A 57,671-nucleotide genomic window follows, 5' to 3' on the forward strand; every position below is an offset into this window, starting at 1 on the left:
AGTCGTCCAGGCCGAATTCGCCTTCGCTGGCCGGCACCATGCGCGCGTCCACCCAGTCGGTGACGTACACGCGGTGGTCGCGCAGCAGCGTGCGCACGGTATCGCGCAGCAGCGTGGCATGGTGGCCTGACAGCGGCGCAACGACCAGCACGAACGGCTGGTTGAGCATCGTGTGCAGCTGGTCGGCTTCATTGCTGTGGCGCTTGAAGCGCAGCAGCTTGCAGAACGGCTTGCTTACTTCCTCGTGCACGACGATCGGCACGCGTTCGCCATCGACGTCGATTTCGTTGATGCCCCACTCGGGCTTCTCGTAATCCTTGCCGATGCGGTGGAAGAGTTCATTGACCGCCGCCAGGCGATCAGCGCCGGGCATCTGCGACCACCAGTGGCCCTGGTTGGCGAAGAACCTGGCGTTTGCCTGGGCCTGGTGCACCCAGGGGGCGAGCAGGTTGCGGGTCAGTTCGTGCAGTTGATAGAGCATGACGACCGAATATGTATGGTCATATGTTGCCGCGCAGCATATCCCATCCGGGTGTCCCGCAGGTTAAGTTGGCTGAAAATAATGAATCTGGATTCACATCCGTTCCAGCGCGGCCGCATCGCCTGCCAGGGCGGGGCCGAGCCAGCAGTGCGACCCCACCGGCTGCAGGCCATGCCGGGCCAGCGTGCGGCGGTACCAACGCGCTGGGCGCGCCTGGAAGCCGTCGTGGTCGCCTTCGAACGCGTCCTCGGCGGCGAAGGTCTCCAGGAAGGCCACGCCGCCCGTCAGCTCTGCCACGCCGGCCAGTCCGGCGCGCAGCTCGCGGTCGGGCACGTAGTGCATCACGTCCGAGCAGACCAGCAGGTCGACCGGGGCACAGGGCCGCAGCCAGGCGAAATCGCCGAAGCGGGCCATGTGCAGGTTGCGGGTCCTGCCGTAGCGGCGCACAGCGTACTCGCTGCTGTCGAAGCCGAGGTATTCGACCTTCGGACGCAGCTTCAGCAGCGGTGCGCGCCAGGCGCCTTCGCCGCAGCCGATGTCCAGCACGCTGCGGATCGGTCGTTCCAGGTAGTACTCGGCACTGGCCACGGCCAGGGCGACCTTTCGCGCCAGGCGGGCGCTGCCGCCGATGTCGGCACGGCGGTACCAGCGTTGGAAATAGGCGGCGTCGTAGGTCTTGTCCATGGGGCGGTGCGCGATCGGGGAAAACGGCGCCTATCGTACGGTGTTGCGCCCCCGGGTGTGGCGGACCAGCAGAAGAGCCACGCCATGGGTGGCTGCCATGCTGCGGCGATTGGACGCGGCAGCCACCCATGGGGTGGCTCTACTGCGACAATGGGTACCCATCTACGCCAGCCGCCGGAGCGAGCGCATGCAGAGCTACTACTGGGTCAAGACCTTCCACATCGTGTTCGTGGTGGCGTGGATGGCCACGGTGTTCTACCTGCCGCGCATCCTGGTGAACCTGGCCGAGACTGCGGGCCAGCCGGCGGTGACCGAGCGCCTGCAGCTGATGGGCCTGCGCCTGTACCGCTTCGGCCACTCGATGTTCGGCCTGGCATTCCTGCTGGGCCTGGTGCTGTGGCTGGGCTACAAGGTGATTCCCGATTTCCCGACCATGGTCGCGCCTGGTGGCGCCGGCTGGCTGCATGCCAAGCTGGGGCTGGTGGTGCTGCTGCTGGTGTACTTCGGCTGGATCGGCCGCCTGCTCAAGGGCGTGGCCAAGGGCAGGGCGCTGCCGTCGTCGCGCGCGCTGCGCTGGATCAACGAGATCCCGCTGCTGGCCTTCATTCCGATCGTGTGGCTGGTGCTGGCCAAGCCGTTCTGAGGCGGGGGCATCTGCACCCGGTAGATCCACGCCATGCGTGGATGCCGTCAGGGCGCAAACGAAAGCGCCGGGCATTTGCCCGGCGCTTTCGTTTCTGCAATCACCTGCGTGTTGCCGGCCAGCGGCCGGCACTACCAGGCCTACCTGCATGCTGGCCAGCGGCCGCCACTACGTCAGGCTGCTTCGTACGTGCCGTAGCTGCGCAGGCGCGCGTAGCGCTGTTCCAGCAGCTGTTCGGTGGACAGCTTGTCCAGCGCATCCAGCTCGTTCAGCAGCACCGCCTTCAGGCGCTTGGCCATCTGCGTCGGGTTGCGGTGGGCGCCGCCGGTGGGCTCGCGTACGACCTTGTCGACCAGGCCCAGGCTCTTCAGGCGCGGGGCGGTCAGGCCCAGCTGTTCGGCCGCGTCCTTGGCCTTGCCGGCGTCCTTCCACAGGATCGAGGCGCAGCCTTCCGGGGTGATGGTCGAGTACACCGCGTATTCCAGCATCACGGTGCGGTCGCCCACGCCCAGCGCCAGCGCGCCGCCGGAGCCGCCTTCGCCGATCACGGTGCAGATGATCGGCACCTTCAGTTCGGCCATCTCGATCAGGTTGCGCGCGATCGCTTCGGACTGGCCGCGCGATTCGGCGTCGATGCCCGGCCAGGCGCCAGCGGTGTCGATCAGGGTCAGCACCGGCAGGCCGAAGCGCTCGGCCATCTTCATCAGGCGCAGGGCCTTGCGGTAGCCCTCCGGCTTGGGCATGCCGAAGTTGCGCTTGATCTTCTCCTTGGTGTCGCGGCCCTTCTGGTGGCCGATCACCATCACTGCACGGCCGTTGATGCGGGCCAGACCACCCATGATCGCCTTGTCGTCGGCGAAGGCACGGTCGCCGGCCAGCTCCTGGAACTCATCGAACATGACGCGGAGGTAGTCGGCGGTGTACGGGCGCGACGGATGACGGGCCAGCTGCAGCACCTGCCACGAGGTCAGGTTGCGGAAGATCTGCGCGGTGCGCATGCGCAGCTTGTCCTGCAGCGCGTGCACTTCCGCCTCGACATTGACCGCCGGCCCGGCACTGGCGTTGCGCAGTTCCTGGATCTTGGCTTCCAGGTCGGCGATGGGTTGCTCGAAGTCGAGGTAGTTCGGATTCATCGGAAGCCGTCGTGTAAAGAAGAGGGGAATTCTAGCCGAATGCGCGCAAACCACCCGTACGCCTTCGTCTGGAAGGCGACGGTAGCGCAGCCGGGCGGGGCGCGCCAGTCAGCTCAGGGCACTACCAGGGCGCTGCGGCCCATCAGCTGGCTGCGCTGGGAAACGAAGTCGTTGTAGGCCTCGTTGGCTTCACGTCCCAGCCCGCTGCCCAGGGTGGCGGTGGCCGAGGTGAAGGCCATCTGCGCGGCGAAGTCCTGCTTGCGCAGCGCCTTCTGTTCATCGGCGGTGGTCGCCTTCAGCCAGCGCGCATAGACCTCGCGCAGCGGCGCGGCGTGGGCCTCGAAGGCGGGCACCAGCGCCGGCAGGCTGGCCGGGGCCGGTTCCAGGCTGAACGCCGGGGCCACGTAGCCGGCCGGCTGCTCGCGCTTGAAGGCGCCGGGCTCGCCCATGCCTTCTTCCACGTAAGCGATGAAGTCTGGCGCGGTGAACACCTTGGCCACGATCTGGCCACCGCTGGCGTCGACGTGGGCCACCACCTTTTCCTTCGGGAAGGGTTCGCGCACGCCGTAGGTCCAGCTCTTGTCGATGAACAGGTCGTGGCTCTTCTCGAACGGGCCTTCGAAGTCGACCCCGCCAAGTTCGATGCCCTTGTTGCCGACGCCGAAGTTCTTCAGCTTGCTCTCGTCGGTGACATAGACCTCGCGGGCGATCACGTACTCGCTGAGGGTCGGATTGATCAGGCCGCCACGACCGTCGACGTAGACGATGAAGCGCACGTCGCCGAGCTTGTCGGTGTGCAGGCGGTGCTCACCGACAGCGAGCGAGATCGGGCGCGAGCCCTGCGCGGCCACTGGCAGGTCCTTGCCATCGATGCTCAGTGCCAGCGGCGCATCGGTCGGGTTGTCGATCTGGAACTCGACCTTCGAGGGCGAACAGGCGGCCAGGGCCAGCGCGGCGGCGAACGGGAACAGCAGGGTCTTCATTGGCAATCGTCCTTGATGACTGGAACGGGAAAGCAGGAGGGTCAGGAAAACCAGAGCCAGCCTCAGCTGGCCCACGGTGGGCTGTAGCGCACTTTCAGCGTGCGTACGGCGGGGTCGGCGCGCAGCGCCTCCATCAACTTGGAATCGATGCGCACCGCGCTCTGCCCGGAAACATCGAGCATGCCGGCGACGCCGCCGTGCGGGCCCTTCAGCAGCAGGTCCAGGCGCAGCGGCGTGCGCCCCGGGCGATGGCGATCCAGCAGCGCATTGACGCGCTCCCAGACCGGGCGCTGCTGGCGCAGGTCCAGGCGCAGCGACAGCCGCGTGGCGTAGTTGGCGCAGACTTCGTCGAAGTCCCAGCACTGGCGGATGCGCAATGCGTAGCCACCGTTGAACTCGTCCTCGCGCAGGCCGCCCTTGACCACCAGGATGCGGTCCTTGGTCATCAGGTGCCCGAACTCGGCCATCGCGTCGGAGAACGCGCTGCACTCGACGCGGCCGCGGCCATCTTCCAGCTGGATGAAGATCTGGCTCTCGCCCTTGCGACGCACACCGACCACCTGGCCGGCCAGCACGGTCTGTACTTCCGGGCGCCAGCGCTTTTCGCCGCCGCCACCACCACCGCTGTTGGCGCTCCAGATCTTCTCCACCGAACCCAGGTCGTTGCCGACCAGATCGCGTACATCGTCGCGCCATGGATCGAACGGGTGGCCACTGAGATAGAACCCCAGCGTGTCGCGCTCGCCGTTGAGGCGCTGCAGCAGCGGCCATTCTTCGGCTTCGGGCAGATCCAGCTGGATCGTGGTCGCGCTCGGGTCCGGGCCACCGAACAGCGAGTTCTGTCCCGAAGCGCGCTCGCGGGCCATCTGGTCGGTAGCCTTGATCACCTCCGGCAGCTGCAGCATCAGCGAGGCACGGTTGCGGCCAAGCTCGTCCAACGCACCACAGTTGATCATCGCTTCCAGCGTGCGCCGGTTGAGCTTGGCCGAGCCGACGCGGGTGCAGAAGTCGAGCAGGTCCTTGAACGGGCCGCCCTTCAGCCGCTCCTCGACCACCGCCTCGCAGGCACCCTGGCCGACGCCCTTGATCGCACCGAGGCCGTACTGGATGGTGTCCGGGGTCACCGCTTCGAACATGAAGGCCGACTGGTTCACCTTGGGCGGCAGCACGGTCAGGCCGAGGTTGCGCACCTCGTCGAGGAAGCCGACCACCTTGTCGGTGTTGTCCAGATCGGACGACAGCGTGGCCGCCATGAACTCGGCCGGGTAATGGCGTTTCAGCCATGCGGTCTGGTAACTGACCAGCGCGTAGGCGGCGGCGTGCGACTTGTTGAAGCCGTAGCCGGCGAACTTCTCCATCAGGTCGAAGATCGCGTCGGCCTTGGCTTCGTCCACGCCGTCCTTGGCCGCACCTTCGCGGAAGATCTCGCGGTGCTTGGCCATTTCGGCCGGCACCTTCTTGCCCATCGCACGGCGCAGCAGGTCGGCGCCGCCCAGCGAGTAGCCGCCGACGATCTGCGCCATCTGCATCACCTGCTCCTGGTACACCATGATGCCGTAGGTGTCTTTCAGGATCGCTTCGGTGCGCGGATCGGGATAGATGATTTCTTCCTGGCCGTGCTTACGCGCATTGAAGGAGGGAATCAGGTCCATCGGGCCGGGGCGGTACAGCGACACCAGCGCGATCAGGTCTTCGAAACGATCGGGGCGCGCGTCCTTCAGCAGGCGGCGCATGCCCGAGGATTCGAACTGGAACACTGCGCCCGTATTGCCGTTGGCGAAGATGTCCTTGTAGGTGGGCGTGTCGTCCAGCGGAATCGCGGCGATGTCCACCGGCGGGATGCCGGCGCGCTCATGGCGCTTGTTGATCGCCTTCACCGCCCAGTCGATGATGGTCAGCGTGCGCAGGCCGAGGAAGTCGAACTTCACCAGGCCCACTTCTTCCACGTCGTTCTTGTCGAACTGGGTGACCGGGTTCTTGCCGAGACCGTTCTCATCGTGTTCGGCGTACAGCGGGCAGAACTCGCTCAGCGGTTCGGGCCCGATCACCACGCCACCGGCGTGCTTGCCGGCGTTGCGGGTCAGGTCTTCCAGCTGCAGCGCCAGGTCGATCAGGTCGCGGACATCGTCCTCGGTCTCGTAGCGCTGGATCAGTTCCGGCGACGCCATTTCCGAGCTGGGGCCGTCCTTGCCCTTGCCCAGTGCATCCTTCAGGTGGATGCCGAGGATGTTCGGGATCAGCTTGGAAACACCGTCGACCAGGCCGTACGGGAAGCCGAGCACGCGGCCGGAGTCGCGCACCACCGCCTTGGCGGCCATGGTGCCGTAGGTGATGATCTGGCTGACGCGCTCGCGCCCGTACTTGCGCGCGACGTAGTCGATCACCTCGTCGCGGCGGTCCATGCAGAAGTCGATGTCGAAGTCGGGCATCGACACGCGTTCCGGGTTCAGGAAGCGCTCGAACAGCAGGTTGTACGGCAGTGGGTCCAGATCGGTGATCTTCAGCGCCCACGCCACCAGCGAACCGGCACCCGAACCACGGCCCGGGCCGATCGGGATGCCCTGGTTCTTGCCCCACTGGATGAAGTCGGCCACGATCAGGAAGTAGCCGGGGAAACCCATCTTGATGATGGTGTTGAGCTCGAACTCCAGGCGCTCGAAATAATCTTCGCGGGTCTTGCCCGGCGCCAGCGGATTCTTCTCCAGGCGCTCTTCCAGGCCGTCGCGCGACATCTTCTGGATCCAGGTGTCCAGGGTCTCGTCGTCGGGCACCGGGTAATTGGGCAGGAAGTAGGTGCCCAGCCGCATCTCGATGTTGCAGCGCTCGGCCAACGCCAGCGTGTTGTCGATGGCATCGGGAATGTCGGCGAACAGCGCACACATCTCTTCGGCCGATTTCAGGTACTGCTGGTCGCTGTACTCGCGCGGGCGCTTGGGGTCGTCCAGCACGCGGCCGGTGGAAATGCACACGCGCGCTTCGTGCGCGCTGAAATCGGTGGGCGCCAGGAAGCGCACATCATTGCTGGCCACCACCGGCAGGCCACGCTGGCCGGCGGCCATCAGCGCGAACTGGTTGAAGGTTTCCTCGCCCTCGCGGCCGGTGCGGGTCAGCTCCAGGTGCAGGCCATCGCCGAACACGCGCTGCCAATCGGCCAGCTGCTGCTCGGCCAGTTCATGCTTGCCGTCCAGCGCCAGGCGCCCGGCCAGGCTCTGCCGGCCGGCCAGCGCGAACAGGTTGGCGTTGCCGGCCTTCAGCCAGTCCGGATGGATGGCCACGCCGCCTTCGGGGCGATGGCCTTCCATCCACGCGCGGGTCAGCAGCCGCGACAGGCTCAGGTAGCCCTCGCGGTCGCGGCACAGCAGGGTCATCCGCCACGGATCCTGCCCTTCCTCGGCGATCAGCACGTCGGCGCCGGCGATAGGCTTGATGCCCACGCCTTCGGCCGCCTTGTAGAACTTGACCAGGGCGAACAGGTTGTTGAGGTCGGTCACCGCCAGCGCGGGCAGGCCGAGTTCGACCGAGCGTGACAGCAGGTTGGCCTGCTTGGCCTTCTTCGGGTCCGCCTGGTCCGGCTTGGCCGGCACACGGATGGTGGAGTCCGCCAGCGAGAACTCGGTGTGGACGTGGAGATGTACGAAGCGGGAGTTGGACATGCCGGACCAGGTTGGAGCGCGCGGGCCCCGGGTGCTGACGGGGGAATCGTCGCCGGGGTCGGGAAGCGCTGGAGTGCCCGGTCAGGGTAGCGAGGGCTGGAGGGCGCGACAAGCTCTTGACGGCATGCGATATCGCATCCGCGCTATCGCTCCCCACGGTTCGCTGGCAAACCGCGGGCCCCGCCTGACCCTGCTTTCGCAGCCGGGTGCAGCGACCGTTCAGGCGACTCAGGCGATTGCGATGTCTGCGGTCACAGCTGCCGGGTTTTCCAGGCACTCGCGCACCGGGGCGAAGCTGCGCCGGTGCTCCATGCAGGGGCCGTGCTCGCGCAGGGCGGCCAGATGGGCCGGGGTGCCGTAGCCCTTGTGCTGCTCGAAGCCGTATTGCGGGTGGCGGGCATGCACGTCCTGCATGTAGCGGTCGCGCGAGACCTTGGCCAGGATCGAGGCGGCCATGATCGCGCGGTCGATGCCATCACCGCCGACCAGCGCCTGCGCCGGCAGTACCAGGCCCTTGGGCACCACGTTGCCGTCGATGCGGGCGAAGCCGGCCACGTGGGCGACCGCTGCAACGACGTCACGCATGCCCTGCAGGGTGGCCTGGTAGATGTTCAGGCGGTCGATGGTCTCCACGTCCACCAGCACCACGTGCCAGGCCAGTGCACGTTCGATGATGCGGTCATGCAGTTGCTCGCGGCGGGCTGCGGTGAGTTGCTTGGAATCGTCCAGGCCGTTGATGCGTGGCCGTGCCGGGTCGAACACCACCGCCGCCACCGCGACCGGTCCGGCCAGCGGACCGCGGCCGGCTTCGTCGACGCCGGCGACCAGACGCTCCGGCTCGACCACGGCGGCACCGTCGAACAGGGCCAGGCTGGCCGCTGCGGCATGGCGGCGGCTCATGCCTGGGCCTGGTCGCGCATCAACAGCTCGCCCACAGCGTCGGCCGCGCGGGCCGAGGCATTGCGGCGCAGTCGTTGATGCAGGCGGGCATAGGTGTCCTGCAGGTCGGTCACCCGCTGCGGGTGGTCGAACCATTGCTGGATGGCCGCCGCCAGCTTGTCCGGCGTGCAGTCGTGCTGCATCAGTTCCGGTGCCAGGTCCTGGCCCGCCAGGATGTTGGGCAGGGCAAAGCGGTCGACCTTGATCAGGCCCAGCGCCTTGACCAGGCGGTAGGTCAGCTCGTTGACGCGGTAACCGACCACCATCGGCCGCTTGACCAGCATCGCCTCCAGCGTCGCGGTGCCCGAGGCCAGCACCACCACATCGGCGGCGATCATCGCGTTGCGCGCCTCACCGTCGAGTACATGCGAGAAGGCTACCGGCAGCGCCGAGCGTGACAGCTGCTCTTCGATCAGGCGCTTGCAGGCCGGGTTGGCGGCAGGCACTACCACGTGCAGGCCGGGGATGCGCTCGGAGACCTGCCAGGCGGCCTCGAAGAACGGTTCACCGAGGCGCGAGATTTCGCCCAGGCGGCTGCCTGGCAACACTGCCAGTACCTTGGCCGAGGTCGGCAGGCCAAGCGCGGCGCGCGCTTCCTCGCGGTTGCCCTGCAGGGGGATGTCATCGGCCATCGGATGGCCAACGAAGCGCGCGTCGATGCCGTGCCTGGCATAGATCGGGGGTTCCATCGGGAACAGGCACAGCACCAGGTCGGCACTGCTGCCGATCTTCTCGGCGCGCTTCTCGCGCCAGGCCCAGACCGAGGGGCTGACGTAGTGCACGGTGCGCACGCCGCGCTGCTTCAGCCAGCGCTCGATGCCCAGGTTGAAGTCGGGCGCGTCGATGCCGATGAACACGTCCGGCTGCCATTCCAGCGCACGCTGGCGGAACGCCGAACGCAGTTTCAACAGGCGTGGGAGATGGCGCAGTACTTCGGTCAGGCCCATCACCGCCAGCTCGCTGGCATCGTGCCAGGTCAGGCAGCCGGCGCTGCGCATGGCATCGCCACCGATGCCGGCGAATTCGGCATTCGGAAAGCGTGCCTTCAGCTCGCGCACCAGGCCCGCACCCAGCAGGTCACCGGAGGCCTCACCGGCCACCAGAGCGATCCGCAACGGGCGCTCGCTGAGCACCCGCTGCGCGGGGACGCTGCCGGCCATCGAGGCCAGCGGAATCACGGCGGCGCCGGCCGGCGCCTGGCCGGTCGTGCTGCTCATCGCAGCAAGGGCCTCTCAGCGTGCTCGATGAAGTCCAGCATGGCCTTCACGTCATCGCTGTCGCGTGCCTGTTCGGTCAGCTGCACCTTGGCTTCGGCCAGCGGCAGGCCCGCCACGTACAGGGTGCGGTAGGCGCGCTTGATGGCGGAGATCCGCTCGGCGTCGAAGCCACGACGCTTCAGCCCTTCGCTGTTGATGCCGCGCGGGCGGCCCAGCGAATCGGTGCCGACCATGGTGAACGGCGGAACGTCGCCGTTGGTCAGCGCGCCCATGCCGAGGAAGGCGTGGGCACCGATGCGGCAGAACTGGTGGGCACCGGCGAAGCCGCTGATGATCACGTAGTCGCCCACGGTCACGTGGCCGGCCAGGGTGGTGTTGTTGGAGAACACGCAGAAGTTGCCGACATGGCAGTCGTGCGCCACGTGCGTGTAGGCCAGCATCCAGTTGTCGTTGCCGATCGTGGTGATGCCGCCGCCGCCGCCGGTGCCACGGTTCAGGGTGACGAACTCGCGGAACACGTTGCGGTCGCCGATCACCAGTTCGGTGCGTTCGCCAGCGAACTTCTTGTCCTGCGGCTCGCCACCGATCGCGGCGTGGCCGATGAAGCGGTTGTCACGGCCGATCCTGGTCGGGCCGTGGATGCTGCAATGGGGGCCGACCACTGTGCCGGCGCCGATTTCCACATCGGCACCGATCAGGGTGAACGCGCCGACCTGGACGTCGTCGGCCAGGCGCGCGGCCGGATCGATGACGGCAGTCGGGTGGATCCGTGGTGCGTTGTCAGTCATTGCTGCCTCCCGTGGATCAGCCCTTGGCACCGGCGCACATGACCTCGGCCGAGGCAACGACTTCACCGTTGACCTTGGCCTCGCCGTAGTACCAGCCCATGTTGCGGATCAGGCGCTTCATCTGCACATCCAGCATCAGCACGTCGCCGGGCACGACCTGCTTGTTGAAGCGGGCGTTTTCCACCTTGACCATGTAGAACAGCTTGGACTGCGCATCGCGGCCAAGCGTCAGCTGGGTCATCACGCCACCGGCCTGGGCCAGCGCTTCGATGATCAGCACGCCGGGCATGATCGGGCGGCCCGGGAAGTGACCCTGGAAGAACGGCTCGTTGATGCTGACGTTCTTCTGCGCCAGGATGCGCTTGGCGTCGATGTCGAGCTCAAGCACCCGGTCCACCAGCAGGAACGGGTAGCGGTGCGGGAGCAGTTCCTGGATCTGGCAGACGTCGATCGGAAGCTGCAGCGTGTCGTTCATTCTTTCTCCTTGCCAGCAGCCAGGACGCGGCGAGCCAATGCGTCCAGCTGCTTGAAGCGCGCGGCGTTCTTGCGCCACGTGCGGTTGTCGGTCAACGGGGTGCCGGACGAGTACTCGCCCGGCTCATGGATGGAATTGCGGACCACCGACTTGCCGGTGATCACGACCTTGTCGCAGATCTCGAGGTGGCCGACCACACCGACGTGGCCGCCGAGCAGGCAGTAACGGCCGATCCTGGCGCTGCCGGCGATGCCGGTGCAGCCGGCGATGGCCGAGTGCGCACCGATCTGCACGTTGTGCGCGATCTGTACCAGGTTGTCCAGGCGCACGTCTTCGTCCAGCACGGTGTCTTCCAGTGCACCACGGTCGACGCAGGTGTTGGCGCCGATTTCGCAATCGTCGCCGATGCGCACGCCGCCGAGCTGCGGCACCTTGATCCACTTGCCGGCGTCCATCGCCAGGCCGAAGCCATCGGCACCGAGCACGGCACCGGGGTGCACGCGCACGCGCTTGCCGAGCTTGACCCGGGTGACCAGGGTGACCCGGGCGATCAGTTCGCAGCCGCTGTCCAGGCTGCAGTCTTCGCCGATCACGCTGCCGGTGCCGATGATGCAGTTCTCGCCGACCACGCTGCGCGCGCCGATGGAGACGAAGGGACCGATGTGGGCGCTGGCGGCGACCTGGGCGCTGGGATCGATGACGGCGCTGGGGTGGATGCCCGGTGGGCGCGTGGGCGCGATGTCGAACAGCGCGGCGATCTTGGCGAAGGTGGTGTACGGGTCCTTGGCCACGAGCGCGGCGCCGGGGGCGGCCTCTGCGTCGTCGGCGCGCAGCACGACCAGCGAGGCCTGGCTGTCGGCCAGCTGGGCGCGGTAGCGTGGATTGGCGAGGAAGGTCAGCTGGCCAGGACCGGCGTGGGCGAGGGTGGCCACGCCGTGGATGGCGGTGGCGGGGTCGCCATGGACCTGCAGGCCGAACTGCTCGGCGAGTTGCTGGGCGGTGTAGGTGGGAGTATTCACGGCGGGAGTTTAACGTGTGACGCCATTGCGGTCATGCGGGGGGCAGGGCTTGGCGCCTGCCTGGTACGGGCGGGAGGCGGCGGGTGGCCCTGGCCAGGACACGCAAAAGCCCCTCCATGGTGCTCGATGGCACCTTGCTCGTGTGCGCTGTCCTGCGCACACGGCAAGACCGGGGTTGGGCGTCCTGCCCAACCCGCCCGAGGCATGCCTCGGGCCCATGGCGCCAACGGTCCTGTCCAGGGCCACCCGCCGCCTCTTGACAATTTCCCGCGAGCGCGGCCAAAAGCCCGTGCCGTGCAGTGTCATCTGAAAAACGAAAACGCCGGGCAGAGCCCGGCGATTCGCACCCCGTCTGGTGGAGAGCCCCCCTTCTGTTAAGGGGGGCGCGCCAATGGCGCGGGAGATATGAGGTAGGTCGGGACCCGCTGCTTGCGACAGCAAGCCGCGGCGCACCTTCGGTGGTCAGCTCTTAGAACTGACCGCCGAAGGTAAATTGCAGGCGTTCGATCTTGTCGCCGTCTTCCTTCTTCAGCGGGAAGGCGTAGCTGATCGAGATCGGGCCGACCGGGGCGCGCCACAGCAGGGCGACACCGGTGGAGACGCGCAGTTCGTTGGCCTTGAAGTTCTTGGTGCCGTTGTAGACGTTACCGAAGTCGACAAAGGCCGACACGCGGGCCGATGGGCTGTCGAACAGGCGCGGGAAGTAGGCTTCAACCGAACCGACGGTCTTCAGCGAACCACCCAGCGGCTGGCCTTCCGGATAACCCTGGGTTACTTCGCGCGGACCGAGGGTGTTGTCCTCGAAGCCACGTACCGAGTTGGTACCACCGGCGTAGAAGTTCTCGAAGAACGGCAGGCCGCTGGCAGTGACGGTACGGGTTTTGCCGTCGGCGTCGGTGATCGTGCGGGTGTAGTCCTTGCCGTAGGCATCGCCGTAGCCCACTTCGGCGCGGGTGTTGATCACCAGCGACGGCATGATCGGCCAGTACTTGCTGATCTGGTAGTTCAGCTTGTAGTACTCGATGGTCGAGCCAGGCAGCGTGGTTTCCAGGCCGACGCGCTGGTAGGTACCGCGGGTCGGCATGAAGTAATCGTTGCGCGAGTCGCGCGCCCAGCCCAGCTCGGTACGCCAGGCATGGAAGGTGCGGGTACCGACCGCATCGATGTAATCGATGATCGAGTCCGGGGTCGAGTTGCGATATGTGGTGATCTGGTTGCTGTCGATGCCGAACATCAGCGAGACGGTGTCGGTCTCGGTCAGCGGCACGCCGAACACCACCTGCGCAGAACCATTGGTGCTGTTGTACTGCGCGGTGTTGAAGTCGGAGTAGTCCAGTTCACGCCAGGACAGGTTGTAGCCCAGCGAAACGCCGTCGTCGGTGAAGTACGGGTTGGTGTAGCTGAAGCCGTAGCGCTGCAGGTAGCTGCTGCGCGAGGCTTCGACCGACACGCGGTTGCCGCCGCCGAGGAAGTTGTTCTGCGACAGCTGCACCGAGGTGGTCATGCCGTAGGACTGCGAATAGCCCAGGCCGAACACGAAGCTGCCGGAGGTGGTTTCCTTGACGTTGTAGACGACGTCGACCTGGTCGTTGCTGCCGCTGACGGCCGGGGTCTCGACGTCCACCGACTCGAAGTAGCCCAGGCGCTGCAGGCGGATCTTGGAGCGGTCGATCGCGGCCTGCGAGTACCAGCTGTTCTCGAACTGGCGCATTTCGCGACGCATCACTTCGTCGGAGGTGCGGGTGTTGCCACGGAACAGGATGCGACGCACCGACACGCGCGGGCCGGGCACGACCTGCATGTTGATCCCTACCGTCTGTTCGGCACGGTTGGTGGTCGGGATCGGGTTCACCTTGGCGAACGCGTAGCCGATGTTGGACAGCGAGTTGGTGATGGTGTCCGAGCTGAATTCCAGCAGGGCACGCGAGAACGTGTCGCCCGGCTTCTGGATCACCATGCGCTCGACGTCCTCCTGCGGAAGGATGGTGTCGCCGCTGACCTTGATCTCGGAGATCTTGTACTGCGCACCCTCGGTCACGCCCGCGGTGAGGAACATGTCGCGCTTGTCGGGGCTGATCGAGACCTGGGTGGAATCGATGCTGAAGTCGACGTAGCCGCGGTCCAGGTACCACGAGTTGAGCTTTTCCAGGTCGCCGGACAGCTTTTCCTTGGAGTACTGGTCGTCACGGCGGTACCACGACGCCCAGTTGTGCTCCTTGGACTCCCAGGTCTCCAGGATGTCCTTGCTCTCGAACTTCTCGGTGCCGACCAGGTTGACGTGGCGGATCTTGGCCGCCTTGCCTTCCTTGATGGCGATCGCGATGTCCACGCGGTTGCGGTCCAGCGGGCTCACGGTCGGGGTGATCTCGACGGTGTACTTGCCGCGGTCGTTGTACTGGCGGCGCAGTTCCTGGGTCACGCGGTCCAGGCTCAGGCGGTCGAAGGTGCCACCCTCGGTCAGGCCGATGTCGGACAGGCCCTTGAGCAGCTGCTCGGACTTGATGTCCTTGTTGCCGGTCACGGTCAGCTTGTTGATCGCCGGGCGTTCCTTGACGGTCACCACCAGGATGCTGCCCTGGCGGTCCAGCTGCACGTCTTCGAAGAAGCCGGTCTTGTACAGCGCGCGGATGGTCTCGCCGACCTTGTTGTCAGTGATGGTCTCGCCCCGTTCCACCGGCAGGTAGGTGAACACCGTGCCCGAGCTGATGCGCTGCAGGCCATCGACGCGGATGTCGCTGACAGTGAAGGGCTCGGCTGCCTGGGCCAGGGCGGGAGCGCCGGTGACGGCGGCGAGGGCGAGGGCCAGCAGGCGGCGATTGGGGAGTCGCGTCATGTCACGTCCGGTAGGAAGGTCGATTTCATTGGTGCGGGATGCCGACGCTGTAGACGGCAACAACGTGGAAAAGTTCATCGCGGGACCAGGCCGAGGATGTCGTTGTAGAACGCCAACCCCATCAGCCCGGCCAGCAACGCCAGGCCGATGTATTGGCCGGCGGCGATGGCACGCTCGCTCAGCGGGCTGCCCTTGACCAACTCGATAAGGTAATACAGCAGGTGCCCGCCGTCCAAGATCGGGATCGGCAACAGGTTGATGATGCACAGGCTGAGTGACAGCAGGGCAAGGAACTGCAGGAACCAGTCGAGGCCGCGTTTGGCCGAGACATTGGCCACGCGGGCGATGGTGACCGGCCCGGAAACGTTCTGCAGCGAGGCTTTGCCGGTGACGATGCGGGCCATCATGCCCAGCGAATCGGCGGCAAGCCGGCCGGTTTCACGTACGGCGACGGTCACTGCATCCAGCGGCCCATAGCGCAGCAGGGTGTCGTAGGAGGGGCTGTAGGTGGTGGGGAAGCCGACGCCGATCTGCCAGACCGGGTTGCCCTTGCCATCCTTGCCCTGGCGGGGCGTGACTTCCAGTGCAAGGCGTTCACCGCCTCGCAGGACCTCGATCATGCCGGGGCCTCCGGCACGGCCGAGGGCCTGGATCTCGCCGATCACCTGGTCGACGCTGTCGATGCGCTGGCCGTCGATCGCCACGATCAGGTCGCCCGGCTGCAGCAGCCCGGTGACCACCGAATCGGCGGTGAGCGAGTCGACCAGTGCCGGCTGCAGCCACGATTGCCAGTACAGGCCGGCCAGGATCGGTACCCGTCGTTCATCGAAGCCGGCGGGCAGCTGCGACAGCGGCAGGGTGCGCACGCGCACCTGGTCCGCAGGGTCGAGTACCTCAAGCGTGACGTCGCGGCGATCCATCGCGGCGGCGGTCAGCGCCATGCTGGCCTCGCCCAGGGTGGCGACCTGGCGCTCATCCACCCGCAGAACGCGGTCACCGCTGAGCAGTCCGGCGCTGGCGGCGATGCCGTCAACCCGGCCGATCGTCGGCGAGTAGTCCTGCTTGCCGATCACGAACATCGCCCACAGCAGCAGGATGCACAGCAGCAGATTGGCGATCGGCCCTGCAGCAACAATGGCGATGCGCTGCCACACGGTCTTGTGGTTGAAGGCCTGGCCGCGCTCGTGGGGATGGACCTCGACCTCACGTTCGTCGAGGAACTTCACGTAGCCACCCAGCGGGATGGCGGCAATGGCGAACTCGGTGCCGTGCCTGTCGCGGCGCGACCACAGCGGACGGCCGAAGCCGACCGAGAAGCGCAGGATCTTGACCCCGCAGAGGCGGCCGACCCAGTAATGCCCGAACTCGTGGAACGTGACCAGCAGCCCGAGGCTGACAATCATCCACCAGACCGATCCGAGGAAGTCAGTCATGCAGGCTCACAGTGGCGGGCAGGGGCGGCGGCGTCATGCTGGGCGAGGCGGTCGTTCAGGCGGCGTCGATGGCGTTCAGGGTGAGCTGGCGTGCCCGCTGGTCGGCGGACAACAGGACCTCCAGTGTATCGGCTGGCTGGGTCGGCAGTGTTGAAAGAGCGTTAGCAACCAGCTCCGGGATGGTCAGGAAACCGATCCGGCCCTGAAGAAATGCTGAAACCGCCTCTTCATTGGCGGCGTTCAGCACCGCCGGGGCAGTACCGCCGGCCTGCATGGCCTGCCAGGCCAGCGCCAGGCAGGGGAAGGCGTCGGTGTCAGGCGCCTCGAAATCCAGCCGGCCCTGCGCCAGCAGGTCCAGCCCGGCCACGCCCGATTCGATGCGCTGCGGCCAGCCCAGGCCGACCGCCAGGGTGGTGCGCATGTCCGGCAGGCCCATCTGGGCCAGGGTCGAGCCGTCGACGAATTCGACCAGCGAATGGACCAGGCTCTGCGGGTGCACCAGCACCTCGATGCGCTCGCCGGGCACCGAGAACAGATGGTGCGCCTCGATGACTTCCAGGCCCTTGTTCATCAACGTCGCCGAATCGACCGAGATCTTCGGGCCCATCGACCACTTCGGGTGAGCCACGGCCTGGGCCGGGGTGACCTCGGCCAGCTCGGCGCGGCTGCGGCCGCGGAACGGGCCGCCCGACGCGGTCAGCAGGATCCGGCGCACGCCGGCGCCGTCGATGCTGGCGTCGCGCGAACGCAGGCACTGGAAGATCGCGCTGTGCTCGCTGTCGATCGGAATGATCTCGGCGCCGGCGCGCTCGGCGGTGCGGGTCAGCAGCTCGCCGGCCAGTACCAGCGATTCCTTGTTGGCCAGCAGGATGCGCTTGCCGGCCGCAGCGGCGGCGAGGGTCGAGGACAGCCCCGCAGCACCGACAATGGCCGCGACGACCGTGTCGCAGGCATCGCTTGCTGCCAGCTGGTCCAGTGCGGCATGACCGGCGTGGGCCTCGGTCGACAGCCCGGCATCGCGCAGGCCGTCGCGCAGTTCGGTGAACAGCGCTTCGTCGGCGATGACCGCGTGCGCGGGCTTGTGCTGGCGGCACAGGGCCAGCAGTGCCTGCACCTGGCGGCCGGCGGCCAGCACCGTGGCCTGGTAGCGCTGCGGGTGGCGGGCGATCACGTCCAGCGTGGAGGCACCGATCGAGCCGGTTGCGCCGTATACGGCGACCCGGCGCAGGTCTGCGACAGCATTCATGGTCAGAACCCGAAGATTTCCTTGCCCAGCGCGAACACCGGCACGGCGGCGAGGACGCCGTCGACGCGGTCGAGCACGCCACCATGGCCCGGAATCAGGTTGCCCGAGTCCTTGGCACCGGCGTGGCGCTTGATCAGGCTTTCGAACAGGTCACCCAGCACCGACGCGAATACGGCCACCACCGAGGTGATCAGCAGGCCCGGCAGGTGCGCGATGTCGATGCCGGCCAGCCAGCCCAGTCCGAGGGCCACGGCGACACCGGCCAGCAGGCCGCCGAACAGGCCTTCCCAGGTCTTGTTGGGGCTGATCCGCGGCGCCAGCTTGTGCTTGCCGAAGTGACGGCCGGCGAAATAGGCGCCCGAATCGGCTGCCCAGACCAGTGCCAGTGCCGCCAGCAGCCACAGGTGGCCCTGCTTGCCTGGCGGGTCACCGCCAGCGTGGATCAGCACCAGCGCTGCCCAGGCAGGAACGATGGCCAGGGTGCCGGCCAGCATCTTCACGATCCGGGACGGGGCCGTCGGCTGGGCGCCAAAGTTGAAGAAGCGCAGCCAGGCCAGCGCCGCCAGCCACCAGGCAACGCCTGCCAGTGTGGTGATCTGGAACAGCACCAGCGTGCTGCCATCGGCCCACACCAGCAGCACCATCAGCAGCAGGTTCAGCACCAGCAGCACGGTGCGCGCGAGGGTGTCTTCGATGCCGGCCAGCTTCAGCCATTCCCACAGGCCGATCAGCAGCACCGCGGCGGCGGCGGCGGCCAGCCATTGCGTCGGCAGCAGCAGGATCGCGGCAATGGCGAGCGGCGCCATGATCAGCGCGGCGAGGACTCGGGTCTTGGTCATGGGCTGGAGGTCTCGGTGGCCAGTGCGGCGATCTGGGCGCTGGTCAGGCCGAAACGACGCTCGCGGCTGCCATAGGCATCCAGCGCCTGCTGCAGCAGGGCGGCATCGAAGTCCGGCCACAGCGCCTCGGTGAACCACAGCTCGGTGTAGGCCAGTTGCCACAGCAGGAAGTTGCTGATGCGGGTGTCGCCACCGGTGCGGATGAACAGATCCGGCGGCGGCAGGTCGGCCAGGGCGACCTGGCTGCCCAGCAGCGATTCGTCGATCTGTTCGGGCAGCAGGCGTCCTGCGGCGACTTCAGCGGCCAGCGCGCGCGCGGCACGGGCGATGTCCTGGCGACCGCCGTAGCTGGCGGCGATCGACAGGGTCAGGGTGGTGTTGTCGGCGGTGCGCTGCTCGGCCAGCTGCATGCGGCTGACCAGTCCGGCACCAAAGCGCTCGCGTTCGCCGATGAAGCGTACGCGCACGCCGCGTCGGTGCAGTTCGTCCACTTCGCGGTCGAGCGCGCCGAGGAACAGCTTCATCAGGGCGTCGACTTCTTCCTGCGGCCGGCCCCAGTTCTCGCTGGAAAACGCGAACAGGGTCAGCGCCGGAATGCCCAGTTCAAGGCAGCGCTCGATGGTGCGGTTGACCGCGCGCGCGCCGGCACGATGGCCGATCACGCGCGGGCGGCGGCGCTGCTGTGCCCAGCGCCCGTTGCCATCCATGATGATGGCGACGTGGCGGGGCAGGGTGGCCGGCAACGGAGGCGGGACTGAAGGCATCGACTTCAGACCGACAGCAGTTCTTTTTCCTTGTCGGCAACGACCTTGTCGACGTCCTTGATGTTGGTGTCGGTCAACTTCTGGATGTCGTCCTCACCGCGCTTCTTCTCGTCCTCGCTGATCGCCTTGTCCTTGACCAGCTTGGCGATTTCCTTGTTCGCGTCCTGACGGATGTTGCGGATCGCGATCTTGGCGCCTTCGCCTTCCTTCTGCACCTGCTTGACCAGCTCCTTGCGGCGCTCTTCGGTCGGCGGCGGCATGTTGATGCGGATCGCGGTGCCCAGCGTGTTCGGGGTGAACTCGGCGTTGTAGAGACCCTTCTCGATCTCCTTGATCATGCCCTTGTCGAACGGGGTGACCAGCAGCGAGTGCGCATCGGCGTTGGAGATCGAGGCAACCTGGTTCAGCGGGGTGCTGGCGTTGCCGTAGGCATTGACCGTCACGCGGTCCAGCAGGGCCGGCGTGGCACGCCCGGTCCGGATGGAGGTGAGGGTGTGCTTCAGAGCGTCGATGCTCTTGGCCATGCGCGTCTGCGCGTTGTTCTTGATGTCGTTGAGCATCGCCCGGTCCTGGATGTATCTGGAATCGGGCGATTATAGGCGAATACGGGACGCTGCCGGGCCTGAATCGGCCCGGTTGTCGCCGCGCGCTCAGGCTCAGGCCGGATCGCGGCCCTGGACCAGGGTGCCGATGTTCTCGCCGTTGAGGATCTTCAGCAGCTCGCCCGGCTGGCCCATGTCGAACACGCGCATCGGCAGGTCGCTGTCGCGGGCCAGTGCGAAGGCGGCGGTATCCATCACTTCCAGGCCGCGGCGGATCACTTCGTCATAGCTCAGGCTGTCGAAGCGGACCGCATCGCTGTGCTTGTTCGGGTCCTTGTCGTACACGCCATCGACCTTGGTGGCCTTCAGCAGCAGGTCGGCACCGATCTCGATCGCGCGCAGGGCGGCGCCGGAGTCGGTGGTGAAGAACGGGCTGCCGACGCCGGCGGCGAAGATCACCAGGCGGCCCTTTTCCAGGTGGCGGATGGCGCGGCGGCGGATGTAGTCCTCGCACACGTCGTTGATCTTGATCGCGCTCATCACGCGCGCCTTGGCGCCCAGCTTCTCCAGGGCGTCCTGCATGGCCAGGGCGTTGATGACCGTGGCCAGCATGCCCATCTGGTCGCCGGTGACCCGGTCCATGCCGCCTGCGGCCAGGCCAGCGCCGCGGAAGATGTTGCCGCCGCCAATCACCAGGGCCACTTCGGCACCGGCCTGCTGGGCTTCGATGACCTCACGGGCCAGGCGGTTGATGATCTTCGGGTCGATGCCGTAGTCCTCATCTCCCATCAGCGCCTCCCCGGACAGTTTCAGAAGGATGCGGCGATAGGCGAGCTTGGACATGGGGACCTCGGGTGCGTGGAAATCGCGGGCGATTCTACGCGCATGCGGCGTCGGGCCATAGTGTTTTGTGCACTGCGGCGTAAAATCCTGGCGTTCGCCCCGGTCATCCGGGGCTCCCGGTTCAGCCCAGCTCGGCGCCCGCGGTCGCTGACAGCTCGTCGTGGCCGAGGGCGCCGGGGGAGCGCGCGATCACCCGGTTGCGGCCGAGGTTCTTGGAGCGGTACAGCACGTCGTCGGCGGCGCGCAGCAGGTCCTGCACGTCGGCGAAGCGTTCGTAGCCGCCCTGGGTGGCCACGCCGGCGGAGAAGGTGACGAACAGCGGGCCGCCTTCCAGTTCGGCCATCGGCGTGGCAACGATGTTGGCCAGCACCCGGCGGATCACGTCCAGTGCTACCGTTTCGCTGGTGTTGGGCAGCAGCGCGACGAACTCCTCGCCGCCGAAGCGGGCCACGGTGTCGCTGTGGCGCAGCTGGCCCTGCAGTTTGCCGGCAAAGGCCCGCAGTACCTCGTCGCCGGTCAGGTGGCCATGGGCGTCGTTGATCTTCTTGAAGTCGTCCAGGTCGATGAAGGCCACCGACAGCGGCCAGCCCTGGCGACCGGCGCGCAGGAATTCCTGCTCCAGCACGGCTTCCAGCTGGCGCCGGTTGAGCACGCCGGTGAGGGCATCTCGATGGGCCTGGTCGGCCAGGCGCTTGGCCCGGGCTTCGAATTCGTCAGCGCGGCGACGGGCCTGGTCGGCATCCTGCAGTTCGCGCAGGTTGCGCAGGGTGGCCAGCTCCTGCGCGTGGTCGATCAGCTCGCGCACCCGCGAGGGGGAATTCAGGCCGGCCTCGAACAGGCTGGCGATGTCCGGCAGGGCCTCGCTGATGCGGGTCAGGACCTGGTCGAAACGGGCGCTGTCCAGTTCAAGGCGGTCATGCACCTGCTGCAGGGCGCGCTCGCGGGCGGCATCGGCGTCATCGTCCAGCCAGATGTCGGCCACGGCACCGGACAGCTGCACGCAGGCCTGGAACGGCGATTCCGCAGCGTCCAGGTCTTCGCTGTGGCTGATGCTCTCCACCAGGTAGCGCGGCAGGCCCCACTGCTCGGCCACCCAGGCGCCGACCTCGGCGTGGCTGCAGCCCAGTTCGTCGCGCTCGCGCGCGACCAGGTCGATGTTGTCGCGTGCTTCGCGCAGCAGCGGCAGGTAGCGCTCCGATTCGGCCTGGGCCAGGCACAGTACGCCCAGGTCCTGCAGCAGGCCGGCCAGCATCAGTTCTTCCAGCCGGCGCAGGCCGCGTGCCTGGCCCAGCTGGCTGGCAGCCAGCGCGCTGAGGATGCTGCGCTTCCAGGCGCGTTGGCGCAGGTCGTGGTCGGCGCCGGTGCCGCCGGTCAGCCCCTGGGTGACGGTGAAGCCGAGGGCCAGGCTGATCGTGGCATTCAGGCCGAGCATGGTCAGTGCCTGGCCGAGGTTCTCGATCCGACGGCGGCTGGCGTACAGCGGCGAATTGGCGATGCGCAGCATGCGAGCGCTCAGCGCCATGTCGATGGCGATGATGTCGGCGGCGGTGGCGATATCCGCTTCCGGGTCCTGTGCCAGTTCGATGATGCGCAGGGCAATACCGGGTGGCGAGGGCAGGTTGCGGCAGAGCGCCAGGGCAGCTGTCAGCTCGGGAGGCATGTCGGGTCGTTCAATTCCATTGGGACAAGAATACCTAGGAATGCATCACAGTCCGCGATTTTCGTTCCTGCTAAATGACTGTTGATTCCCTGTGCCGAGTATCGGCTTGATTCGCGCGCAACGCAAAGGTGCCGCTGTGCGCACCAACGGTGCGCCCCCACGGGGCCGCCGGCATAAAAAAAGAGCCGCGGTTTCCCGCGGCTCCTTCTGGTTGCTTCACGGCCGGAAGGCTGGAATCAGACCTGCATCGCCTTGGCAACTTCGGCGGCGTAGTCTTCCACCACCTTCTCGATGCCTTCGCCGACGATCAGCAGCTTGAAGCCAGCAACATCGGCGCCAGCGGCCTTGACCACCTGCTCGACGGTGGTGTCGCCCAGCACGTAGGTCTGGCCGTACAGGGTCACGTCGCTGACGATCTTGTTGATCTTGCCGCTGATGATCTTTTCCAGGATGTCAGCCGGCTTGGCCTTGTCCTTTTCGGACATCTTGGCCAGCTCGATTTCCTTTTCCTTCTCGACGAAGTCGGCCGGAACGTCCGCAGCCTTGTTGTGCGGCGGCTTCAGCGCAGCCACGTGCATGGCCAGGCCACGGGCCAGCTCGACGTCGCCGCCGATCAGATCGACCAGCACGCCGACCTTGCCGTTGGTGTGGACATACGCACCGATATTGCCGGTGGTGTCGACATTCACCATGCGACGGATCTGGATGTTCTCACCCAGGGTCTGCACGGCGGTGGCGCGGGCTTCTTCAACGGTGCGGCCATCGGCCAGCTTGGCAGCCTTCACGGCTTCGACGTCGGTGGCGCCCGATGCCAGGGCGGCAGCGGCAACGGCATTGACGAAGGACTTGAAGTTGTCATCGTTGGCGACGAAGTCGGTTTCCGAGTTGACTTCAACCAGCACGGCCTTGCCGCCATCCTGGGCCAGGCCCAGACGGCCTTCGGCGGCCACGCGGTCAGCCTTCTTGTCGGCCTTGGCGGCGCCGGACTTGCGCATGGCTTCAGCAGCAGCGTCGATGTCGCCGTTGGCTTCGGTGAGCGCCTTCTTGCATTCCATCATGCCGGCGCCGGTGCGCTCGCGCAGTTCCTTGACCAGGGAAGCAGTGATTTCCACGGGATTACCTCACGAAAGAAAGGGGTTGGGCCGGCATGGTGGCCGGCCCGTGTGACACGGTCCTGTCACGCGCCAAAGGCTGCGCGCAGGGAGGGTGGACGCCGGGCGTCCACCCCGGGCCTGGATCAGGCCTGGGCGTCGTCGCCCTTCTTGGCAGCCTTCTTGGCCGGAGCGCGGCGGGCCGGCTTCTCTTCGCCTTCAGCAGCGGCTTCAGCGAACTCTTCCTCACGCACCGAAGCAGCATGCGGAGCAGCAGCCTTGCCTTCCAGCACGGCGTCGGCAGCGGCGCGGGCGTACAGCTGCACAGCGCGGATGGCGTCGTCGTTGCCCGGGATGGCGTAGTCCACCAGTTCCGGGTTGTAGTTGGTGTCGACCACGGCGATGACCGGGATGCCCAGCTTCTTGGCTTCCTTGATCGCGATGTCTTCGTGGCCGATGTCGATCACGAAGATGGCGTCCGGCAGGCGGTTCATGTCCTTGATGCCGCCCAGCGAGGCTTCCAGCTTGTCGCGCTCGCGACGCAGGCCCAGCACTTCGTGCTTGACCAGCTTCTCGAAGGTGCCGTCGGTTTCACCGGCTTCCAGTTCCTTCAGGCGGGCAACCGACTGCTTGACGGTACGGAAGTTGGTCAGGGTGCCGCCCAGCCAGCGCTGGTTCATGAACGGCATGCCGCAACGCTCGGCTTCTTCCTTGATGGTTTCGCGGGCGCTGCGCTTGGTGCCCAGGAACAGGACGGTGCCGCGCTTCTGGGCAACCGACGAGATGAAGTTCATCGCGTCGTTGAACAGCGGGACGGTCTTTTCCAGGTTGATGATGTGGATCTTGCCGCGGGCGCCGAAGATGTACGGAGCCATCTTGGGGTTCCAGTAGCGGGTCTGGTGGCCGAAGTGGACGCCGGCTTCCAGCATCTGACGCATGGTGACCTGGGGCATTGCAATACTCCTGATATGGAACCAGCGATTCCGCCCGCGGGGATAGGTATGCGGGACGCGTGGAAGCGCGATCGGTTCCGGGGTTGGGCTTCCCTGTTGCCTCCGTGGCCGAACTCCTTGCGGAGCACCCCGGCACGGATGGGGGCAGCAGGTGTGGATTCACCGGTGACGTCCGGTGTGGACGGGTTCCCGCGCACGCAGGCGGCAGGAATCCGGTCGATTATAGCCCGCTCGGTGCGCTGGCTGCAATTGCCGGGCCTGGAGCGACCAGATCGATCACACGGCCATCCTGCAGCCGGGCCTGGAAATGACCGCCGGCGTAGCCATCAGCGCGGGCGGGCAGGGCCCAGCGGCGCTCATGGCCGGCCAGCAGATACCCGGCCAGGCCGGGCAGCAGCAGGGTGCGCTGACCGCCGCTGGTGATGTAGGCGAGATCGTTCAGGCGTGCGTGCAGGGTACCGGTGTTGCTCAGTCGCAGGAAGGTATGTGACTGGCCGGGTTCGATCCCTGCATGCAGCCGCGATTGGGCCATTGGCGTGGCGTGCCCGCGGAACAACGGCAGCGAATAGCGCTGCAGCCCTAGCGTAGTGGGGGCCAGGACGACCCGATAGGCCTGTTCGCCGACAGCGGATGCCGGCTGGCGTGGCAGCAGCCAGATGCGCTGTCGGACGCCGGGCGGGATGTCGAGCAGGGTGGGGCTGGCGAGCACCTGGTCGGTGGGACGCAGCATGTCCGCGTCGGTCTGCTGGTCCCACGCAAGGATCTGTACCCGGCCCTGCCAGCGGCCGGGACCGGGGTTGAAGAGCCAAAGTTCGCCCTGGCCACCTTCGGCGGGCAGCTGCAGTGTGGTCGGCAACAGGTCCAATGCCGCGGCAGGCAACGCCAGCAGCATCGCCAGCAGGGTCAGAAGTGCCCGCATCAGTAGATGACGGTCACGGCGGACGTCGTGTCTTCGTCGTCGGCGGGAGGCGCGAGCTCGCGGACCTGGGGCGGAAGTTGCGGTGTGTCGCTGCGCTGGTGGGGTGCGGGGCAGTGGGTACTGCCGGGGTCATCGCGGCAGGCTTCGACCACGGTCAGGCGGATCTGCAGGTTGCTGGGGCCGGGTTCGGCCCACGCCAATGTGCTGGCGAACAGTATCGCCCCGATCAGAAATGCGCGAGCCACCTGGCAACCACCGTGCTGAAAGATCTCGCTGCGCGGTATCGGCTGGATCGGCCGAATCTGTAGCGTCGACTGTCAGTCGACTGCTCCTGGCACAGGAATGATGCGCGCATCCACGCATGACGTGGATCTGCCGAAACCCCGGTGGGTGTCGACCGTTGGTCGGCATGCAGGTCAATAGGTGATGGTCACCTGCACAACATCGTTGTAGATGCCGGCCGGGGGCTGGCCGGTGACCGGCGGCACCCGGCCATGGATCGTGAGTTGCTGCGCGCTGCCACTTCCGGTGCCGCCAACGGTATCGACGTTGAGGGTATTGCCCCAGCGCAGGCTGCGCGCGGCATCGCGGTACAGCTCGTAGGTGAGGTAGTAGGTGCTGCCGCCGATGGTAGTGGCCATGCGCCGCGTGCTGGTGGCGGTGGGATTGTTCTGGCCGTTGTTGAGGCTGACCTGGTAGGCCGTGTTCTTCAGGCAGGTCAGGGTCAGGGTGGCGGTCCGGTCGATGTTGGCGGGAATGCCGCCGGTGACGTTGCCGAAGTCCATGTTGGTGGTGACGTAGCTGCCGCACTGCGGCAACACGTTGGCGGTGGCGGTGAAGCTGAAGGCGTTGCTGATGCTGTTGGTGCCGGTGGCGCCGCCGTTGCAGTGTTGGCGGGCACCGTGGCATTGCCGAGCAGGACCTCGTTCCAGGCCCAGGTCAGCACCACGTTGGCGCCGTTGAAGGTGCTGCTGTAGGCGCCTGACGCCAGGATCTGATTGGCGGGGATCTGTGCGGACAGCTGCGTGGTCTGCGTGCCGCTGCCGCCGGTCAGGGGCACGTTGTAGGTCAAGGTCAGCTCCTGCGCCGGCGGCGAGCCGCGCGGGGTCAACCCGGTCACCTGGCTGAAGTTGGAGGTGTTGTAGAGCTGGAAGTTCATGCTGTCGCTGGTGCTGGTCTTCATCGTCCGCCAGCTGGAGCTGCTGCCGCCGCCGCTGCCGGCGCCGATGCCCACGCAGACCCGCACGCCGGTAGTGGCCAGCACGCTCAGCGCGGCAGTGGTGCAGGTCACGGTGATGTTGAGCGTACCGGTGGTTGCACCGGGCGCATTGCTGTTGACGTTGCCAAACGGCAGCGTCGGGTCGGCGACGGCGGCGCACACCGCGACGGCCCGGGCGGGTGCCGCCGCCAGCAGGCCGGCGACCAGCAGCAGGCCGAGCAGCAACGTCCTCATGGCGCTACCTCCGGGATGCACGCCAGCGGTGCCGGCTTCGGCCGCGCGCCGGAAGCCACCACCTTGGGCACGTCCGGTACCTTCACCCTGCATTGCCCGCGGCTGTTGGTGATGTACAGCACGCTGCCGGCGGACACGTCTTCCAGGTACAGCAGCCCGTCATAGCCCACCAGCGCCTGTCGCCCGTCCGGCAGCTGCACCTCGCTGCCGACCTCCAGCGGTTGCCCGTCCATGCCGTGCAGGGTCAGGTTCAACGACGGCCGCGAACGCAGCGCGAAGGTCACGCGGGTACCGGCGCGTTGGCGGGGTGTCACCCAGTCTTCGATGCGATCGGCGCGCATGTCCTCGGGCAGGTCCAGGGTGTCGATGGAGACGCGGTTGCGCTGCCAGGACAGCAGTGGGCTGACCAGCAGCAGGCCGCGATCATCGGTCACGCCGATCAGCCGGTTTTCCAGCCGCACCGGCACGCCGCCCACGCCGTTGGTGCTGATGACTGCGAACGCGTCGGAGACTTCGCGGGTGGCGAAGGCATGCCCGCCCATCCACACCAGGCTGCCACTGGCGCTGGCGTAGGCATAGTTCAGGCCGCCCTGGCGCGAGGCGCCGAATGAGTAGCGACCGACGTCATTGAGGATGCCGACTTCGGCCAGGCCGCCATTGCCGTCCTCGCCATGGCGCACCTGCGCGCGCCAACCGACGCCGCCGGCGCTGCCGTCGCCGGGCACCGGCTGGGTCACGTCCGCTACCCAGCTCTGGCTGTCGCCGTTGCGCTGGCTGGAGAGGCTGGCCTGGCGGTTGTTGCCCAGGCTGGCGGTGACCGACAGGTAGATGCTGCGGTCATCGCTCTTGTCCAGGTTCTGGTTCACCGACAGGTAGGCCGACCACCGCTGGCTCCAGGTGCGTGACCAGAACAGACTGGCGTAGCGGTTGTCGTCTCCGTCGGGATAGCGCAGGCGCAGGTAGCTGGCGCTGAGCGTGCCCAGCCGCAGCAGATCGGCGCCGACCGTGGCCTGTTCACTGATGCTCGGCGGCAGGTTGCCCTGCAGTGCGCCCAGGTCGCGGTAATCGCCATGGCTGCGCACGCTGCGCAGATTGAAGTTGAGTCGGCGGTTGTTCCAGCTGTAGCCCAGTGCCCATTGCCCGCCCTGCAGGCCGTGATAGTCACTGTGCGCATAGGCGGCGTTGAACACGCCCGCGCCGCCGAGCAGCCACCAGCCGCCGATGCCGGCCTGGGCCAGGCCGCCGCCGCCTTCGGCATGTGCTTCGCCGGTAAAGGTGTCGCTGATACCGCCTCGCCAGCTGGCACTGGCCACGGTGCGATCGTCGTAGGCGAAGGAACGCTGGCCGAAATCCTCACGCAGGCGGCCAACGCCGGCCGACCAGTCCGACAGGCCCTTGGCCAGCAGCTGCTGGGTGCCATAGAAACTGAAATCCAGCGTCTGCATGCGCCCGAATGCATCGGTCACCACCACCTGTGCGCTGCCGGTGCCGCTGATGCCGGGTTGCGCGGCCAGCTGGAACGGACCGACCGGCACCTGCCCGCTGTACTGGCGCAGGCCATCGACGTACAGCTCGACCGTGGACGGCACCACCGCCTGGCCGAGGAAGCTGGGCGTGGGGGTGAGTACGCGATACGGCTGCAGGCCGTAGTTGCGGCCGATCTGCAGGCCGCCCAGGCGCACCGGACGGGTCCAGTCGACGAAGCCGCTGTAGAAATCGCCGACCTCCAGCGTCATCGCCTTGCCAGGGAAATCCAGGCTCCAGCGCGTATCCAGACGCACGCTCTCACCGCGCCAGCGACGATCGCCGGGCTGCTGGTAGCGCCGGCTGATCGCTGTGTTCTCGACGGTGCCGTTACCAATCCCGAACAGGCGCAGCTCCGAGCTGAGGCTGAGGTTGCCGAGCATGTCGACCCGGCTGCCATACAGGTCGTAGTTCAGCAGCAGGCCGGGCGAGGCGGTGCTGGCCGGTGCCCGGGTCTGCGGCTGGCTGAGCACGGTGGTCGGCAGGGTCAGCTGGTCCAGCGGCACGTCCAGGGCCAGGGTCTGCATATGCGCGTCGTAGCGCACAACGGCCCCGCTGATCTGGTCCAGATAGACCGGCGCATCGCCGCGGGCGCTGAAGCCGAGCTGGCGCAGCACTTCCGGACTGGCCTGCAGCCGGCCACGGGTTTCAGTGAACGGCAGCAGGCCGCGGGGCGTGCTGTTGAGCGAGACGTCCAGGTACAGGGTCTGGCTGGCGGTCAGGGGCGTGGGGGCGGGCAGGATCGCGTCGGCCGACACCCCGGAGACGTCCGCAGCCCCGGCGGCAGCCACGCCGGACACATCGGCGGCTTCGGTCGCCGCAGGAGCCAGGGCAGCAAACAGCGCGCCCATCAACGCCTCAGCGAGCCGGTGGTGGCGACAGCGGCGTCTGTTCCGACTCGCCATTGAGCTTGGCCGTGATCTGGTCGTTGTCGCGGTCGATGGCCGTGCGCTCGATCGGCCAGCGCATCACCTGCCCGGGCAGTACATAGCCCAGCAGGCCGGGGTGCACGATGCGCGGGCGCTGGACGCTGCCCAGCGCCAGGTCGGCGATCTGTGCATAGCTGTTGCCGGTGTTGGCCACCTCCACGCCGTTGCGTCCGTCCTGCAGCCGCACCAGGCTGGCCTGCAGGCGCGGCGCCAGCTTGCCGCCCGAGGGTTGCACGAACACCGGAATCGAATAGCGCAGCACGAACTGCATGCCGTTGGCGCGGGTCGCCAGATCAGGCACCTCGTCGACGATCAGCCGGTAGTACTGCTGTGCCGCAGGCGGTTCGTGGTTCGGGCGCATGACCCGCACCAGCTGCTGCTGGCCAGCGCCCAGTTCCTGCATCGGAGGGGTGGCCAGCAGTTCCTCGGTGGGCAGCAGTTGTTCCTGGCCATCCTGCTGTACCCAGCGGAAGACCCGCACCTGCAGCCTGACCGGCGAGGTGCCACTGTTGGTCAGCCACAGTTCGCCAGCGCGCTGGCGGGCCTCAAGCTGCAGGCTGGTGGGGGCGACCTGGAGGCTGGTGGCACCGGCAGGGGCTGCGGCCAGCAGGGAGAGGGCGAGCAGCGCCACGCCGGTGGCGCGCCACGGGCGGGGTCCGGCCATGCGGGCGTGCTCCATCAATAGGTGATCGTGGCGGTGACCGTATCCAGGTAGTTGCCGGTGGCCGGGTTGTTCGTGCTCAGGTTCAGGATCTGGCCGTAGACGATGTAGGGCACGGCCAGGCCAGTGCCGATGCCGGCCTGGGTGTTGGTGCCCGAGGTTGCACCCCAGACCAGGGTATGAGCGGCGTCCTGGTAGAGCTGGTAGCCAACGAAGTTGTTGGCGGTCACCGCGGCGTTGGTGTTCTTCATCCGGCGGGTGGTGACGTCGTTGGCGGTGCTGGCATTGGCGCCCGCGTTCAGCGAAATCGTGTACGGGGTCAGGGCCGAGCATTGGGCGGTCACCGTGCCCTGGCCCAGGGTGGGGGTCGCCGTGGTCGAGGCCGCCGTGCCGAAGTCAACGTTGGTGGCCGCCGCCGCCGTGATGGTGCAGGCCTTGGTGACCACCAGGGTCACGTTGAAGGTCGTGGTGTCGGCGGCCAGTGCGGGGCCGGCCAGCAACAGTCCGGTCAGGACCCAGGCGAGCGGTGAGCGGAACGTGGATCGCATGGACAACCTCCCTGACCCGAAGGTCTGTTGAACAAGGCGAAGGCGGCAGGTTCGGGGCCGCTTTGACAACGGTCGTGGCCAGCTTCTGCGGGTAAGTGTCTGTAATCCGTGATAAACAGGCGTGCGAAAGGGTGGAGATCGTCACGCTTTCACTTTCCTTGCCGGAACCGTGCATGCCTCCGGATCGCCAGTTGGGTGGCGTTCGTTCAGATTGCAGCGGGATCGGCGATAATGGGCGCCATGAGCGTGAATCTGAAAACCCCGCAGGAAATCGAGATGATGCGCATCGCCGGCCGCCTGGCCAGCGAAGTGCTCGACATCGTCACCCCCCACGTCAAGCCCGGTGTCACCACCGAGGAGCTGGACCGCATCTGCCACGACCACATCGTGAACGTGCAGGGCGCGATTCCGGCCAACGTCGGCTACCGCGGCTTCCCGAAGACCGTGTGCACCTCGGTCAACAACGTCATCTGCCACGGTATTCCCAGCGAAGGGAAGGTGCTGAAGGATGGCGACATCATCAATATCGACGTCACCGTCATCAAGGACGGCTGGCACGGCGACACCAGCCGCATGTACTTCGTCGGCACGCCGTCGGTGATGGCCCGCCGCCTGGTGGAAACCACCTACGAAGCGATGTGGCGCGGCATCCGTGCGGTGCGCCCGGGCGCAACCCTGGGCGACATCGGCCATGCCATCCAGAGCTATGCCGAAGGCGAGCGTTTCAGCGTGGTGCGCGAGTACTGCGGCCACGGCATCGGCAAGGTCTACCATGACGAGCCGCAGGTGGTGCATTACGGCCGCCCGGGCCAGGGCCTGGTGCTGCAGCCGGGCATGACCTTCACCATCGAACCGATGATCAACGAGGGCACCCGTTACAACAAGGTGCTGCCGGATGGCTGGACCGTGGTGACCAAGGACCGCAAGCTGTCGGCGCAGTGGGAGCACATGATCGCGGTCACCGAGACCGGCGTCGACGTGCTGACGCTGTCGCCGGGCGAGTCGCAGGTCTCCTGAGGATGCTGCCGGCGAGTTCGCTGCTGGACACGCCGGCCGCGTCGCTCAACGACCCGGACTGGGCTGCTGCCGCGCGCCAGGCGCTGCAGCAGGCCGACGCGCGCCTGTACCGCCGCTTCGACCAGGGCGACAACATCGAGCGCCTGCTGGCGCTGCGCGCGCGTGCCGCCGACCATCTGATCCGCCTGGCGTGGCAGCGCTGCCTGCCAGTCGAGAGTGGCCTGTCGCTGTTCGCGGTGGGCGGCTATGGGCGCGGTGAGCTGTTCCCGCGCTCGGACATCGACCTGCTGGTGTTCGGCGGCCCGCCGGCACAGCTGGCGCACGAAGCGGCACTGGCGCGCCTGTTTGCGCTGCTGTGGGATTGCGGGCTGGCGGTCAGCCATGCGGTGCGTTCTGCATCCCAGTGCCGCGAGGCGGCGACGGACCAGACCGTGCTGACCGCGCTGATCGAGGCGCGCCCGATCCTGGCTGATGACGCGGCGCGCCGCGCGCTGCGCGAGGCCATCGACGACCGCGAACTGTGGCCGGCACGCGCGTTCTTCCTGGCCAAGCTGGAAGAGCTGCGCAACCGGCACCAGCGTTTCGGCGATACCGCCGACAACCTGGAGCCGGACCTGAAGGATGGTCCCGGTGGCCTGCGCGATCTCAACACGCTGGGCTGGATGGCTCTGCGTGCCTTTGGCGTGCGCGACCTGGAAGCCCTGGTCGGGCTCGGCCATCTGGGTGCCGACGAAGCCGCGGCGCTCAAGCGCGAACGTGCGGTGCTGGCGCGGTTGCGCTTCGGCCTGCACCTGGTAGCACGTCGCCCGGAAGAGCGCCTGCGTTTCGACTACCAGAAGACCCTGGCCGCGCGCCTGGGCTTCGAAGACGACGCCGAGAACCTCGGTGTCGAGAAAATGATGCAGGGCTTCTACCGCGCCGCGCTGGTGGTGCGCCGGATCAGCGACCGCCTGCTGCAGCGCTTCGAGGAACAGTTCGATGGCGAAGCGCAGCCGGAACCGCTGACCGTGGGCTTCTCCCTGCGCCGCGGCTACCTGGCCGCCAACGAGGCCGACTGGCCGCGTGGCGATATCGGCCAGGTGTTTGCGCTGTTCTCCAGCTGGGCCAACAATCCGCAGGTACGCGGCCTGCATTCGCTCACTGCGCGTGCACTGGCCGAGTCGCTGCCGCTGCTGCCGGCCTACGACCAGGCCGACACCGACGCGCGCGAGCAGTTCATGACCCTGCTGCGTGGCCAACGCCCGGTCGATACGCTTTCGCGCATGGCGCGGCTGGGCGTGCTCGGCCAGTGGATTCCCGCGTTCGCCCAGGTCAGCGGGCGCATGCAGTTCGACCTGTTCCATGTCTATACCGTCGACCAGCACACGCTGATGGTCCTGCGCAACATCGGCCTGTTCGCCAGCAGCCGTGCCGACGAACGCTTCTCGATCGCCCATGAAGTCTGGCCGCGCCTGCGCAAGCCGGAACTGCTGCTGCTGGCCGGCCTGTTCCATGACATCGCCAAGGGCCGCGGCGGCGACCATTCCGAACTGGGCGCGGTCGATGCGCGCGCGTTCTGCCAGGCGCATGCGCTGAGCACGTCCGATACCGAACTGGTGGCGTGGCTGGTCGAACAGCACCTGCGCATGTCGGTGACCGCGCAGAAGCAGGACATCGCCGACCCGGTGGTGATCCATCGCTTCGCCACCCTGGTGGGCAGCCGCGACCGCCTCGACTATCTGTACCTGCTGACCTGCGCTGATATCGCCGGCACCAGCCCGAAACTGTGGAACGCGTGGAAGGACCGCCTGCTGGCCGATCTGTATTTCGCCACCCGGCGCGCGCTGCGCGAAGGGCTCGAGCACCCGGTACCGGCGGCCGAGCGCGTGGCCGAGGCGCGTGACAGCGTGCGCGCACTGGTGCGCGAGCAGGGTTACGACGACGCCACCATCGACCGCCAGTTCGCCGTGATGCCGGATGAGGGCTTCATTCGCCTGCGCCCTGAGCAGCTGGCCTGGCAGGCCGCGGCGCTGGTACCGGTGAAACAGGGCCAGACGCTGGTGAAGGTGCGCCGCATCAGTGTCGACGACCCGGCACTGGAAGTGTTCGTGCATTCGCCGGACCGCGACGGCCTGTTCGCCGCCATCGTGATGACCCTGGACCGCAAGGGCTACGGGATCCATCGCGCGCGCGTGCTGGATGGTCCGGCCGACACCATTTTCGATACCTTCGAAGTGAACCCGGCCGACAGCTTCGCCGATGGCAGCAGCGCCAACCTTGAGGCCGCGCTGCGCGAGGCACTCAGTGGTGACCTGTCGCGCCTGCGCCCGTCGCGTCGGGTGGTGCCACGCCAGCTGCGCCATTTCCGCTTCGCGCCGCGCATCGAGTTCCGCGATGAACCGGGCGCAACCCGTTTTGCCCTGGTCGCACCCGACCGCCCCGGCCTGCTGGCCGACGTGGCGTTCGTGCTGCGCAACCAGGGCCTGCGCGTGCATGATGCACGCATTGCCACGTTCGGCGAACGCGCCGAAGACACCTTCGTGATCAGTGACGAACACGACCTCCCCCTGACTGAACCTGCCCGGCAGCAGCTGCATGACGCGATGCTGGCCTGCCTGGACCCTGATCGAAACGCCGGAGACCCCGCCTGATGGCCACCAAGCCTGTTAAGAAGACTGCTGCCACCGCCAAGAGCGCAGCGGCCAAGAAAACTGCCGCCGTGCCGGCCGCGAAGAAGGCTGCCGCGCCGAAGAAAGCCGCGGTGGTGAAGGCGCCGGCGAAGAAGGTGGCAGCACCGAAGAAGGCCCCGGCCAAGAGCGCAGAAGCCGCACGCGCCGAAACCATCGCCCGCAAGTCGCTGCGCAAGCCGGCCGCGCCGGGCGTGGAAGAACTGAAGTTCGGCATCGAAAGTGCCTTCGAACGCCGCGCCACGCTGACCCTTCACGAACTGGAAGGCTCGACCCGGCCGCTGGTCAACCGTGTGATCGACGGCCTGGAGAGCGGCGAATTCCGCGTTGCCGAACCGGACGGCCACGGTGGCTGGAAGGTCAACGAGTGGCTGAAGAAGGCCGTGCTGTTGTACTTCCGCGTCAACGACATGGCCGTGGTCGACGCACGTCCGGCGCCGTTCTGGGACAAGGTCGAATCGCGTTTTGCCGGTTATGACGAAGCGAAGTTCCGCCGTGGTGGCGTGCGCGTGGTGCCGGGCGCCATTGCCCGCCGCGGTACGTACTTCGGCAAGGACGTGGTGCTGATGCCGAGCTTCACCAACATCGGTGCCTATGTCGGTGAAGGCACCATGGTCGATACCTGGGCCACCGTGGGTTCGTGCGCGCAGATCGGCCAGCACTGCCACCTGTCTGGCGGTGCCGGCATTGGCGGCGTGCTGGAACCCCTGCAGGCCAGCCCGACCATCATTGAAGACCACTGCTTCATCGGTGCGCGTTCGGAAGTGGTGGAAGGCGTGGTGGTCGGTCACCACAGCGTGATCGGCATGGGCGTGTTCCTCAGCCAGAGCACCCGCATCTACAACCGTGCCACCGGCGAGATCACCTACGGCTACATCCCGCCGTACAGCGTGGTGGTGTCCGGCTCGCTGCCGAGCAAGGACGGTACGCATTCGCTGTACTGCGCGGTGATCGTCAAGCAGGTTGATGCCAGGACCCGCAGCAAGACCAGCGTCAACGACCTGCTGCGCGGCCTGGCCGACTGAAGGTGGCTGCGCCGGAGGATCTGGCGCAGTCCGCGATCTACCGGCATCCGTCCGACACCCTGTTGGGGCGGATGCTGCCGCGCCTGCTGCACGCCATGCGCTGGACCCGACTGCGCCGCGCACTGTCGCGGCGCTGGCCGATGCCGGCGCCGCCTTCGGTGGCCATCAGGCCCTCCTGCGTTTCCTCACCTGCCAGGACGAGGCCATCGCCCGCACCCGCGACTGTCGCTGGGCCAGCACCCGCATCGGGCTGCCGGTAGACCTCGACAGCCTGCAGCCGCTGCGCCTGGAACGCGAGCTGCAGTGCCCGCGCCTGCAGGCGATGGGCGTGGCGCTTGCATCGGGCCTGGCCTTCCGCTTGCCGAGAGTGCCGTTCCGGGTCGTGTCCGAGCGCCTGTTGTGAGATTCTGGCCCTCTGTTTTCCAGCATCACAGATGGCCATGAGCACCACTGTCTACGGTTTGAAGAACTGCGATACCTGCAAGAAGGCGACCAAGTGGCTGGACCGCTTCGGCGTGCCGTACACCTTCGTCGACTACCGCGACAACAAGCCCAGTCCGGAAATGCTGCTGGAATGGGCCGCGCAGCTGGGGGGGCTGGCGGCGATGGTCAACAAGTCCTCCACCACCTGGCGGCAGTTGCCGGACAACCGCAAGGCCGCGGACTCCGAGGCCGAATGGAAGCTGCTGCTGCGCGAGTATCCGCAGCTGATCAAGCGCCCGCTGGTGGTCACCGCCGATGGCAAGGCCAGCCAGGGTTTCAGTGACAATGGCTTCAAGGCACGCTTCGGCGTGGGCGACGCATGAGCGCGGTCCTCGACCTGACCTGCGAGCTGATTGCGCGACCTTCGGTAACGCCGGACGATGCTGGTTGCCAGGCGCTGTTGGCGGCGCGGCTGAAGCAGGCCGGATTCCAGTGCGATCATCTGCGCCTGGGCGACGTTGACAATCTGTGGGCGACCCATGGCCAGGGCGCGCCGGTGCTGGTTCTGCTGGGCCACACTGACGTGGTGCCCACCGGCCCGCGCGAGACCTGGACCAGCGACCCGTTCACCCCACAGATCCGCGATGGCGTGCTGTATGGGCGCGGTGCCGCCGACATGAAAGGCAGCGTGGCGGCGTTCGTGGTGGCCGCCGAGCAGTTCGTCGCCGACCATCCCGACCATCCCGGCACGCTGGCGGTACTGCTGACCAGCGACGAGGAGGGCGATGCCATCGACGGCGTGCGCCATGTCGCACGCCTGTTCGCCGCACGCGGGCAGCGCATCGACTGGTGCATCACCGGTGAGCCGTCGTCGACCGCGACGCTGGGCGATCTGCTGCGCGTGGGACGTCGCGGCAGCCTGTCGGCCAAACTGCGCGTCCAAGGCGTGCAGGGCCACGTGGCGTATCCGGAAAAGGCACGCAACCCGATTCACCAGGCGGCGCCGGCCCTGGCCGAGCTGAGTGCGCGGCGCTGGGATGACGGCTACGAGAGTTTCCCGCCGACCAGCCTGCAGATCTCCAACATCCACGCCGGCACCGGTGCCAACAACGTGATTCCCGGTGAGCTCGACGTGGATTTCAACATCCGCTACAACCCGCACTGGGATGCGCCGAAGCTGGAGGCGGAGATCACCGCACTGCTGGAACGGCATGGCCTGCAGTACACGCTGAAGTGGCATCGCAGCGGCGAGCCGTTCTACACCCCGGAAGGCACGCTGCGCGCCGCCGCGCGTGCGGTGCTGGCCGAGCACATCGGCCGCGCGCCGGAAGAAAGCACCGGCGGCGGCACCTCCGATGCACGCTTCATCGCGCCATTGGGTGCCCAGTGCATCGAAGTAGGCCCGGTCAATGCCAGCATCCACCAGGTGGACGAGAACGTGCGCGTGGACGATCTGGAAGCGCTGCCGGGGCTGTACCAGCGGCTGGTGGAACGGCTGCTGGTGTGACGATGGTGGTGTGAGGATGGTGGATGCCGACCGTGGGTCGGCACACCTTCCGCGCAGGACTGCAGCCGGGCCCTGGTCCGAAAAGATGAATAACGGCGGCATGATCGCCTTTTCCCAGTAGCTTGGCGCGGCCATGTAGAAACGCTGCGCCTGGGGGCCGGGCGAACAAGCCGGCCGCCGCTGGCAGGGCCGAAGGCGGGTGAGGGTCTGGTAGGCCGCCAGGCCCAGGCAGGGCAGGGCAACCAGTGCCCCGGTGCCTCGGTTGCCGACGCAACTGTTGCGCCGCGCTGGAAACCGGGGTAGGGTCGATGCCATGTCGATCCGTCTGGCCACCGCCGTCAACAACAACAACCGCAATAATCTGCGCGCGAATAATCGTGCGCGGCCGATGCGGGACTGCGCCCTGGGTAGATAGACAGCAACACACGCCCGGACACCAGAAAACCCGCATCAGCCGATGCGGGTTTTTTTGTGCCCGGGCGCAGCCTGCCCGGGCCTGGATGGCCGGTCGAACACCTTCCCACCCGTGAAATTCCCCAACAGGAGCTCCCCCATGTGTTCGATCTTCGGAATCTTCGGCCTGCAGGCCGGTGACGATCTTCCCACCCTGCGCCGCCACGCGCTGGAACTGTCGCAACGCCAGCGCCACCGTGGCCCGGACTGGAGCGGCGTGTACCTCGACGAAGGTGCGCTGCTGGTCCATGAACGGCTGGCCATCGTCGATCCGGCCGGTGGTTCGCAGCCGCTGCTGTCGGCCGATGGCCAGCTGGCGCTGGCGGTGAACGGCGAGATCTACAACCACCAGGCGTTGAAGGCGGCGCTGACCACCACCTACGACTTCCAGACCGGCTCGGACTGCGAGGTGATCAACGCGCTGTACCGCCAGGGCGGCGCGCCGGCGCAGTGGCTGGAACAGCTCAACGGCATCTTCGCCTTCGCGCTGTGGGACCGTGACAGTGGACGCGTGCTGGTGGCGCGCGACCCGGTCGGTGTGGTGCCGCTGTACTGGGGCCACGACGCCCAGGGGCGCTTGCGCGTGGCCTCGGAAATGAAGGCGCTGGTCGATACCTGTGCCGATGTCGCGCAGTTCCCGCCGGGCCACTATTTCGACAGTGCCAGCGGTGAACTGGTGCGCTACTACCAGCAACCGTGGCGTGACTATGCCGACGTGCAGGGTCGCCAGGCCGATCTGGCCGAACTGCGCCAGGCCTTCGAGCATGCAGTGGAGCGCCAGTTGATGAGCGACGTGCCGTACGGCGTGCTGCTGTCCGGTGGCCTGGACTCGTCGCTGGTGGCGGCGGTAGCCGCGCGCTATGCACGTCGCCGCATCGAGGATGGCGGGCAGACCGAAGCCTGGTGGCCGCGCCTGCATTCGTTCGCGATCGGCTTGAAGGGCTCGCCCGATCTGGCTGCCGCTGCCATTGCTGCCGAAGCGCTGGGGACCGTGCATCACGGCTTCGAATACACCTTCGAGGAAGGCCTCGATGCACTGCCGGAAGTGATCCGCCACATCGAAACCTATGACGTCACCACCATCCGCGCATCGACACCGATGTTCCTGCTGGCGCGGCGGATCAAGGCGATGGGGGTGAAGATGGTGCTCTCCGGCGAGGGCAGCGACGAGATCTTTGGTGGCTACCTGTATTTCCACAAGGCACCGGATGCGCGTGAATTCCACGAGGAGCTGGTGCGCAAGCTCGACGCGCTGCACAACTACGACTGCCTGCGTGCCAACAAGTCGATGATGGCCTGGGGCGTGGAGCCGCGCGTGCCGTTCCTGGACCGCGAATTCCTCGACGTGGCGATGCGCTTCGATGCTGCGCACAAGATGGTCGGTGCCGGGTTCGGTGGCCGTCGCATCGAGAAGGCGGTGCTGCGCGAGGCATTCGACGGCTACCTGCCGGACAGCATCCTGTGGCGTCAGAAGGAGCAGTTCAGCGATGGCGTCGGCTATGGATGGATCGACGGCCTGAAGGCGCATGCCGAGGCGCAGGTGAGTGACCGCGTGCTGGCGGCGGCCGACAAGCGCTTCCCGCACAACCCGCCGCAGACCAAGGAGGCGTATTACTACCGCCACCTGTTCGAGCAGTTCTTCCCCAGCCGTGCGGCCGCGGAGACCGTGCCGGGCGGCAAGTCGATCGCCTGCTCGTCGCCGGCGGCCATTGCCTGGGACGCCAGCTTCGCCGCCGCTGCCGACCCTTCGGGACGCGCGATCGCCGGCGTGCACGAGCAGGCACTGGCCTAAGCCCCAGAAAGGGGACGGAGGGGATTAAGTCGTTAGTGGCACAAACGACTTAATCCCCTCCGTCCCCTTTTTGTATGATCGCCCCCTGCGCATTGGGGAATGTTCATGGACATACAGGCAGGCGGCAACGCGCCGCCCACGAAATGGGGATGGCGTTATCTGGCGTGGGCCGGGGTGCCATTGCTGGCCGGGGTGCTGCTGGCGCGGTATGCCGGGCCGGCGGCCCCCGAGATGGTCGCCCGTGCCACGGTTGCTGCCGAAAGCAGCTGGGCGCAGCATCTGGCGTCACCGCTGGGCCTGTTCCTGCTGCAGCTGCTGGTGCTGTTGCTGGTAGCCAAGGGGGCGGGTGCATTGCTGAAGCGGCTGGGCCAGCCGGCGGTTATTGGCGAGATGACGGCCGGCCTGATGATGGGCCCGCTGGTGCTCGGCAGCCTGCTGCCGCAGTTGCATGGTGCGTTGTTCCCGGCCAACTCGTTGGGGCCGTTGGGCATGCTCAGCCAGCTGGGCGTGCTGATGTTCCTGCTGGTGGCCGGTGCCGAGCTGGACCTGGCGGCACTGCGCGGCCGCCGGCGTTTCGCCTTCACGGTCAGCCATGCCGGCATCGCGGTGCCGTTCGTGCTCGGCGTCGCCCTCGCGATCTGGCTGTATCCGCAGCACGGCCCGCAGGGCGTGGGCTTCACTGCATTCGCGCTTTTCGTTGGCATCTCGATGAGCATCACCGCCTTCCCCGTGCTGCTGCGCATCCTTGCCGACCGCGGCATCACGCAGACGCCGCTGGGGCAGACCGCCATCGCCTGCGCGGCATTGGGCGATGCCACCGCATGGTGCCTGCTGGCACTGATCGTGGCGGCTGCACAGGCCAGTGGATGGCTGCCGGCCAGCCTCAACCTGCTGTGCGTGGTCGCCTTCGTGGCGCTGATGCTGGGGCTGGTGAAGCCGTGGTTCGCCCGCCAGCAGATCGCGCCGGGCCGTGAGGGGCGCTGGCTGCTCGGCATCCTGCTGCTGTCGCTGGGCAGTGCCCTGATCACCGAAATGCTGGGCATCCACGCGCTGTTCGGTGCCTTCGCTGCGGGCGTTGCGGTATCGTCCAACGCGCAGCTGCGCGACCTGTTGATGGCCCGCGTCGAACCGTTTGCGGTGACCCTGCTGCTGCCGTTGTTCTTCGCCATGACCGGCCTGCGCATGCGCGCCGATGCGCTGCAGGCCAGCGACATCGTGTTGTGCGGGGTGGTGATCGTGGTGGCTACGGCTGGCAAGCTGCTGGGCACCTTCAGTGCTGCACGCAGTGCCGGCATGCCCACGCGCGAGGCGTGGCGGTTGGGCGCGTTGATGAACACCCGTGGCCTGATGGAGCTGATCGTGCTCAACCTGGGTTACGAGCTGGGCCTGCTCGGCGACCGCCTGTTTGCGGTGCTGGTGGTCATGGCGCTGGTGACCACGGCGATGACCGGGCCGCTGCTGAACCTGATCGAGCGTCGCAGGGCTTGAGCGTTGAACGGTAGTGCCGGCCGCTGGCCGGCAACCTCATGATGCTGGACACACCTGCATCGATGCCGGCCCGTGGCCGGCACTACCGCGCCGGCACCAGTGTCATCACGTGCTGTGCCTTGCCGGGCAGGAAGGGCGTCGGCCGTCCATGCACCCAGTCCTCGTGGCCGGCGCCCCAATAAGGTGACAGTGGATGGCCGCTCTGGCCGCCCGGCATGTGCACGATGCCGTCGGCCTCGTGGCCGGGCGAGACCACCATGCGCTCGGAAGCACCGAAGTTCGGCGTCTGCACGCGTGGCATGTCACGGTCGCCGGGCAGCTGGTCGGCGGGCATGCACAGCCAGCGCTTGGCGATGCCCTGCAGCGCCCGTGCGATGGGGTGGCAGATCGCCGCAGTGTTGCGTTCGCCCCAGGTGCGCTTGGACAGCGGTCCCTGCTTGGCCAGCTCGCTCTCGGTACGGCGTGCCGCGTCGATCAGCAGCGCATCCCAGCTGTCGAAGGCCGGTGGCAGCAGATGGGCCGGACGCTGTTGCAGCATCGGCCAGGCCACGCCTTCCAGCTGCGCCAGTCGCGGGTCGAGGTAGTCATCACCCAGCTGCGCATTGGCCGGTGCCAGCAGTGCATCGGACAACGTCTCCATCACCTGGGTGCGGAATTCACGTACTACCCGGTAGCTGACCGAACTGGCCGCGGCACGACCGCCCCATTGATGGCTGACTTCCCTCAAACGCTTCAGTGCAGGGTCGTCACTGCGCTCGATGACGTCGTGCAGCAGGGCCCACCAGCGCTGCAGGAACACCGCGCGATCGTCGAGCTGGATCGCCAGCAGGTCGTGCTCGTCGAAACGGTCCTGGATGGCGAGCAGATCGCGGATCTGCCGCGCGCGGGCGCCAAGGTCATAACCACCGTTGCCGACATTGGCCAGTGCCTCGCCTTCGAGGACGCGGCCGTTGGCGGTCCACAGGCGATGGTTCGGTGGGTCGATCAATGCCGGCGATGCGTCGCTGCGGATCGGCCAGGGGGCGCAGTCCTGGTTGTTGGCGGCGGTGAAGCCGGCCGGTGCACAGCCCGGACCGCGGTCGGGGCGGGCGCCAATCAGGCGCCAGGCGATGCGTCCGCTGCGGTCGCCGACCACCAGGTTCTGTACGGGGATGCCGGCGTGGTCGGCGAATTGCAGGGCACTGTCCAGGTCACCGGCGCGGGCCAGGTCACCGAAGTCCAGGCGCACCGCGCCGGGCAGGTGGGCGACCCAGCGCAGCGCGTCGCCGCTGCCATCGGCATGCGTGTGCAGGATCGGCCCCCAGTCGGTTTCGCGCACCGGGAACAGCACGTCGGCCTGGCCGGCCACCGCAATCCGCTCTTCATGCACGGTCACTGCGGAGTTGGCTGGTTCAGTGCGGTAATCGGCGGTATCGATGTAACTGTTGGTGAAGCCCCAGGCGACGTGGCCGTTGCTGCCGACGATCACCGCCGGCAGGCCAGGCAGCGAGAAACCGGTGACGTCGACCTGTCCGCCCGCGGCCTGCGGGTCGGGGTAGCGCAGGCGCACGCGGAACCACAGACCCGGCGCGCGCAGGCCGAGATGCATGTCGTCGGCGACGATCGCGCGACCGTCGGCGGTGAGCGCGCCGGCCACGGCGAAGTTGTTGCTGCCGATGACATCGGCCTCTTCCTGCTCGGTGCCCGGTTTCGCCTGCAATGTGCGCAGATCCAGCTGGCTGGCATCGGGCAGGGCAGCGTTGCCGGTCGGTTCGCCGAACAGTGGCGCATCCCATTCGGTGCCGTCGTGGGCGATCAGCGCGTACAGCGCCGGCGGCACCACCGCGCGGATGCGGCTGAGCGCAAGCTCGGTCTGGTTGTTCGGGTCCTGCAGGTCGGCGTACATGGCCAGACCGGTCAGCACGCTGTCGCTGGCCTGCCAGGGCTGCGGCGACTGCCGCAGCAGCAGGTAGGCCCATGGCCGCACGGAGAGGCCGGCCAGGCCCTCATTGACCCCACCGACATAGGCGCTCACGGCGTCGACGTTGTCGCCCAGCGCAGCCTGCATGTTCGCCTCGGTGCGCGCGCGCAGCCGATGCACGCGCATGCGCTTGTCGGCATCGATCGCTTTCGGCCCGAACAGCGCCGACAGCTCGCCAGCGGCACTGCGGCGCATCAGGTCCATCTCGAAGTAACGTTCCTGCGCATGCACGCGGCCGAGTGCGCGCATCGCGTCGGCCTGGCTGGTGGCGGTGATGGTGACCACGCCCAGCGCATCGCGCTCGATGGTGACCGGCCTGGCCAGCCCGGGCAGCGCATGCTCGCCGTCCAGGTCGGCCAGGCTGCCACGCAGCAGCAGCCACAGGACCAGTGCGGTAACCAGCACGATGGCGACCAACACGCCCAGCACCCAACGCCATGTACGTCGCATCGCACGTCCTTTCCGAACTCGTGGGCCGATTGTAGCCGCAGGCGCAACTGCGACTGATTCCGATTAGATCACCGTATTTTGAAATGCGGCACCCTATGCCGCATCGATTCACAGGAGCCCCCCATGAAAGGCAACCCGGACGTCATCGCCTGCCTGAAGGAACTGCTGCGCGGCGAGCTTGCTGCCCGCGACCAGTACTTCATCCATTCCCGCCGCTACGAGGACCAGGGCCTGTTCGCGCTGTACGAACGCCTGAACCACGAGATGGAAGAGGAAACCCAGCACGCCGATGCGCTGCTGCGCCGGATCCTGTTCCTGGGCGGCGACCCGGACATGCGCCCGCATGCCACCGAGCCGGGCAAGACCGTGGAAGAGATGCTGCAGAAGGATCTCGACACTGAATACGCGGTTCGGAACAATCTCGCCGCCGGCATGAAGCTGTGCGAGGAGAAGGGTGACTACGTGAGCCGCGACATCCTGTTGGCCCAGCTGAAGGACACCGAGGAAGACCACGCCTGGTGGCTGGAGCAGCAGCTGGGCCTGATCAAGCGCATCGGCCTGGAGCTGTACCAGCTGAGCAAGATCGACGGCAACGGCACCCCGGCGCACTGAGCCGGCACCGCGCTTCGGTAGAGCCGACCGCTGGTCGGCTGCTTTTTGCAGAGCAGCCGACCAGCGGTCGGCCCTACCAGGCGCACAAAGCAATGTCGCCCGCCAGCACCGGAGCATCGCCAGCCAGCCTTCGCCAGCCAGCTGCTCCACCGCCCGCCAGCCGACAACGAAAAAGCCGGGGAATTCCCCGGCTTTTTCGTGTCCGGGGCAGGGCCCCAGCGGTCATTCCACCGACAACCCTTCCACCTTCTGCCAGCCGCGCGGCAGCAGGTGGCCGCGGGTGGCGCGGGCGCCGAGGTAGGCGTCGAGTTCGTTGAACTTCAGCCCCATCGTGCGCTGACCGCTGCGCACCTGCAGGGTCTGCCCCGGGCTGATCGCCACGATGGCGACCACGCGTTCAGTGGCGAGCTTGGCCTTCGGGATCTCGATGATCTTGTTGCCCTTGCCCTTGTCCAGTTCCGGCAGGTCGTTGGCGGCGATCGCCAGCAGGTTGCCGGAACTGGTCACCGCCACGATGCGGTCGGTGGCCACGTTGGCGACCATCGACGGGGTGAGCACCGACGAGCCGGACGACAGGTTCAGCATCGCCTTGCCGGCCTTGTTGCGACCGATCAGGTTCTCGAAGCGGGTGACGAAGCCGTAGCCATGGCTGGAGGCCAGCACGAAGCGGGCATCCGGCTCGGCACTGGCCAGGGTCACGAAGCTGGTGCCCGCTGCCGGCGAGAAGCGGCCGGTCAGCGGCTCACCGTTGCCACGCGCGGAGGGCAGGGTGTGCACCGGCGTCGAGTAGGCGCGGCCCTCGCTGTCGAGGAACGCGACCTGCTGGGTGCTGCGCGCACGCACCGCGCCCTGCAGGGCATCACCGTCGCGGTAGGAGAGGGCGGACGCATCGACGTCATGGCCCTTGGCGGCACGGATCCAGCCCTTTTCCGACAGCACCACGGTCATCGGCTCGCTCGGCACCAGCTCGGTCTCGTCGATGGCCTGCGCGGCCTGGCGCTGCACCAGCGGCGAACGGCGCGCGTCGCCGAACTTCTTGGCGTCGGCCGTCAGTTCGTCGCGGATCAGCTTCTTCAGCTTGGCCTTGCTGTCGAGGATGCCGAGGATCTTCTCGCGTTCCTTGGCCAGCTCGTCCTGCTCGCCGCGGATCTTCATCTCTTCCAGGCGGGCCAGCTGCTTCAGCTTGGTTTCCAGGATGTACTCGGCCTGTTCCTCGGACAGGCCGAAGCGCGCGATCAGCGCCGCCTTCGGTTCGTCCTCGGTACGGATGATGTGGATCACCTCGTCCAGGTTGAGGAAGGCGACCAGCAGGCCTTCCAGCAGGTGCAGGCGGCGCTCGACCTTCTGCAGGCGGTGCTGCAGGCGGCGGGTGACGGTGTTGCTGCGGAAGGTCAGCCATTCGCTGAGCAGCATCTTCAGGTTCTTCACCTGCGGACGGCCGTCCAGCCCGATCACGTTGAGGTTGACGCGGTAGCTGCGCTCCAGGTCCGTGGTCGCGAACAGGTGGCCCATCAGCTGGTCGGCGTCGACGCGGTTGGAACGTGGCACCAGCACCACGCGCACCGGGTTGGCGTGGTCGGATTCGTCGCGGATGTCTTCCAGCCACGGCAGCTTCTTGGCGCGCATCTGCGCGGCGATCTGCTCGATCACCTTCGACGGCGACACCTGGAACGGCAGCGCCGTCACCACGATGTTGTTGGCTTCCTTGTTGAAGGTCGCACGCGCACGCACGCTGCCGTTGCCGGTCTCGTAGATGTTCCGCAGATCGTTGGCGGCGGTGATGATCTCGGCGCTGGACGGGTAGTCCGGGCCCTGCACGTGCTCGCACAGGTCGCGCACGGTCGCATCGGGGTTGTCCAGCAGGTGCAGCAGTGCGCTGACGATCTCGTTGAGATTGTGCGGCGGCACGTCGGTGGCCATGCCCACGGCGATGCCGGTGGTGCCGTTCAGCAGCAGGTGCGGCAGCCGTGCTGGCATCCAGGTCGGTTCCTGCAGGGTGCCGTCGAAGTTCGGTGCCCAGTCGGTGGTGCCCTGGCCCAGTTCGCCCAGCAGTACTTCGGCGATCGGGGTCAGCTTGGATTCGGTGTAACGCATCGCCGCGAACGACTTCGGGTCATCGCTGGAGCCGAAGTTGCCCTGGCCCTCGATCAGCGGGTAGCGGTACGAGAACGGCTGCGCCATCAGCACCAGCGCCTTGTAGCACGCGCTGTCGCCGTGCGGGTGGTACTTGCCGATGACGTCACCGACGGTGCGCGCGGACTTCTTCGGCTTGGACGCAGCATTCAGGCCCAGCTCGCTCATCGAATAGATGATGCGGCGCTGCACCGGCTTCAGGCCGTCGCCGATGAACGGCAGGGCGCGGTCCAGGACCACGTACATCGAGTAGTCGAGGTAGGCGCGTTCGGCGTACTCGCGCAGCGGCAGTTGTTCGAATCCGTGGAACACGGGGCGGGCAAGTTCGGTCATGCGGCGTTGTTACCTATGTCGGGAGGCGGCGACGGCGGTCGCCGCTCGCAATCCTGTGATTATCCGGATGCGGCGGGGGATGCCAAGCCACGTGCAGGGTCCAGCCCGGTTTCCAGGCCGTGGCCGGCCCGCGCCAGGTAGCGCCCCGGTGGCAGCCCGAAGTGGCGGCGGAACACGGTGACGAAGGCACTGGCGCTGCTGAAGCCCAGTGCATGGGCGATGTCGGCCACGCTGCGGCCATCGGTCAGCTGGCGCAGGGCTTCGGACAGGCGGGCCTGTTGCCGCCACTGGGCGAAGCTGAGCGTGGTCTCGTCGCGGAAGTGACGGGTCAGGCTGCGCGGCGACAGGCCGGCCCAATGCGCCCATTCGGCCAGGCTGCGCTCGTCGGACGGGTCGGCCAGCAGCTGCGAGGCGATCTTCAGCAGGCGCCGGTCGTGCGGCATCGGCAGGTGCATGCGCTGGCGCGGCGCGGTGCGGATCTCGTCCAGCAGCACCTCGATGATGTGCTGGCGCTCGGGCGTGGTGTCATAGCCCAGCGGCCATTCGCAGATGCGGTCGGCCAGCGCCTGCGCCAGCTTGGACAGGCCCAGTACGCAGGGATCGGCGGGCAGGGTGGCGCAGGCCGGCGCGGCCAGTGCCATGCCCCAACCGCGCAGCGGACCATCCAGGGTCACCGTATGCGGCTCCAGCGGCGGCATCCAGCCGGCCGAGCCCGGCGCCAGCGACCACGTCCCGTGCGAGGTGCGGGTGGTCAGCAGGCCACGCTCGACACAGATCAGCTGGGCGCGCTGGTGGTGGTGCCAGTCCACTTCCCGGACCAGCCCCTGCGGGCTGTCGAAGCGGAAAGCGACCACCGGTGGGCCATCGTTGCGCTCGAACCAATCCAGTGCGTCGTCCCTGAGCAGGCGCTTGGGAGCGGGAATTTCTGCCTTGTTCATCATGTCCGCTGGCTGAAATGTGTCATCCATTGGCTGAATTGTACTACCGGGCCACCTGACCAGATCATTAAGGTAGGCGCCTTCATTGATCCAGCCCACTGCTGCAACACAGCATTCGATGCCAGATCGAATATTTCCATTGAGAAATATTTTTTTTGGAAGAGAATGCTCCCCCATGATCTGTCCTGCAACCACTCCCCCCAGTTTCGGCCTGCTGCTGCGCCAGGTGCGCGACGGCCTGGTCCGGCAACTCGACGCGTCCATGGCTGAAGAAGACCTGGGTATCGGCTTCACCCACTACATCGGGTTGAAGGTGCTCTCGCACATGGCCCCGTGCACGGCCAACGAACTGGCCCAGGCCATCGACCAGGTACCCAGCGCAGTCACCCGCCTGCTGGACAAGCTCGAGGCACTGGGCTGCGTCCGCCGCGAACCGCATGCGCAGGACCGGCGTGCGCTGCAGATCGTGCTGACCGATGAAGGCCGCGCATTGTGGGCGCGGTTGAAGCTGCGCGGCGACGCGGTGATGGATTACGCCCTGCGTGATCTTTCCGCCGACGAGCGCACGCTGCTGCTGTCCCTCCTTACCCGAATCCGCGATTCCCTGACGACCCCATGAACCCGATCCCGCATTCCACTCTCCGCCGGTCCGGGCGCGCGCTGCTGGTGTCAGCGCTGGCCCTGGCCCTGGCCGCCTGCGCCAGCAGTCGTGGCCTCAACCCGCAGGGCCACGTGCTTGACGTGGACAGCCTGCACAGCGAACGCACCCTGGCCGACACCGACCTCAGCGCCACCGGCTTCCCGGCGCAGGACTGGTGGAAGGCGCTGGGCGATGCGCAGCTGGACGCGCTGGTCGCCGAGGGCCTGGCCGGCCACCCGAGCCTGGACGCCGCCGACGCGCGCCTGCGCCAGGCCCAGGCCCAGGTCGGCACCGCACGTGCCGATGAGCTGCCCAGCCTGTCGGTGTCCGGTGGCTATACCGGGCTGCGCCTGCCTGAGTCGATGGCAGGCAGCGAGATCGGTGGCCATTACGCCGGCAGCAGCCAGGTCGCCTTCGACTTCAGCTATGGCGTGGACCTGTGGGGCGGCAAGCGCGCCGCCTGGGAAGCGGCCGTGGACGGCGCGCATGCGGCCACCGTCGAGGCGCAGGCCGCACGCCTGAACCTGTCCACCGGCATCACCCAGGCCTATGCCGACCTGGCCTACGCCTGGCAGCTCAACGATGTGGCCGAGGAAGAGCTGGCCCGTTCGCAGAAGTCGCTGGAACTGACCCGCCAGCGCCGCCGCGCCGGCATCGACAGCGATCTGCAGGTGCGCCAGGCCGAGGCCCGCGTACCGGCCGCGCAGCAGCAGGTGCAGGCCGCACAGCAGCGGATCGACGCGGCCCGCACCGCACTGGCCGCGCTGGTCGGCAAGGGCCCGGACCGTGGCCTGTCGATCCAGCGCCCGCAGCCGCTGAACCCGGTGGCGCTGCAGCTGCCGGGCGTGCTGCCCAGCGAACTGCTGGGCCGTCGCCCCGACATCGTTGCCGCACGCTGGCGCGTTGAAGCGGCCGACAAGCAGATCAAGGTTGCCAAGACCAGGTTCTACCCGAGCTTCAACCTGACCGCGCTGGCCGGCGTGGTCGCCCCGAACGTGGGCGACCTGCTGAAGAGCAGCTCCACCTTCGCCTACATCGGCCCGGCGCTGAGCCTGCCGATCTTCGAAGGCGGCAAGCTGCGCGCCAACCTCGCCAACACCGATGTGCAGTACGACCTGGCGGTGGCCAACTACAACCAGGCCGTGCTCGACGCACTGCGCGACGTCGCCGACCAGGTCAACGCGGTGCGCTCGCTGGCGCAGCAGGCGCACTCGCAGCAGCAGGCGGTGGATACCGCACGCTCGGCCTTCGACCTGGCCCAGCAGCGTTACCGCGCCGGCATCGGCAGCTACCTGGACGTGCTGACCGCGCAGTCCACCCTGCTGCGGTCGCAGCAGCAGCTGGCCGGCCTGCAGTCGCAGCAGGTGCAGTCCTCGGTGCGCCTGAGCAAGGCGCTGGGCGGTGGTTTCCAGCCCGCTGACGCCGACCGCGCACCGATCGCCTCCCATTCCGATTCCTCGCATTCCTGAAGACGCCCGCCATGAGCCAGACCCAAGACACCGCGGCCCCGGCCGCCCCCAACCGCCGCGGCAACCTGCTGCGCGGCCTGTTCGTGATCGTCGTGCTGCTGCTTGCCGCACTGGCGCTGTGGTACTTCATGTTCGGCCGTTGGTTCGAAGAGACCGACGATGCCTACGTGCAGGGCAACCAGGTACAGATCACCCCGCTGGTGGCCGGTACCGTGGTCGCCATCAACGCCGATGACGGCATGCGCGTGGAGCGCGGCCAGCTGCTGGTGCAGCTGGACCCGTCCGACACCGCGGTGGCACTGCAGCAGGCCGAAGCCAACCTGGCCAAGACGGTGCGCCAGACCCGTGGTCTGTACCGCAGCGTGGAAGGCGCCCAGGCGGACTTGAACGCCCGCCAGGTGACCCTGAAGCGCGTGCGCGACGACTTCGCCCGCCGCAAGGACCTGGCCGCCACCGGCGCCATCTCCAACGAAGAACTGGCCCACGCCCGTGACGAGCTGGCTGCCGCCGAAGCGGCCGTGGCCGGCTCGCGCGAGACCGTCGAGCGCAACCGCGCGCTGGTCGACGACACCGTGATCGCCACCCAGCCGGACGTGCAGGCGGCTGCCGCGCAGCTGCGCCAGGCCTTCCTCAACAACGCCCGCGCCGGCATCGTCGCGCCGGTCACCGGCTACGTCGCCCGTCGTTCGGTGCAGGTCGGCCAGCGCGTGCAGCCGGGCAATGCTCTGATGGCCGTGGTGCCGACCGAGCAGATGTGGGTCGAGGCCAACTTCAAGGAAACCCAGCTGCGCCACATGCGCCTGGGCCAGGAAGTGGAGCTGAAGTCGGACCTGTACGCCGGTGACGTGAAGTACAAGGGCCGCATCCAGAGCCTTGGCCTGGGCACCGGCTCCGCGTTCTCGCTGCTGCCGGCGCAGAACGCCAGCGGCAACTGGATCAAGATCGTGCAGCGCGTGCCGGTGCGCATCGCCATCGATGCCAAGCAGCTGGCCGAACACCCGCTGCGCATCGGCCTGTCGATGAAGGCCGAAGTGAGCCTGCGCGACCAGAAGGGCGAAGTGCTGCCGAGCACTCCGGCCAAGGGCACGGTGTTCGACACCGACGTGTATGCCAAGCAGTTGCATGATGCCGACGAGGTGATCCACACGATCATCCAGGGCAACCTGCCGCAGCAGCAGGCGAAGGTGGGCTGAGGTCGCCATGTCCGCACAAGCTCCAGCCGCGCCCGGCGCTCCGGGCGCACCGGCGGCGCCGGGTGCGGCCTCCGGGTTCCTGCCGCCCAGCGTCGCACTGTGCACCGTGGGCCTGGCGATGGCCTCGTTCATGCAGGTGCTCGACACCACCATCGCCAACGTCTCGCTGCCGACCATCGCCGGCAATCTCGGCGCCAGTTCGCAGCAGGCGACCTGGGTCATCACCTCGTTCGCGGTCAGCACGGCCATCGCGCTGCCGCTGACCGGCTGGCTCAGCCGCCGTTTCGGCGAACGCAAGCTGTTCGTCTGGGCCACGCTGGCCTTCGTCATCACCTCGCTGCTGTGCGGCCTGGCGCAGAGCATGGGCATGCTGGTGCTGTCGCGTGCGCTGCAGGGGTTCGTTGCCGGCCCGATGTACCCGATCACGCAGTCGCTGCTGGTCTCGATCTATCCGCGCGAGAAGCGCGGGCAGGCATTGGCACTGCTGGCGATGATCACGGTGGTTGCGCCGATCTGTGGTCCGATCCTCGGTGGCTGGATCACCGACAACTACAGCTGGGAGTGGATCTTCCTGATCAACGTGCCGCTGGGCATCTTCGCTGCGCTGGTGGTGGGCAACCAGCTGAAGGGGCGCCCGGAGCAGATCGAGAAGCCGAAGATGGACTACGTCGGCCTGGTCACCCTGGTGATCGGCGTCGGTGCGCTTCAGCTGGTCCTCGACCTGGGCAACGACGAGGACTGGTTCTCGTCGATGAAGATCGTGGTGCTGGCCTGCGTAGCGGTGGTGACGCTGACGGTGTTCCTGATCTGGGAGCTGACCGACAAGGATCCGATCGTTGACCTGAAGCTGTTCCGGCACCGCAACTTCCGCGCCGGTACGCTGGCGATGGTGGTGGCCTACGCGGCGTTCTTCAGCGTGGCGCTGCTGATCCCGCAGTGGCTGCAGCGTGACATGGGCTACACCGCGATCTGGGCGGGCCTGGCGACGGCGCCGATCGGCATCCTGCCGGTGATCATGACCCCGTTCGTGGGCAAGTATGCGTCGCGCTTCGATATGCGCATGCTGGCCACGGTCGCGTTCATCGTGTTGTCGATGACCAGCTTCCTGCGATCGAACTTCAACCTGCAGGTGGACTACATGCACGTGGCCGGCGTACAGCTGATCATGGGCATCGGCGTCGCGCTGTTCTTCATGCCGGTGCTGCAGATCCTGCTGTCGGACCTGGATGGACGCGAGATCGCGGCGGGCTCCGGCCTGGCCACGTTCCTGCGTACGCTGGGTGGCAGTTTCGCGGCGTCGCTGACGACGTGGCTGTGGGCGCGGCGCACCCAGGTGCACCATGCCGACCTGACCGAGCATATCTCGGCCTATCAGCCGGGCATGCAGGACCAGGTCACGGCGATGGGGCAGGGCGACCTGCAGCACGGCGCAGCGGTACTGAACAACATGATCAACCACCAGGCATCGCAGATGGGCTTCAACGACATCTTCTTCCTGCTGGGCTGGATCTTCCTGGCGATCATTACGTTCCTGTGGCTGGCCAAGCCGCCATTCGGCGCAGGTGCGGGTGCAGCCGCCGGTGGTGGACACTGAAACTCCCTGGAAACACCGTGCTGTATTTTGACCCCGCCGCGAGGCGGGGTTTTTGTTGGCGCGACGCTGGTCGCGCGGGCATTGCCCTCGGGGTGGTGCAACGGCGCAGGTTCAGCGAGCCGGTATGGCAGTGTGGGCAGATGATGCTGCGCTGCATTGGTGCGTCCTTTGGGGGAGAGGAGGGGCGCTGGTCAGGTCGTGGCGATACACCTGCAACCGGCTCCCGCAAATCTGCCTCCCACCGAAAAGGAATCGGGTGGATCTCGACTAGGAAAAGTACGAATTGAACGGGGAACGTGAAATGCGCCCCAAAAGGGGGCCGTTCAAGGTCTGGTGACGACGCGCCGGGAGGAGGTATGCACCCGCAGACGACGCCCTGACGGTGCGAGATACGACAGTCCGAGTGGCGGTTGCGATGCCAGGATCGCCAAACCCCGGAAACGAAAAAACCCGCTTTCGCGGGTTTGATCATCTTGAGTCGTGGTGCCCAGGAGAGGACTCGAACCTCCACGGTTTTACCCGCTAGTACCTGAAACTAGTGCGTCTACCAATTCCGCCACCTGGGCGACTCAGGAGATGAATTGTGCGGGACGGCAGAGAGTGTGTCAACAACATTTCACACATTTTTCTGTGGCTGCACGCCCAGGTGAAGCAGCAGGCTGCGCATCGCCGGTGACAGCTGCGCCCATTCGGCGAAACAGGCGCACAGGCGGCGCTGTGCCCAAGCATCTGCAAGCGGAACCGCAACAGTACGGGTATTGCGTCGATGCTGGCGGGCGATGGTACGCGGCACGATGCCGACACCAATGCCGTGGCCGACCATGATGCACACGCCTTCGAACGTCTTCATGCGGATGCGCACGTCCAGGCGTCGCCCGATGTCCCGTGCCTGGTCTTCGATGTAGGCCTGCAGTGCATTGCCGTCGGCCAGCGCGACGAAGGTCTCGCCGGCAACATCGGCGAAGGCCACGCTGCGCCGCGATGCGAAGCGGTGTTCCGCGGGCAGCAGCATCACCAGTGGATCTTCGGCGACCACGTGCTGCTGCAGGCCGGCAGCGTCGACCGCATCACTGATGATGCCGGCTTCGGCCTGGCCAGCGTTGATCGCACGCACGACTTCGGGGCTGGTGCGCTCCAGCAGTTCCACGTGCAGGCGCGGGCGTTCGGCCAGCCACGGTGCCAGCCGCGAAGGCAGGTAGTTGGTCAGTGCTGCGGTGTTGGCATACAGATGCAGTGTGCCGCGCGCGCCGTGCGCGAACGCCTGCAGTTCACCGCGCAGCTGCGCCTGCTGCTGCAGGATCAATCGTGCATGGTGGGCGAGGGCGGCGCCGGCTTCGGTCAGGCTGACGCCGCGGGGGTGCCGGTTCAACAACGCGGTGCCGGCATCGGCTTCGATCGTGCGCAGGCGTTCGCTGGCCGACGCCAGTGCCAGGTTTGCCTGCGCTGCGCCGGCCGTGATGCTGCCCGCCTCGGCAATCGCCAGGAACAGGCGCAGGTCGGCGATATCCATCCGCATGTGATGCCCTCATCGCAACGGCTGCGCCTTCGGATCAGCCGAAGGCAAGGCGGGAAACACCGCATTGTGCGCCGAGCGGCCGGCCGATCCAATGAAGGCATGAATGAATCAATGTACTTCTACGTGCTGCTGGTGGCGGTGTTCGTGCTGGCCGGTGTGGTCAAGGGTGTGACCGGCATGGGGTTGCCGACGGTGGCGATGGGGCTGCTGGGCAGCACGCTGTCGCCGGTGGCGGCGGCGTCGATGCTGTTCATTCCCACTTTCGTCACCAATGCGTGGCAGCTGTTGTCCGGGCCGTCACTGGACCGCATCGTGCGGCGCCTGTGGCCGATGATGCTGGCCGTGGTGGTGGTGACGCTGGGCTCGGCGGCGCTGCTGGTGCGGGTCGATCGCACTTGGTCGCGCGTTGCGCTGGGCGTGGCATTGGTGGTCTATGCCGCCTATGCGTTGCTTGCGCCGGTGTTCCGCGTGCAGCAGCGGCGCGAGCGTTGGCTGGGGCCGCTGGTGGGGGCGTTGTCGGGCGTGGTGACCGGCGCCACCGGCGTGTTCGTGATGCCGGCGGTGCCGTACCTGCAGTCGCTGGGGTTGCAGCGCGAGGAGCTGGTGCAGGCGCTGGGGCTGGCGTTCACGGTGTCAACGATTTCGCTGACCGCCGGCCTGGTGTTGCACGGCGCATTCGGCATCCAGCAGCTGGGGCTGAGTGCGCTGGCGGTGCTGCCGGCATTGCTGGGCATGTGGCTGGGGCAGGTGATCCGGCAGCGCATCAGTGCGCGGGTGTTCCGGGGCTGCTTCCTGGGTTTCCTGCTGCTGCTCGGGCTGGAACTGGTGCTGCGGCCGCTGCTCTGATGCAGGATTCCGGGCATGAAAAAACCCGCTCTCGCGGGTTTTTCTCATTCTCGACGTGGTGCCCAGGAGAGGACTCGAACCTCCACGGTTTTACCCGCTAGTACCTGAAACTAGTGCGTCTACCAATTCCGCCACCTGGGCGTCGAGGAGCGAGATTATGGGGTGTTGTTACGGGGGTGTCAACACTTTTTCTGGATCCGGTGTCGGACCTCGTTTCGCGTGCGGAGCGGGCTCTGACCCCATCTCACTCGCTTGGGGTCGGAGCCCTTTTCTTCGGAAAGGAATTTGGCCCCGCTGCTGGATTGCAGGCAAAAAAAATCCCCGCCGAAGCGAGGAGTTTTTTCGTTGGTGCCCAGGAGAGGACTCGAACCTCCACGGTTTTACCCGCTAGTACCTGAAACTAGTGCGTCTACCAATTCCGCCACCTGGGCGTTCCAGAGGCGCAATTGTGAAGATGAATCCGCAGGCTGTCAACGACTTCCTGAATATTTTTCACGCAAGGCCTTCAAGACGGCCACTGACCCGTTCTGCACGCCGTCAACGGCTACCATGTAGGGCGATGACTACCAAAAAACCAAGCAAGGGCGGGAGCACCTCCCGCGGCCAGGCCCCGAAGAAGGGCGCCAAGGCGGGCACGGCCCGCACCACCAAGCCGGGCAAGCCGTTGCCGGGCTGGTTCCCCGAATTGAATGAAGGCGGCGCACCGCCGCGTGGCCGCAAGGTCCGCAGCAGCGACGCACCGGGCCCGGCCCCGGGCCGCAAGTTGCCGCCGACCGGCAAGGTGATCGACGATCCCTATGCCGCCCGCGAAGCAGAGAAGTACGAACAGCCCATCGCCAGCCGCGAAGCCATCCTGGCCCTGCTGGAGCGTTGCGAAGGGCCGCAGACGGCAGAGGAACTGGGCGCACGCCTGGGCCTGACCGCCCCGGACCGCGCCGAAGCACTGTCGCGCCGGCTCGGCGCCATGGTCCGCGACGGCCAGCTGGTGCAGAACCGCCGCGGCGGCTTCGCCCCGATCCAGACCCTGAACCTGGTCACCGGCGTGGTGATCGCCAACCCGGAGGGCTTCGGCTTCCTGCGCCCGGTCGAGGGCGGCGACGACCTGTTCCTGCCGCCATATGAAATGCGCAAGGTCATGCACGGCGACAAGGTGCTGGCCCGCGTGACCGGCATCGACCACCGTGGCCGCCGCGAAGGCAGCATCGCCCGCGTGCTGGAGCGCGGCATGACCCGCCTGATCGGTCGCTTCAGCATCGAGATGGGCATCAACTACGTGGTGCCCGACGACAAGCGCGTGCAGCGCAACGTGCAGGTGCCGCCGGACCAGACCGGTGGTGCGCGCGACGGCCAGCTGGTGGTCTGCGAGCTGACCCAAGCGCCGGACAGCCGTCGCCCGCCGATCGGCCGCATCATCGCCGTGCTCGGCGACAAGCTGACCGCCTCGCTGGTGGTGGAGACCGCCATCCACGGCCATGAACTGCCGTTCGAGTTCCCGCAGGAAGTGCTGGACGAAGCCGCCTCGGTGCCGCTGGTGGTCGAGCCGGCGATGATCGGCGACCGCGTGGACCTGCGCAGCATGCCGCTGGTCACCATCGACGGTGAAGATGCCAAGGACTTCGACGACGCGGTGTACTGCGAGCCGAACGCCGATGGCTTCCGGCTGGTGGTGGCGATTGCCGATGTCTCCAACTACGTCCGGCCCGGCACGCCACTGGACGAAGAGGCGCAGAAGCGTGCCACCTCGGTGTACTTCCCGGGCTTCGTGGTGCCTATGCTGCCGGAGACGCTCTCCAACGGCATCTGTTCGCTGATGCCGAAGGTCGACCGCATGTGCTTCGTCTGCGACATGCAGATCGACCGCGACGGTCTGGTCACGCATTCGCGCTTCTACGAAGCGGTGATGAACTCGCATGCGCGCCTGACCTACACCCAGGTGTGGAAGGCGGTGGGCGAGGACGATGCCGATACCAAGGCCTGGATGGGCGACCTGCTGCCGCAGGTGCAGCGCCTGCACCAGCTGTACAAGGTCCTGTCCAAGGCGCGTGCCAAGCGTGGCGCCATCGAGTTCGAAAGCAGCGAAGTGCGCTTCGTGCTGGACAACCGCGGTGAAGTGACCCAGGCCGGCATGCTGGTGCGCAACGACGCGCACAAGCTGATCGAGGAATGCATGATCGCGGCCAATGTGGAGGCGGCGAAGTACCTGCTGTCGCGCCATGTGCCGGCCCCGTACCGCATCCACGAGAAGCCGCCGGAAACCAAGTACGCCGACCTGCTGGAATTCCTCAAGGAGTTCAAGCTGAGCCTGCCGCCGTGGTCGAAGGTGCGCCCGGGCGATTACACCAAGCTGCTGAAGAAGATCCGCGACCGCCCCGATGCCACGCTGCTGGAATCGGTGCTGCTGCGCAGCCAGAGCCTGGCGATCTACAGCCCGGAAAACCACGGTCATTTCGGCCTGGCACTGGAGGCGTACGCGCACTTCACCTCGCCAATCCGTCGTTACCCCGACCTGCTGGTACACCGCGCGATCAAGCACGCGTTGTCCGGCAAGCCGCTGGACAAGTTCACCTACAACGCGCGCGAAATGGCTGCGCTGGCGCTGCAGTGCTCCGAGCGCGAGCGCCGTGCCGATGAAGCCGAACGCGAGGTCGACGAGCGTTACCGCGCGGCGTGGATGGAAAAGCACGTGGGTGGCCAGTTCGATGGCGTGATCAGCGGCGTGACCAGCTTCGGCCTGTTCGTGGAACTGGACGAGTCGAAGGTGCAGGGCCTGGTGCACGTGACCCAGCTGCCGCAGGACTATTACAAGTTCGACGCGACCCGCAAGACGCTGACCGGCGAGCGCCGCGGCAGCAGCTACCGGCTGGGTGACCGCGTGCGGATCCTGGTGCTGAAGGCCAGCATGGAAGAGCGCAAGATCGACTTCCGCCTGGTCGAACACAAGGGCGAGGACGAGGGCGACGGCCTGCCGCCGCTGCCGGAGCGTGGCAAGCCGGCCAAGCGGAAGAAAGAGAAATACTGATGACCGTGGTAGTGCCGGCCGCTGGCCGGCATCCATGGCACCCTCGGCACCGACGGGTTGCCGGCCAGCGGCCGGCACCACCAGGAGACATCGCATGCAAGGCCAACCCGAATACAGTGGCGGCTGCCAGTGCGGCGCGATCCGCTTCCAGGTGCGTGGCGCGCTGACCGACAGTTCGATCTGTCATTGCCGGATGTGCCAGAAGGCCTTCGGTGCCTACTACGCACCGCTGGTATCGGTGCGTGGCGTGCAGTTCAGCTGGACCCGTGGCCAGCCGCGCTATTTCCAGTCCTCCAACGTGGTGCGCCGGGGCTTCTGTGCCGACTGCGGTACGCCGCTGAGCT

General features: G+C 67.1%; 46 protein-coding genes, 3 tRNA genes and 1 pseudogene (2 of these 50 only partly in view). 17 read left to right on the top strand and 33 right to left on the bottom strand.

Features of this window, described 5'->3' with window-relative positions; all coding sequences use genetic code 11:
• Both AC5P6X_RS00245 and AC5P6X_RS00250 read right to left on the bottom strand, forming a co-directional pair.
• Window positions 1-481, bottom strand: partial view of a polyhydroxyalkanoate depolymerase gene (locus tag AC5P6X_RS00245; protein WP_322534438.1) — the 5' end (the start) only. The gene continues 827 nt to the left of window position 1, outside the view; only the first 481 of its 1,308 coding nucleotides appear in the window; its start codon is at window positions 479-481; its stop codon lies beyond the left edge, outside the window.
• A gap of 93 nt (window positions 482-574) precedes the next feature.
• The gene (locus AC5P6X_RS00250) at window positions 575-1,165 is read right to left on the bottom strand and encodes a class I SAM-dependent DNA methyltransferase (RefSeq protein ID WP_005408729.1); all 591 of its coding nucleotides are present in this window, start codon (window positions 1,163-1,165) and stop codon (window positions 575-577) included.
• Window positions 1,166-1,352: 187 nt separating this feature from the next.
• Between AC5P6X_RS00250 and AC5P6X_RS00255 the strand changes: the two genes are divergently transcribed.
• Window positions 1,353-1,808, top strand: coding sequence for a CopD family protein (locus AC5P6X_RS00255; protein WP_005408730.1), 456 nt, complete (start codon window positions 1,353-1,355; stop codon window positions 1,806-1,808).
• Between the two features lie 173 nt (window positions 1,809-1,981).
• On the opposite strand, the gene AC5P6X_RS00260 is transcribed toward AC5P6X_RS00255, so the two are convergent.
• The 24 genes and pseudogenes from AC5P6X_RS00260 to AC5P6X_RS00375 all read right to left on the bottom strand — a co-directional run bounded on the left by AC5P6X_RS00260 (window position 1,982) and on the right by AC5P6X_RS00375 (window position 30,253).
• The gene (locus tag AC5P6X_RS00260) at window positions 1,982-2,941 is read right to left on the bottom strand and encodes an acetyl-CoA carboxylase carboxyltransferase subunit alpha (protein WP_005408731.1); all 960 of its coding nucleotides are present in this window, start codon (window positions 2,939-2,941) and stop codon (window positions 1,982-1,984) included.
• Between the two features lie 113 nt (window positions 2,942-3,054).
• Window positions 3,055-3,924 (bottom strand): hypothetical protein, encoded by an 870-nt coding sequence (locus AC5P6X_RS00265; protein ID WP_329755870.1) that lies wholly within the window; start codon window positions 3,922-3,924, stop codon window positions 3,055-3,057.
• 62 nt (window positions 3,925-3,986) lie between these two features.
• The gene (dnaE, locus tag AC5P6X_RS00270) at window positions 3,987-7,577 is read right to left on the bottom strand and encodes a DNA polymerase III subunit alpha (protein ID WP_049448274.1); all 3,591 of its coding nucleotides are present in this window, start codon (window positions 7,575-7,577) and stop codon (window positions 3,987-3,989) included.
• 228 nt (window positions 7,578-7,805) lie between these two features.
• Window positions 7,806-8,477, bottom strand: coding sequence for a ribonuclease HII (rnhB, locus tag AC5P6X_RS00275; protein ID WP_005408734.1), 672 nt, complete (start codon window positions 8,475-8,477; stop codon window positions 7,806-7,808).
• Complete coding sequence (gene lpxB / locus AC5P6X_RS00280) at window positions 8,474-9,676, bottom strand: lipid-A-disaccharide synthase (RefSeq protein ID WP_043034888.1); 1,203 nt, start codon at window positions 9,674-9,676, stop codon at window positions 8,474-8,476. Before lpxB ends, rnhB begins: the two co-directional genes overlap by 4 nt.
• A gap of 53 nt (window positions 9,677-9,729) precedes the next feature.
• Entirely contained in the window at window positions 9,730-10,521 is a 792-nt protein-coding gene (gene lpxA, locus AC5P6X_RS00285; protein WP_005412736.1) for an acyl-ACP--UDP-N-acetylglucosamine O-acyltransferase, read from the bottom strand.
• 16 nt (window positions 10,522-10,537) lie between these two features.
• Window positions 10,538-10,996, bottom strand: a complete 459-nt coding sequence (fabZ, locus tag AC5P6X_RS00290; protein WP_005408737.1) for a 3-hydroxyacyl-ACP dehydratase FabZ — start codon at window positions 10,994-10,996, stop codon at window positions 10,538-10,540.
• Window positions 10,993-12,015: a UDP-3-O-(3-hydroxymyristoyl)glucosamine N-acyltransferase gene (lpxD, locus tag AC5P6X_RS00295; RefSeq protein WP_005408738.1), complete on the bottom strand. Its 1,023-nt coding sequence runs from the start codon at window positions 12,013-12,015 to the stop codon at window positions 10,993-10,995. The genes fabZ and lpxD overlap by 4 nt, the downstream gene beginning before the upstream one ends.
• A 469-nt stretch (window positions 12,016-12,484) precedes the next feature.
• A complete protein-coding gene (gene bamA, locus AC5P6X_RS00300; RefSeq protein WP_049451313.1) occupies window positions 12,485-14,848 on the bottom strand; it encodes an outer membrane protein assembly factor BamA in 2,364 nt (787 codons plus the stop codon).
• Between the two features lie 74 nt (window positions 14,849-14,922).
• Complete coding sequence (gene rseP / locus AC5P6X_RS00305; RefSeq protein ID WP_005408740.1) at window positions 14,923-16,281, bottom strand: RIP metalloprotease RseP; 1,359 nt, start codon at window positions 16,279-16,281, stop codon at window positions 14,923-14,925.
• 55 nt (window positions 16,282-16,336) lie between these two features.
• Window positions 16,337-17,527: a 1-deoxy-D-xylulose-5-phosphate reductoisomerase gene (locus AC5P6X_RS00310; RefSeq protein ID WP_005408741.1), complete on the bottom strand. Its 1,191-nt coding sequence runs from the start codon at window positions 17,525-17,527 to the stop codon at window positions 16,337-16,339.
• Between the two features lie 2 nt (window positions 17,528-17,529).
• A complete protein-coding gene (locus tag AC5P6X_RS00315; protein WP_005408742.1) occupies window positions 17,530-18,366 on the bottom strand; it encodes a phosphatidate cytidylyltransferase in 837 nt (278 codons plus the stop codon).
• A complete protein-coding gene (gene uppS, locus AC5P6X_RS00320) occupies window positions 18,363-19,130 on the bottom strand; it encodes a polyprenyl diphosphate synthase (RefSeq protein WP_005408743.1) in 768 nt (255 codons plus the stop codon). The genes AC5P6X_RS00315 and uppS overlap by 4 nt, the downstream gene beginning before the upstream one ends.
• A 5-nt stretch (window positions 19,131-19,135) precedes the next feature.
• Complete coding sequence (gene frr, locus AC5P6X_RS00325; protein WP_005408744.1) at window positions 19,136-19,690, bottom strand: ribosome recycling factor; 555 nt, start codon at window positions 19,688-19,690, stop codon at window positions 19,136-19,138.
• 96 nt (window positions 19,691-19,786) lie between these two features.
• Window positions 19,787-20,515, bottom strand: a complete 729-nt coding sequence (gene pyrH, locus AC5P6X_RS00330) for a UMP kinase (protein ID WP_005408745.1) — start codon at window positions 20,513-20,515, stop codon at window positions 19,787-19,789.
• A 121-nt stretch (window positions 20,516-20,636) separates the two neighbouring features.
• A complete protein-coding gene (locus AC5P6X_RS00335) occupies window positions 20,637-22,175 on the bottom strand; it encodes a GGDEF domain-containing protein (protein WP_005412741.1) in 1,539 nt (512 codons plus the stop codon).
• 236 nt (window positions 22,176-22,411) lie between these two features.
• Window positions 22,412-23,287, bottom strand: coding sequence for a translation elongation factor Ts (gene tsf / locus AC5P6X_RS00340; protein WP_005408747.1), 876 nt, complete (start codon window positions 23,285-23,287; stop codon window positions 22,412-22,414).
• Window positions 23,288-23,412: 125 nt separating this feature from the next.
• Window positions 23,413-24,219: a 30S ribosomal protein S2 gene (rpsB, locus tag AC5P6X_RS00345; RefSeq protein WP_005408748.1), complete on the bottom strand. Its 807-nt coding sequence runs from the start codon at window positions 24,217-24,219 to the stop codon at window positions 23,413-23,415.
• Between the two features lie 220 nt (window positions 24,220-24,439).
• Window positions 24,440-25,138, bottom strand: a complete 699-nt coding sequence (locus AC5P6X_RS00350) for a fimbrial biogenesis chaperone (protein ID WP_088437133.1) — start codon at window positions 25,136-25,138, stop codon at window positions 24,440-24,442.
• A complete protein-coding gene (locus AC5P6X_RS00355; RefSeq protein WP_033834089.1) occupies window positions 25,138-25,383 on the bottom strand; it encodes a hypothetical protein in 246 nt (81 codons plus the stop codon). The genes AC5P6X_RS00350 and AC5P6X_RS00355 overlap by 1 nt, the downstream gene beginning before the upstream one ends.
• 171 nt (window positions 25,384-25,554) lie before the next feature.
• Window positions 25,555-26,591, bottom strand: a pseudogene (locus AC5P6X_RS00360) (Csu type fimbrial protein).
• Window positions 26,588-28,966, bottom strand: coding sequence for a fimbria/pilus outer membrane usher protein (locus AC5P6X_RS00365; RefSeq protein WP_088437134.1), 2,379 nt, complete (start codon window positions 28,964-28,966; stop codon window positions 26,588-26,590). The pseudogene AC5P6X_RS00360 and the gene AC5P6X_RS00365 overlap by 4 nt, the downstream one beginning before the upstream one ends.
• A 7-nt stretch (window positions 28,967-28,973) precedes the next feature.
• Entirely contained in the window at window positions 28,974-29,723 is a 750-nt protein-coding gene (locus AC5P6X_RS00370) for a fimbrial biogenesis chaperone (RefSeq protein ID WP_005412746.1), read from the bottom strand.
• On the bottom strand, window positions 29,723-30,253 hold the full coding sequence (locus AC5P6X_RS00375) for a Csu type fimbrial protein (protein WP_005412747.1): 531 nt from the start codon (window positions 30,251-30,253) through the stop codon (window positions 29,723-29,725). Before AC5P6X_RS00375 ends, AC5P6X_RS00370 begins: the two co-directional genes overlap by 1 nt.
• A 240-nt stretch (window positions 30,254-30,493) precedes the next feature.
• Between AC5P6X_RS00375 and map the strand changes: the two genes are divergently transcribed.
• The 8 genes from map to AC5P6X_RS00415 all read left to right on the top strand — a co-directional run bounded on the left by map (window position 30,494) and on the right by AC5P6X_RS00415 (window position 40,624).
• Window positions 30,494-31,270, top strand: coding sequence for a type I methionyl aminopeptidase (gene map, locus AC5P6X_RS00380; protein ID WP_010486307.1), 777 nt, complete (start codon window positions 30,494-30,496; stop codon window positions 31,268-31,270).
• Between the two features lie 20 nt (window positions 31,271-31,290).
• A complete protein-coding gene (locus tag AC5P6X_RS00385; protein ID WP_446832540.1) occupies window positions 31,291-33,900 on the top strand; it encodes a [protein-PII] uridylyltransferase in 2,610 nt (869 codons plus the stop codon).
• Window positions 33,900-34,961 (top strand): 2,3,4,5-tetrahydropyridine-2,6-dicarboxylate N-succinyltransferase, encoded by a 1,062-nt coding sequence (dapD, locus tag AC5P6X_RS00390; protein WP_005408756.1) that lies wholly within the window; start codon window positions 33,900-33,902, stop codon window positions 34,959-34,961. The genes AC5P6X_RS00385 and dapD overlap by 1 nt, the downstream gene beginning before the upstream one ends.
• The gene (locus tag AC5P6X_RS00395) at window positions 34,903-35,364 is read left to right on the top strand and encodes a hypothetical protein (protein WP_237827140.1); all 462 of its coding nucleotides are present in this window, start codon (window positions 34,903-34,905) and stop codon (window positions 35,362-35,364) included. Before dapD ends, AC5P6X_RS00395 begins: the two co-directional genes overlap by 59 nt.
• A gap of 31 nt (window positions 35,365-35,395) precedes the next feature.
• Window positions 35,396-35,767: an arsenate reductase gene (locus AC5P6X_RS00400; protein ID WP_171039728.1), complete on the top strand. Its 372-nt coding sequence runs from the start codon at window positions 35,396-35,398 to the stop codon at window positions 35,765-35,767.
• Complete coding sequence (gene dapE, locus AC5P6X_RS00405; protein WP_088437137.1) at window positions 35,764-36,891, top strand: succinyl-diaminopimelate desuccinylase; 1,128 nt, start codon at window positions 35,764-35,766, stop codon at window positions 36,889-36,891. Before AC5P6X_RS00400 ends, dapE begins: the two co-directional genes overlap by 4 nt.
• Window positions 36,892-37,444: 553 nt before the next feature.
• Window positions 37,445-39,136, top strand: coding sequence for an asparagine synthase B (gene asnB / locus AC5P6X_RS00410; RefSeq protein WP_005408760.1), 1,692 nt, complete (start codon window positions 37,445-37,447; stop codon window positions 39,134-39,136).
• 105 nt (window positions 39,137-39,241) lie between these two features.
• Entirely contained in the window at window positions 39,242-40,624 is a 1,383-nt protein-coding gene (locus AC5P6X_RS00415; RefSeq protein ID WP_425531780.1) for a cation:proton antiporter domain-containing protein, read from the top strand.
• A gap of 82 nt (window positions 40,625-40,706) precedes the next feature.
• Here the strand turns inward: AC5P6X_RS00415 and AC5P6X_RS00420 are convergent, their stop codons facing one another.
• Window positions 40,707-43,034 (bottom strand): penicillin acylase family protein, encoded by a 2,328-nt coding sequence (locus AC5P6X_RS00420; protein WP_329755864.1) that lies wholly within the window; start codon window positions 43,032-43,034, stop codon window positions 40,707-40,709.
• A gap of 123 nt (window positions 43,035-43,157) precedes the next feature.
• Here AC5P6X_RS00420 and bfr point away from each other — a divergent pair, with 123 nt between their 5' ends.
• Window positions 43,158-43,646 (top strand): bacterioferritin, encoded by a 489-nt coding sequence (bfr, locus tag AC5P6X_RS00425; RefSeq protein WP_088437139.1) that lies wholly within the window; start codon window positions 43,158-43,160, stop codon window positions 43,644-43,646.
• A 222-nt stretch (window positions 43,647-43,868) separates the two neighbouring features.
• On the opposite strand, the gene parC is transcribed toward bfr, so the two are convergent.
• Window positions 43,869-46,112 (bottom strand): DNA topoisomerase IV subunit A, encoded by a 2,244-nt coding sequence (gene parC / locus AC5P6X_RS00430; protein WP_495215283.1) that lies wholly within the window; start codon window positions 46,110-46,112, stop codon window positions 43,869-43,871.
• Between the two features lie 59 nt (window positions 46,113-46,171).
• Window positions 46,172-47,053, bottom strand: coding sequence for a helix-turn-helix domain-containing protein (locus AC5P6X_RS00435; RefSeq protein ID WP_005408765.1), 882 nt, complete (start codon window positions 47,051-47,053; stop codon window positions 46,172-46,174).
• Between the two features lie 172 nt (window positions 47,054-47,225).
• On the opposite strand from AC5P6X_RS00435, the gene emrR reads away from it, so the two are divergent.
• The 4 genes from emrR to emrB are packed head-to-tail and all read left to right on the top strand — an operon-like array spanning window position 47,226 to window position 51,946.
• Entirely contained in the window at window positions 47,226-47,669 is a 444-nt protein-coding gene (emrR, locus tag AC5P6X_RS00440; RefSeq protein WP_005408766.1) for a multidrug efflux system transcriptional regulator EmrR, read from the top strand.
• The gene (emrC, locus tag AC5P6X_RS00445) at window positions 47,666-49,159 is read left to right on the top strand and encodes a multidrug efflux transporter outer membrane subunit EmrC (RefSeq protein ID WP_329755862.1); all 1,494 of its coding nucleotides are present in this window, start codon (window positions 47,666-47,668) and stop codon (window positions 49,157-49,159) included. Before emrR ends, emrC begins: the two co-directional genes overlap by 4 nt.
• Window positions 49,160-49,170: 11 nt before the next feature.
• Entirely contained in the window at window positions 49,171-50,352 is a 1,182-nt protein-coding gene (emrA, locus tag AC5P6X_RS00450; protein ID WP_049451302.1) for a multidrug efflux MFS transporter periplasmic adaptor subunit EmrA, read from the top strand.
• 7 nt (window positions 50,353-50,359) lie between these two features.
• Window positions 50,360-51,946, top strand: a complete 1,587-nt coding sequence (gene emrB, locus AC5P6X_RS00455) for a multidrug efflux MFS transporter permease subunit EmrB (RefSeq protein WP_005408769.1) — start codon at window positions 50,360-50,362, stop codon at window positions 51,944-51,946.
• A gap of 481 nt (window positions 51,947-52,427) precedes the next feature.
• Here the strand turns inward: emrB and AC5P6X_RS00460 are convergent.
• Window positions 52,428-52,512, bottom strand: a tRNA-Leu gene (locus AC5P6X_RS00460).
• 50 nt (window positions 52,513-52,562) lie between these two features.
• Window positions 52,563-53,462, bottom strand: coding sequence for a LysR family transcriptional regulator (locus AC5P6X_RS00465; RefSeq protein ID WP_049451300.1), 900 nt, complete (start codon window positions 53,460-53,462; stop codon window positions 52,563-52,565).
• Window positions 53,463-53,561: 99 nt separating this feature from the next.
• On the opposite strand from AC5P6X_RS00465, the gene AC5P6X_RS00470 reads away from it, so the two are divergent.
• The gene (locus AC5P6X_RS00470) at window positions 53,562-54,308 is read left to right on the top strand and encodes a sulfite exporter TauE/SafE family protein (RefSeq protein ID WP_033834104.1); all 747 of its coding nucleotides are present in this window, start codon (window positions 53,562-53,564) and stop codon (window positions 54,306-54,308) included.
• A gap of 56 nt (window positions 54,309-54,364) precedes the next feature.
• Here the strand turns inward: AC5P6X_RS00470 and AC5P6X_RS00475 are convergent.
• Window positions 54,365-54,449: transfer RNA gene (locus tag AC5P6X_RS00475), tRNA-Leu, on the bottom strand.
• 205 nt (window positions 54,450-54,654) lie between these two features.
• A tRNA-Leu gene (locus AC5P6X_RS00480) sits at window positions 54,655-54,739 on the bottom strand.
• Between the two features lie 128 nt (window positions 54,740-54,867).
• On the opposite strand from AC5P6X_RS00480, the gene rnr reads away from it, so the two are divergent.
• The gene (gene rnr, locus AC5P6X_RS00485; protein ID WP_024957860.1) at window positions 54,868-57,327 is read left to right on the top strand and encodes a ribonuclease R; all 2,460 of its coding nucleotides are present in this window, start codon (window positions 54,868-54,870) and stop codon (window positions 57,325-57,327) included.
• Window positions 57,328-57,421: 94 nt separating this feature from the next.
• Window positions 57,422-57,671, top strand: partial view of a GFA family protein gene (locus tag AC5P6X_RS00490; RefSeq protein WP_005408774.1) — the 5' portion only. The gene runs 233 nt beyond the window's last position; 250 of the gene's 483 nt are visible here — the first part of the coding sequence; the start codon lies at window positions 57,422-57,424; its stop codon lies beyond the right edge, outside the window.

It is taken from the genome of Stenotrophomonas sp. YJH_SMC_40 (assembly GCF_059368615.1).

Bases quoted from the DNA above. Each gene is read 5' to 3' on its own strand.
- map (WP_010486307.1), top strand. From the start codon at position 30,494: ATGAGCGTGAATCTGAAAACCCCGCAGGAAATCGAGATGATGCGCATC.
- lpxA (WP_005412736.1), bottom strand. From the start codon at position 10,521: ATGACTGACAACGCACCACGGATCCACCCGACTGCCGTCATCGATCCG.
- pyrH (WP_005408745.1), bottom strand. From the start codon at position 20,515: ATGTCCAAGCTCGCCTATCGCCGCATCCTTCTGAAACTGTCCGGGGAG.
- AC5P6X_RS00370 (WP_005412746.1), bottom strand. From the start codon at position 29,723: ATGGAGCACGCCCGCATGGCCGGACCCCGCCCGTGGCGCGCCACCGGC.
- emrB (WP_005408769.1), top strand. From the start codon at position 50,360: ATGTCCGCACAAGCTCCAGCCGCGCCCGGCGCTCCGGGCGCACCGGCG.
- AC5P6X_RS00415 (WP_425531780.1), top strand. From the start codon at position 39,242: ATGGACATACAGGCAGGCGGCAACGCGCCGCCCACGAAATGGGGATGG.
- emrC (WP_329755862.1), top strand. From the start codon at position 47,666: ATGAACCCGATCCCGCATTCCACTCTCCGCCGGTCCGGGCGCGCGCTG.
- dnaE (WP_049448274.1), bottom strand. From the start codon at position 7,577: ATGTCCAACTCCCGCTTCGTACATCTCCACGTCCACACCGAGTTCTCG.
- dapD (WP_005408756.1), top strand. From the start codon at position 33,900: ATGGCCACCAAGCCTGTTAAGAAGACTGCTGCCACCGCCAAGAGCGCA.
- emrR (WP_005408766.1), top strand. From the start codon at position 47,226: ATGATCTGTCCTGCAACCACTCCCCCCAGTTTCGGCCTGCTGCTGCGC.
- lpxB (WP_043034888.1), bottom strand. From the start codon at position 9,676: ATGGCCGGCAGCGTCCCCGCGCAGCGGGTGCTCAGCGAGCGCCCGTTG.
- AC5P6X_RS00350 (WP_088437133.1), bottom strand. From the start codon at position 25,138: ATGCGGGCACTTCTGACCCTGCTGGCGATGCTGCTGGCGTTGCCTGCC.
- AC5P6X_RS00375 (WP_005412747.1), bottom strand. From the start codon at position 30,253: ATGCGATCCACGTTCCGCTCACCGCTCGCCTGGGTCCTGACCGGACTG.
- bfr (WP_088437139.1), top strand. From the start codon at position 43,158: ATGAAAGGCAACCCGGACGTCATCGCCTGCCTGAAGGAACTGCTGCGC.
- AC5P6X_RS00315 (WP_005408742.1), bottom strand. From the start codon at position 18,366: ATGACCAAGACCCGAGTCCTCGCCGCGCTGATCATGGCGCCGCTCGCC.
- rpsB (WP_005408748.1), bottom strand. From the start codon at position 24,219: ATGCCCCAGGTCACCATGCGTCAGATGCTGGAAGCCGGCGTCCACTTC.
- AC5P6X_RS00435 (WP_005408765.1), bottom strand. From the start codon at position 47,053: ATGATGAACAAGGCAGAAATTCCCGCTCCCAAGCGCCTGCTCAGGGAC.
- AC5P6X_RS00365 (WP_088437134.1), bottom strand. From the start codon at position 28,966: ATGGGCGCGCTGTTTGCTGCCCTGGCTCCTGCGGCGACCGAAGCCGCC.
- AC5P6X_RS00465 (WP_049451300.1), bottom strand. From the start codon at position 53,462: ATGCGGATGGATATCGCCGACCTGCGCCTGTTCCTGGCGATTGCCGAG.
- AC5P6X_RS00250 (WP_005408729.1), bottom strand. From the start codon at position 1,165: ATGGACAAGACCTACGACGCCGCCTATTTCCAACGCTGGTACCGCCGT.
- AC5P6X_RS00260 (WP_005408731.1), bottom strand. From the start codon at position 2,941: ATGAATCCGAACTACCTCGACTTCGAGCAACCCATCGCCGACCTGGAA.
- frr (WP_005408744.1), bottom strand. From the start codon at position 19,690: ATGCTCAACGACATCAAGAACAACGCGCAGACGCGCATGGCCAAGAGC.
- AC5P6X_RS00255 (WP_005408730.1), top strand. From the start codon at position 1,353: ATGCAGAGCTACTACTGGGTCAAGACCTTCCACATCGTGTTCGTGGTG.
- dapE (WP_088437137.1), top strand. From the start codon at position 35,764: ATGAGCGCGGTCCTCGACCTGACCTGCGAGCTGATTGCGCGACCTTCG.
- rnhB (WP_005408734.1), bottom strand. From the start codon at position 8,477: ATGAGCCGCCGCCATGCCGCAGCGGCCAGCCTGGCCCTGTTCGACGGT.
- bamA (WP_049451313.1), bottom strand. From the start codon at position 14,848: ATGACGCGACTCCCCAATCGCCGCCTGCTGGCCCTCGCCCTCGCCGCC.
- rseP (WP_005408740.1), bottom strand. From the start codon at position 16,281: ATGACTGACTTCCTCGGATCGGTCTGGTGGATGATTGTCAGCCTCGGG.
- AC5P6X_RS00395 (WP_237827140.1), top strand. From the start codon at position 34,903: ATGCCAGGACCCGCAGCAAGACCAGCGTCAACGACCTGCTGCGCGGCC.
- AC5P6X_RS00420 (WP_329755864.1), bottom strand. From the start codon at position 43,034: ATGCGACGTACATGGCGTTGGGTGCTGGGCGTGTTGGTCGCCATCGTG.
- AC5P6X_RS00335 (WP_005412741.1), bottom strand. From the start codon at position 22,175: ATGCCTCCCGAGCTGACAGCTGCCCTGGCGCTCTGCCGCAACCTGCCC.
- AC5P6X_RS00400 (WP_171039728.1), top strand. From the start codon at position 35,396: ATGGCCATGAGCACCACTGTCTACGGTTTGAAGAACTGCGATACCTGC.
- AC5P6X_RS00310 (WP_005408741.1), bottom strand. From the start codon at position 17,527: ATGAATGCTGTCGCAGACCTGCGCCGGGTCGCCGTATACGGCGCAACC.
- uppS (WP_005408743.1), bottom strand. From the start codon at position 19,130: ATGCCTTCAGTCCCGCCTCCGTTGCCGGCCACCCTGCCCCGCCACGTC.
- rnr (WP_024957860.1), top strand. From the start codon at position 54,868: ATGACTACCAAAAAACCAAGCAAGGGCGGGAGCACCTCCCGCGGCCAG.
- parC (WP_495215283.1), bottom strand. From the start codon at position 46,112: ATGACCGAACTTGCCCGCCCCGTGTTCCACGGATTCGAACAACTGCCG.
- AC5P6X_RS00265 (WP_329755870.1), bottom strand. From the start codon at position 3,924: ATGAAGACCCTGCTGTTCCCGTTCGCCGCCGCGCTGGCCCTGGCCGCC.
- asnB (WP_005408760.1), top strand. From the start codon at position 37,445: ATGTGTTCGATCTTCGGAATCTTCGGCCTGCAGGCCGGTGACGATCTT.
- emrA (WP_049451302.1), top strand. From the start codon at position 49,171: ATGAGCCAGACCCAAGACACCGCGGCCCCGGCCGCCCCCAACCGCCGC.
- fabZ (WP_005408737.1), bottom strand. From the start codon at position 10,996: ATGAACGACACGCTGCAGCTTCCGATCGACGTCTGCCAGATCCAGGAA.
- AC5P6X_RS00470 (WP_033834104.1), top strand. From the start codon at position 53,562: ATGAATGAATCAATGTACTTCTACGTGCTGCTGGTGGCGGTGTTCGTG.